Here is a 51,575-nt window from a genome sequence, read left to right as displayed (position 1 = left end):
CAGCGATCTTGTCGGGATGACCCTCGGTCACAGACTCCGAGGTGAAGAGACGACGGGACACAACGCTCCCTGGGGTTGCAGCGGCTGCTGGCTGATCATGGTAGGTCCGCGCCGGGAGCTGCGCCCGGCTGCGATCCGAGACCAGTTTATCGGTCGGTTCTGCTCGTTGGACCAGGTGTCTCGCTCCGTGGAGTCCGAAGCTCTCCGGATCTGGTCACCGGAGCGGGTCCCTCCGGTCGGCGACGACACTTCGCGCGGCCCCGGGATCGTGCCCCGGGCGCGGGTCCGGGACGGTTATGGGTGGTCGGCGGACGCGGCGCCGGTTTGTCCGAAACGCTGGCCCACCAGATCCCACACCGTGTCGGCGAGGGCTTCCTTCGGACCATACGGGACCGGCGTCTCGGATCCGTCGGCGCCCAGGACTACGGCCTCGTTCTCCTCGGAGCCGAACGTCTTGCGCTCGCCGACCTCGTTGACGACGAGCAGGTCGCACCCCTTGCGCCGGAGCTTGAGGCGGCCGTTGGCGAGGACGTCGTCGGTCTCGGCGGCGAAGCCGACGACCAGCTGCTCCGGCCGGGCCCGCTCGGCCGAGATCTCCGCGAGGATGTCCGGATTACGCACCAGCGTGAGCGGCGCGGGCTCCTCGCCGTCCTTCTTCTTGATCTTCCCGGCGGCGTATGTCCCCGGCCGGAAGTCGGCGACGGCGGCGGCCATGACCACGGCGTCGGCGTCCGCGGCCGCCTTCAGGACGGCTTCCCGCAGCTGTACGGCGGTGCCGACGCGGACCACGTCGGCGCCCGCCGGGTCCGGCAGCCCGGTGTTCGCCTCGATCAGGGTGACCCTGGCCCCCCTCGCGACGGCGGTCCGCGCGAGGGCGTACCCCTGCTTGCCCGAGGAGCGGTTGCCGAGATAGCGGACGGGGTCGAGCGGCTCGCGCGTGCCACCGGCGCTGATCACCACATGCCGCCCGGCCAGATCCCGCTCGGCACTCCCCCGCGCGAGCACCCGGCGGCACACCTCGAACAGCTCGTCCGGGTCGGGCAGTCGCCCCTTGCCGGTGTCGACGCCGGTGAGCCGGCCGACGGCGGGCTCGACGACGACCGCGCCCCGTCGGCGCAGGGTCGCCACGTTCTCCTGGGTCGCGGGGTGCTCCCACATCTCGGTGTGCATCGCGGGCGCGAAGACGACCGGGCAGCGGGCGGTGAGCAGGGTGTTGGTCAGCAGGTCGTCGGCGAGGCCGTGCGCGGCCTTGGCCAGCATGTCGGCGGTGGCCGGGGCCACGATCACGAGGTCGGCGCCCTGCCCGATGCGGACGTGCGGCACCTCGTGGACGTCGGACCAGACCTCGGTCGACACGGGGTGGCCGGACAGCGCCGACCAGGTGGCGGCGCCGACGAAGTGCAGCGCCGATTCGGTCGGCACCACCCGGACGTCGTGCCCCGACTCGGTCAGCCGGCGCAGCAGCTCGCACGCCTTGTAGGCGGCGATGCCGCCGCTGACCCCCAGAACGACCTTCGGCTTGGCCATCGGAAAACTCGCCTCTCCCCGCGCGCCTGATGCGTGTACGTACCCATGACACACCACAGGCCCGGCAGTCGCGCTGCCGGGCCTGTGGTGAAACGCATCGTCGCCTACTGGGCGGGGCCCTCGATGGCCTCGGAGGTCAGCAGACCGGCGTTGATCTCGCGCAGCGCGATCGAGAGCGGCTTCTCGTGGACGTGGGTGTCCACCAGCGGGCCGACGTACTCAAGCAGGCCCTCACCGAGCTGCGAGTAGTACGCGTTGATCTGGCGGGCACGCTTGGCCGCGTAGATCACCAGGCTGTACTTCGAGTCGGTTGCTTCGAGGAGCTCATCAATCGGAGGGTTGATGATGCCCTCGGGCGCGGTAATGGAAGAGGACACTCTCTGCCTTCCGATGGGGATCGAAGATGTGAGCCGAATCGAGCGAGCCGCATTGGCGCCGGTCACATGACGTCAGACGACCCGATCAAACAACTCGCACCAAGGCTAGCAGCTCACGGGCCACGTCCTCGACGGAGGTGTTGACCAGGGTCGTATCGAACTCGGCCTCCGCGGCCAGTTCGACCTTCGCGGCGGCCAGGCGGCGCTCGATGACCTCGGGTGCCTCGGTGCCCCGGCCGGTGAGCCGGCGGACCAGCTCGTCCCAGCTCGGCGGCGCGAGGAAGACGAGCTGCGCCTCGGGCATCGACTCGCGTACGAGCCGGGCGCCCTGGAGGTCGATCTCCAGGAGGACGGGCTCGCCCGCTTCGAGGTGTTCGAGCACGGCCTTGCGCGGGGTCCCGTAGCGGTTGCCCGCGAACTCGGCCCACTCCAGCAGTTCGCCGTTGGCGACGAGCTTGTCGAACTCCTCGTCGTCGACGAAGAAGTACTGCACGCCGTGCCGCTCGCCGGGGCGCGGCTTGCGGGTCGTCGCCGACACGGAGAGCCAGACCTCGGGGTGGACCTTGCGCATATGAGCGACGACCGTGCTCTTGCCGACCCCGGAGGGGCCGGAGAGCACGGTCAGCCGCGGACGTGCGTCCGGGGGTACGGGGGTGGTCCCCCGGGGTGTTGCTGCCATGCGGCGATTATTCCAGCTTCTCGGGTATGCCCGAGACGTCAGGCCCCGGAGCCGCCGAACTCGCGCTCAAGGGACGCGATCTGGTTGGAGCCGAGCCCCCGCACGCGGCGGCTCTCGGAGATCCCGAGCCGCTCCATGATCTGCTTGGCGCGGACCTTGCCCACGCCGGGCAGGGACTCAAGGAGGGCGGAGACCTTCATCTTCCCGATGACGTCGTTCTCCTGGCCCGACTTGATGACCTCGTGGAGCGAGGCGCCGGAGTGCTTGAGTCGATTCTTGACCTCGGCCCGCTCCCGGCGAGCCGCGGCGGCCTTTTCGAGCGCGGCTGCGCGCTGTTCAGGGGTAAGGGGCGGAAGAGCCACGCCTACGTCACCTCGGATGTCGAACTGTCGGATACGGACCGGTGAGGAACCTAATCGCCCCACACCAGGTGAGCAACGAAAACGCACTCGCGCACGTGCTCGTCTGCTCTCGTCGGAGACTAGCGGCCAAGGCCGCTCCAGTCAGCGAGAACAGACGAAAAGTCCTGGTCAGCCTCAGCCGACCGGGACTTTTCGGACAAAACACCCTGCTTTTGAGTAAGGAAATTGTCAACGTTCCGTGTGCGTGCACCCCACAGCCTCCCCGGAAAGGCGGTTTCGCCGTTCCGTGAACCGGCTCGGCGGTGTCCTCGCACGTCCGGGAAGTACGGCGCCCCGGTGCGACGTATGTCACACCGGGGCGTCGCGGTGGATCACGCCTGGGGAATCGCCGCGCGGACCTCGTCGGCGTAGCGGGCCGCCGCCTCGCGCAGGGCGCTCGTGTCGGGGCCGTGGCGCAGGACGCCGCGGCTGACGCTCGGGACGACGTTGCGCACGGCGGAGCCGAAGACGCCGGGGAGGTCGGCCGGGGTCGCGCCCTGGGCGCCGATGCCGGGGGCGAGCAGCGGGCCGTTGATGTCGAGGTCCACCCCGGCGTCGCCCAGGGTGGCGCCGACCACCGCGCCCACCGAGCCCATGGGCTCGGCGCCGGCGTTCTCGGCCTTCATGTGGTCCAGCATCAGCTGGGCCAGCGGCCGGCCGTCGGCCGCGGTCGAGCGCTGGACCTCGGCGCCCTCCGGGTTGGAGGTCAGGGCGAGCACGAAGACGCCCGAGCCGGACTTCGCCGCCAGGTCGAGCGCCGGGCGCAGCGAGCCGAAGCCGAGGTACGGGGAGACGGTCACGGCGTCCGAGAAGAGCGGGGATGCCGGGTCCAGGTAGGTGGCCGCGTACGCCGCCATGGTGGATCCGATGTCGCCGCGCTTGGCGTCCATCAGGACCAGCGTGCCGGCCGCGCGGGCCTCCTCGACGGCCTTCTCCAGGACGGCGATGCCGCGCGAGCCGAACCGCTCGAAGAACGCGGACTGCGGCTTGAGGACCGCCACCCGGTCGGCCAGCGCCTCGACCGTGATGCGGGTGAAGCGCTCAAGACCGGCGATGTCGTCGTTCAGGCCCCAGTCCGCGAGCAGGGACGCGTGCGGGTCGATGCCCACGCAGAGGGGGCCGCGGGTGTCCATCGCCTCGCGCAGTCGGGTACCGAAGGGGATCATGCGGCGGCCTTCTTCCGGGTCTCGGCGCCGACGGCCTCGGCGAGTGTCGCGTACGGGGAGGTGGCGAGCCGGGCCGCGAGGCCCTTGTGGATCGCGCGGCCCCAGAAGGGGCCCTCGTAGATGAAGGCGCTGTAGCCCTGGACCAGGGTGGCGCCGGCCAGGATGCGCTGCCAGGCGTCCTCGGCGTTCTCGATGCCGCCCACGCCGATCAGGACGAGGCGGTCGCCCACCCGCGCGTACAGGCGGCTGAGCACCTCCAGGGAGCGCTCCTTGAGCGGGGCGCCGGACAGGCCGCCGGTCTCCTTGACGAGGTCCGCCGAGGACTTCAGGCCGAGGCCGTCCCGGGCGATGGTGGTGTTCGTGGCGATGATGCCGTCCAGGCCGAGTTCGACGGCGAGGTCGGCGACCGCGTCGATGTCCGCGTCGGCGAGGTCGGGCGCGATCTTGACGAGGAGCGGGACGCGACGGCCGGTGACGCTGCGGTCGGCGGCCTCGCGCACGGCGGTCAGGAGCGGCCGCAGCGACTCGGTGGCCTGGAGGTTGCGCAGGCCGGGCGTGTTCGGCGAGGAGACGTTCACGACGAGGTAGTCGGCGTGGGCGGCCAGGCGCTCGGTCGACTTCACGTAGTCGGCGGCGGCCTCGGCCTCCGGGACGACCTTGGTCTTGCCGATGTTGACGCCCACGGTCGTACGGAACACGGCCTTGCGGGCCGCCAGACGGGCCGCCACGGCCGCAGAGCCCTCGTTGTTGAAGCCCATGCGGTTGATCAGGGCGCGGTCCGGCACGAGCCGGAACAGGCGCTTCTTCGGGTTGCCGGGCTGGGCCTCGCCGGTGACCGTGCCGATCTCGATGTGGTCGAAGCCGAGCATGGACATGCCGTCGATCGCGACGGCGTTCTTGTCGAAGCCCGCGGCGAGGCCGAACGGGCCGTGCATGCGCAGGCCGAACGCCTCGGTGCGCAGCTCCTTGTGGCGGGGCGCGAGCACCGCGGCGGCGAAGGTGCGCAGGACGGGGACGCGGGCCGCGAGGCGGATCCAGCGGAAGGCCAGGTGGTGGGCCTGCTCGGGGTCCATGCGCTTGAAGACGAGGTTGAAGAAGAGCTTGTACATGTTCGGTGTCCTCAGGAGGCTCATGAAGAGGGGGCTCATGAAGAGGGGGACACCGTTTCCGGTGTCCCCCTCGTCGCCGTCTGCTAGTCGCGGGCCGCGGTCAGGTGCTCCGCGTGTTCCTGGAGCGAACGGACGCCCACGTCACCGTGGTTGAGGGCGTCGATGCCCTGGACGGCGGCGGCGAGCGCCTGGACCGTGGTCAGGCAGGGCACCGAGCGGGCGACCGCCGCCGTACGGATCTCGTAGCCGTCGAGGCGGCCGCCGGTGCCGTACGGCGTGTTGACGATGAGGTCGACCTCGCCGTCGTGGATCAGCTGGACGATCGTCTTCTCGCCGTTGGGGCCCTCGCCCTCGCTCAGCTTGCGGACCACCGTGGCGTTGATGCCGTTGCGGCGCAGGACCTCGGCGGTGCCGGAGGTGGCCATCAACTCGAAGCCGTGGGCGACCAGTTCGCGCGCCGGGAAGATCATCGTGCGCTTGTCCCGGTTGGCGACGGAGATGAACGCGCGGCCCTTCGTCGGCAGCGGGCCGTACGCGCCCGCCTGCGACTTGGCGTACGCGGTGCCGAACACCGAGTCGATGCCCATGACTTCGCCGGTGGAGCGCATCTCCGGGCCGAGCACCGTGTCGACGCCGCGCCCGTGGACGTCGCGGAAGCGGCTCCACGGCATCACGGCCTCCTTGACGGAGATCGGCGCGTCGAGCGGCAGGGTGCCGCCGTCGCCCTCCTTCGGCAGCATGCCCTCGGCACGCAGTTCGGCGATGGTCGCGCCGAGCGAGATGCGGGCGGCGGCCTTCGCGAGCGGCACCGCGGTCGCCTTCGAGGTGAAGGGGACGGTGCGCGAGGCGCGCGGGTTGGCTTCGAGGACGTACAGGATGTCGCCCGCCATCGCGAACTGGATGTTGATCAGTCCGCGGACGCCGACTCCCTTGGCGATGGCCTCCGTTGAAGCGCGCAGGCGCTTGATGTCGAAGCCGCCGAGCGTGATCGGGGGCAGCGCGCACGCCGAGTCGCCGGAGTGGATGCCGGCCTCCTCGATGTGCTCCATGACGCCGCCGAGGTAGAGCTCGGTGCCGTCGTAGAGGGCGTCCACGTCGATCTCGATCGCGTCGTCCAGGAAGCGGTCCACGAGGACCGGCCGGGTGGGGCTGATCTCGGTGGATTCCGCGATGTACGAGGACAGCCGCTCCTCGTCGTACACGATCTCCATGCCGCGGCCGCCGAGCACGTACGAGGGCCGTACGAGGACGGGGTAGCCGATCTCGTCGGCGATGGCCTTGGCACCCGCGAAGGTGGTGGCGGTGCCGTGCTTGGGGGCGGGCAGGCCGGCCTCGGCGAGGACGCGGCCGAAGGCGCCGCGGTCCTCGGCGGCGTGGATGGCCTCGGGCGAGGTGCCCACCACCGGAACGCCGTTGTCCTTGAGCGCCTGCGCCAGGCCCAGCGGGGTCTGGCCGCCGAGCTGGACGACGACGCCCGCGACCGGGCCCGCGAGGGTCTCGGCGTGGACGATCTCCAGGACGTCTTCGAGCGTGAGCGGCTCGAAGTAGAGGCGGTCGGAGGTGTCGTAGTCCGTCGAGACGGTCTCCGGGTTGCAGTTGACCATCACGGTCTCGTAGCCCGCGTCGCTCAGCGCGAAGGAGGCGTGGACGCAGGAGTAGTCGAACTCGATGCCCTGGCCGATGCGGTTCGGGCCCGAACCCAGGATGATCACGGCGGGCTTGGTGCGCGGCGCGACCTCGCTCTCCTCGTCGTAGGAGGAGTAGAAGTACGGGGTCTTGGCGGCGAACTCGGCGGCGCAGGTGTCGACCGTCTTGTAGACCGGGCGCACTCCGAGGGCGTGCCGGACCTCGCGGACGACGTCCTCGCGCAGGCCGCGGATGTCGGCGATCTGGGCGTCGGAGAAGCCGTGCCGCTTGGCCTCGGCGAGCAGTTCGGGGTCGAGCTTCTCGGCGGCGGCCAGGTCGTCCGCGATCTCCTTGATCAGGAAGAGCTGGTCCACGAACCACGGGTCGATCTTCGTGGACTCGAAGATCTCCTCCTGGGTCGCGCCGGCCCGGATCGCGTACATGACGGTGTTGATCCGGCCGTCGGTCGGGCGCTTGGCCTCCTCCAGGAGGACGTCCTTGGCGCCGACCGGGCCAGTGAAGTCGAACTGCGAGCCCTTCTTCTCCAGGGAGCGCAGCGCCTTCTGGAGGGCCTCGGTGAAGTTGCGGCCGATCGCCATGGCCTCGCCCACCGACTTCATGGTGGTGGTGAGGGTGGAGTCGGCGGAGGGGAACTTCTCGAAGGCGAAGCGGGGGGCCTTCACGACGACGTAGTCGAGGGTCGGCTCGAAGGAGGCCGGCGTCTTCTCGGTGATGTCGTTGGGGACCTCGTCCAGCGTGTAGCCGATGGCCAGCTTCGCCGCGATCTTCGCGATCGGGAAGCCGGTGGCCTTCGACGCGAGCGCGGAGGACCGCGAGACGCGCGGGTTCATCTCGATGACGATAACCCGGCCGTCGTCCGGATTGATCGCGAACTGGATGTTGCAGCCGCCGGTGTCGACGCCGACCTCGCGGATGATCGCGATGCCGATGTCGCGCAGGCGCTGGTACTCGCGGTCGGTCAGCGTCATCGCCGGGGCGACGGTGATCGAGTCGCCGGTGTGCACGCCCATCGGGTCGAAGTTCTCGATGGAGCAGACGACCACGACGTTGTCGTGCTTGTCGCGCATCAGCTCCAGCTCGTACTCCTTCCAGCCGAGGATGGACTCCTCAAGGAGCACCTCGGTGGTCGGCGAGAGCGTGAGGCCCTGTCCGGCGATGCGGCGCAGCTCCTCCTCGTCGTGCGCGAACCCGGAGCCTGCGCCGCCCATGGTGAAGGAGGGGCGCACGACGACGGGGTAGCCGCCGAGCTCGTCGACGCCCGCCAGGACGTCGTCCATGGAGTGGCAGATGACCGAGCGGGCGGACTCGCCGTAGCCGATCTTGGCCTTGACGGCCTCGACGACGCCCTTGAACAGGTCGCGGTCCTCGCCCTTGTTGATGGCCTCGACGTTGGCTCCGATGAGCTCGACGCCGTACTTCTCCAGGACGCCCTGCTCGTGCATGGAGATCGCGGTGTTGAGCGCGGTCTGACCGCCGAGGGTGGGCAGGAGGGCGTCGGGGCGCTCCTTGGCGATGATCTTCTCGACGAACTCGGGGGTGATCGGCTCGACGTACGTGGCGTCGGCGATCTCCGGGTCGGTCATGATCGTGGCCGGGTTGGAGTTGACCAGGATGACCCTGAGGCCCTCGGCCTTGAGGATGCGGCAGGCCTGGGTGCCGGAGTAGTCGAACTCGGCGGCCTGGCCGATGACGATCGGGCCGGAGCCGATGACCAGGACGGACTGGATGTCGGAGCGCTTAGGCACGCTGGCCCTCCATGAGCTCTACGAAGCGGTCGAAGAGGTACGCGGCGTCGTGCGGTCCCGCGGCTGCTTCGGGGTGGTACTGGACGCTGAAGGCCGGCTGGTCGAGCAGCTGGAGGCCTTCGACGACCTGGTCGTTCAGACAGACGTGGGAGACCTCGGCGCGCCCGTAGGGCGTCTCGGAGACCTTGTCGAGCGGCGCGTCGACGGCGAAGCCGTGGTTGTGCGCGGTGACCTCGACCTTGCCGGTCGTACGGTCCTGCACCGGCTGGTTGATGCCGCGGTGGCCGTACTTCAGCTTGTACGTGCCGAAGCCGAGCGCGCGGCCCAGGATCTGGTTGCCGAAGCAGATGCCGAACAGCGGCGTCCTGCGTTCGAGGACGGCCCGCATCACGGCGACGGGGCCGTCGGCGGTGGCCGGGTCGCCCGGGCCGTTGGAGAAGAACACGCCGTCGGGGTTGACCGCGTACACGTCCTCGGCGGTGGCGGTCGCGGGCAGCACGTGCACCTCGATGCCGCGCTCGGCCATGCGGTGCGGGGTCATGCCCTTGATACCGAGGTCGACGGCGGCGACGGTGAACCGCTTCTCCCCGATCGCCGGGACGACGTACGTCTTCTTGGTGGCGACCTCCGCGGAGAGGTTCGCGCCGACCATCTGGGGCGCTTCCTTCACGCGGGCGAGCAGCTGGGCGTCGTCCGCGACCGAGGCGCCGGAGAAGATGCCGACGCGCATGGCGCCGCGCTCGCGCAGGTGGCGGGTGAGCGCGCGGGTGTCGATTCCGCAGATCCCGACGACGCCCTGCTTGACGAGCTCGTCGTCCAGGGAGCGGCGCGAGCGCCAGTTGGACGGGATGCGGGCGGGGTCGCGCACGACGTAGCCGGCCACCCAGATGCGCGAGGACTCGGGGTCCTCGTCGTTCACGCCGGTGTTGCCGACGTGCGGGGCGGTCATCACGACGACCTGGCGGTGGTACGACGGGTCGGTCAGGGTCTCCTGGTAGCCGGTCATGCCGGTGGAGAACACGGCCTCGCCGAAGGTCTCCCCCACGGCCCCGTAGGCGCGGCCGCGGAAGATACGGCCGTCCTCCAGGACGAGTACGGCGGGAGCTTTGGCGGCTCCCCGGGTGGAGGTCGTCATCGTGCGGCGCCTTCCGTCGTGTTGGTGGTGAACTGGTTCATGGAGTTGATGGCCTCGACCCAGGCGGTGTGCTCTTCCGCCCGGTCGGAGCGGAAGCCCGAGTCGATGAGCCTGTCGCCGTGGCTCCAGGTGACGACGAGCAGGCCGCCTTCGGTGAGGACCTTGCCCGCGATGCCCTTGTCGAGCCGGGCCCCGCGGAGCTGCGCGGCCGGGACGAAGAAGTCGTTCGCCCCGGGGCGTACGACGTCCAGGCCCGCGTCCGTCAGGGTGAGCTCGGCCTTGCTGCGTACGCCCAGGCCGTGCGCCACGATGCGGTCGAGCCACTGCCCGGCAGTGGTGGAGCCGTGGTAGCGGCCGCTCAGCCTCAGTTTCGCCTCGCCGGGCGCTTCGGGCGCGGTGGGGAGGGCGGGGAGGTCGGCCTGGAGGCGGCCGCGCCACTGCCAGCCCTGGCGCATCAGCCAGTAGACGAGCGCCACGAAGAGCGCGAGACCGACGAGCCAGCCGATCCGTCCGCCCCAGTTGGTCACCTCGGCGGACTTCTCCTCGGCGGCCAGATTGATCAGTGATGCGTACGTCACGCCAGCTTCCCGTCCACGACCGTTGCCCGGCCCCGCAGGAAGGTGTGGGTGATGCGCCCGGGCAGCTCGCGGCCCTCGTACGGGGTGTTGCGGCTGCGGGAGGCGAAGCCCGCGGGGTTCACCTCTCCACGGTATGCCGGATCGACGAGCGTCAGGTTGGCGGGTTCGCCTGCCGAGACGGGGCGTCCGTGGCCCGTGGCCTGCCCGATCTCGGCGGGCTTGTGCGACATGCGGTCGGCGACGCCGGCCCAGTCGAGCAGGCCGGTCTCGACCATCGTGTGCTGGACGACGGAGAGCGCGGTCTCCAGGCCGACCATGCCCATGGCGGCCGCGGCCCACTCGCAGTCCTTGTCCTCGTGCGGGTGCGGGGCGTGGTCGGTGGCGACGATGTCGATGGTGCCGTCGGCGAGCGCCTCGCGCAGCGCCATGACGTCCTTCTCGGTACGCAGCGGCGGGTTGACCTTGTAGACCGGGTTGTACGAGCGGACCAGCTCGTCGGTGAGGAGCAGGTGGTGCGGGGTGACCTCGGCGGTCACGTCGATGCCGCGGGACTTGGCCCAGCGGACGATCTCGACGGAGCCGGCGGTCGACAGGTGGCAGATGTGCACGCGGGAGCCGACGTGCTCGGCGAGCAGCACGTCGCGGGCGATGATCGACTCCTCGGCGACGGCGGGCCAGCCGCCGAGGCCGAGCTCGGCCGAGACGACGCCCTCGTTCATCTGGGCGCCCTCGGTCAGGCGGGGTTCCTGGGCGTGCTGGGCGACGACGCCGCCGAAGGCCTTCACGTACTCCAGGGCGCGGCGCATGATCACGGCGTCGTCCACGCACTTGCCGTCGTCGGAGAAGACGGTGACGCCGGCGGCGGAGTCGTGCATGGCGCCGAGCTCGGAGAGCTTCTTGCCTTCGAGGCCGACGGTGACGGCGCCGATGGGCTGCACGTCGCAGTAGCCGGACTCCTTGCCGAGCCGCCAGACCTGCTCGACGACGCCCGCGGTGTCGGCGACGGGGAAGGTGTTGGCCATGGCGAAGACGGAGGTGTAGCCGCCGCGCGCGGCCGCCTGGGTGCCGGTCAGGACGGTCTCGGAGTCCTCGCGGCCGGGCTCGCGCAGGTGGGTGTGCAGATCGACCAGGCCGGGCAGCAGGATCTGGCCCTCGGCGTCGACGACGGTCGCGTCCCCGGCTTCGAGGCCGGTACCGACGGCGGCGATGGTCTCGCCGTCGATCAGGACGTCCTGGACCTCGCCGCCCAGCACCTTCGCACCACGGATAAGGATCTTGCTCATGGTTACTTGTTCTCCGAATCGGTGGGACGGGCGTGGCTGACGGCGGGCTCGTTGCCGCCCAGCAGCAGGTACAGGACCGCCATGCGGGTGTGGACGCCGTTGGCGACCTGCTCGACGACCGTGCAGCGGTCGGAGTCGGCGACCTCGGCGGTGATCTCCATGCCGCGGACCATCGGGCCGGGGTGCATGACGATGCCGTGTTCCGGCATCTTGGCCATGCGCTCGCCGTCGAGCCCGTAGCGCCGCGAGTACTCGCGCTCGGTCGGGAAGAAGGCGGCGTTCATGCGTTCGCGCTGCACACGCAGCATCATCACCGCGTCGGACTTCGGCAGCACGGCGTCCAGGTCGTACGACACGTCGCAGGTCCAGTGCTCGACGCCGACCGGGAGCAGCGTCGGCGGGGCCACCAGGGTGACCTCGGCGCCCAGCGTGTGCAGCAGGTCGACGTTGGAGCGGGCCACCCGGCTGTGCAGCACGTCGCCGACGAGGGTGATGCGCTTGCCGGCCAGGTCCTGGCCGAGCGCGTCCTTGCCGACGAGGCGGCGGCGCATGGTGAACGCGTCGAGCAGCGCCTGGGTGGGGTGCTGGTGGGTGCCGTCGCCCGCGTTGATGACGGGGGCGTCGATCCAGCCGGAGGTGGCCAGGCGGTAGGGGGCGCCCGACGCGCTGTGCCGGATGACGACGGCGTCGACGCCCATCGCCTCCAGGGTCTGCGCGGTGTCCTTCAGGGACTCGCCCTTGGAGACGCTCGACCCCTTGGCGGCGAAGTTGATCACATCGGCCGACAGGCGCTTCTCGGCGGCCTCGAAGGAGATCCGGGTGCGGGTGGAGTCCTCGAAGAAGAGGTTGCAGATCGTCCGGCCGCGCAGCGCGGGGAGCTTCTTTATCGGCCGGTCGGAGACGCGGGCCATCTCCTCGGCGGTGTCGAGGACGAGGACGGCGTCGTCGCGGGTGAGGTCGGCGGCCGAGATGAGGTGACGCATCATCGGGGGGTTCTCCAGGTGTGGTGGAGGTTTGGGCATGCGGGCGCGCAGAAGCAGGCCGTACGGGTCCGGGTCGGCCGTACGGAGTCGGGTGGGGCCTACTGCTCGCCGGCCGGGGCGGTCTGCTTGACACCGAGCAGCACGGCGTCGCGGCCGTCCTCCTCGGCGAGCTGGACCTTGACCGTCTCCCGCAGCGACGTGGGGAGGTTCTTGCCGACGTAGTCGGCGCGGATCGGGAGTTCGCGGTGGCCTCGGTCGACGAGGACCGCGAGCTGGACGGCGCGGGGGCGGCCGATGTCGCCGAGCGCGTCGAGGGCGGCGCGGATGGTGCGGCCGGAGAAGAGCACGTCGTCGACGAGGACGACCAGGCGGCCGTCGACGTCGCCGGGGATCTCGGTGCGGCCGAGCGCCCGGGCGGGCTTCATCCGCAGGTCGTCGCGGTACATGGTGATGTCGAGGGAGCCGACCGGGGTCTTGCGGCCGGTGATCTCCTCCAGCTTCACGGCGAGCCGCTCGGCCAGGAAGACGCCGCGGGTCGGGATGCCGAGGAGCACCACGTCGTCGGCGCCCTTGGCGCGTTCGACGATCTCGTGGGCGATACGGGTCAGGACGCGGGCGATGTCGGGGCCTTCGAGAACGGGCCGCGCCGCATCGGGGTGCGCCGGATCCTGCTGATTCTGCGGATGCTGCGTGTCCATATGAAACGGACCTCCTTCTCCGCCTCACGGGACGGACCTTAAAGGACGTCGGAATTGCGTGACCAACGGTACCAGGGGCCAGGAGGCACCCGACACCGGGCCATCACTCGAACGGGTGAGTGCGCCCAACGAATCGCCGTGACCTGTATGGCCCGGCCCGCGCGGAGTCTGTCACTCCTGCGGGGTGAGGGTGTGGACCATTCGGCTTGACGCGGCCAAGTAACGCTGCGTAACCTCACAGTGAGTTACAGCCGCGCGGCGGAGCCGCACGTTGTCACAGCGTCCGGGGAGCTATATGTCCAGCGAATACGCAAAACAGCTCGGGGCCAAGCTCCGCGCCATCCGCACCCAGCAGGGCCTCTCCCTCCACGGTGTGGAGGAGAAGTCCCAGGGCCGCTGGAAGGCCGTCGTGGTCGGCTCGTACGAGCGCGGCGACCGTGCCGTGACCGTACAGCGCCTTGCCGAGCTGGCGGACTTCTACGGCGTTCCGGTGCAGGAGTTGCTGCCGGGCACCACGCCGGGCGGGGCCGCCGAGCCGCCGCCGAAGCTGGTCCTCGACCTTGAGCGCCTCGCGCACGTCCCGCCGGAGAAGGCGGGCCCGCTGCAGCGTTACGCGGCGACCATCCAGTCGCAGCGAGGCGACTACAACGGCAAGGTCCTCTCGATCCGCCAGGACGACCTGCGCACCCTTGCCGTGATCTACGACCAGTCGCCCTCGGTGCTGACCGAGCAGCTGATCAGCTGGGGCGTCCTGGACGCGGACGCGCGCCGCGCGGTCGCCCACGAAGAGGGCTGACGCCCCTTCAGCAGAAACGTGCCGTCGGCCCGGTGGGAGCACTCCGCTCCCACCGGGCCGACGGCGTTTTCGCATACGGGCCCCACACGAACGCCGAAGGGCCCGCAGCACACGTCGTGCTGCGGGCCCTTCGTAGGCCTTGTCCATACCGGAGGCTAGTCGCGGCGCAGGCTCGGCTTGAGGTCCTTGAAACGGGCGAGCAGCCCGTTCACGAAGGCCGGCGAGTCGTCCGTGGAGAACTCCTTCGCCAGCTGGACGGCCTCGTCGATGACGACCGCGTCGGGCGTCTCGTCCTCCCAGACGAGCTCGTACGCACCGAGCCGCAGGATGTTCCGGTCGACGACCGGCATCCGGTCGAGCGTCCAGCCCACCGCGTACGTGGAGATCAGGTCGTCGATGCGGTCCACGTGGCCCGCGTATCCCTCGACGAGCTGCATCGTGTACTCGGCGACCGGCGGCTGACGGTCGTCGGACCGCGAGTGCCGCACCCAGTCCGCGAGGACCGTCTGCACGGACTCACCGCGCTGGTCGGCCTCGAAGAGGATCTGGAAGGCGCGCTTGCGGGCCTTGTTCCGGGCAGCCACGGTTAGCTGTTCACCCGGCCGAGGTAGTCGCCGGTGCGGGTGTCGACCTTGATCTTCTCACCGGTGGTGATGAAGAGCGGGACACCGATCTCGTAACCGGTCTCCAGGGTGGCCGGCTTGGTGCCGCCGGTGGAGCGGTCGCCCTGGACGCCCGGGTCGGTGTGCTGGATGGTCAGCTCGACGGCGGCGGGAAGCTCGACGTAGAGCACCTCGCCCTCGTGCTGCGCGACCGAGGCGGTGAAGCCCTCGATCAGGAAGTTGGCGGCATCGCCGACAGCCTTGCGGTCGACCATCAGCTGGTCGTACGTGTCCATGTCCATGAAGACGAAGTACTCGCCGTCCATGTACGAGAACTGCATGTCGCGGCGGTCAATGGTGGCCGTCTCGACCTTCACACCGGCGTTGAAGGTCTTGTCGACCACCTTGCCGGAGAGCACGTTCTTGAGCTTGGTGCGCACGAAGGCCGGGCCCTTGCCGGGCTTGACGTGCTGGAACTCGACGACGGACCAGAGCTGGCCTCCGTCGAGCTTGAGCACCAGGCCGTTCTTGAGGTCGTTCGTGGAAGCCACGGTTGCGGAATCTCCTGGACTGAAAGCTGGTGGACGACCGAGGGTACGCACACGGGGCACGTACGCGTGCTAGAGCGCTAGCAGCTCCTTGGTCGTGATGGTGAGTAGCTCGGGGCCGCCGTCCGCCTCGGGGCGTACGACGAGCGTGTCATCGATCCGGACGCCGCCCCGGCCCGGGAGGTGGACCCCCGGTTCGACGGTGACCGGCACGCAAGTGTCCAGTTTACCCATGGCTCCAGGTGCGAGCTGCGGCTCCTCGTCGATTTCGATCCCGACGCCGTGTCCGGTGAGCGGTCCAAAGGCTTCCGCGTGGCCCGCGGCGTCCAGTACCTGGCGGGCCGCGCGGTCCACCGAGCGGTACTCGGCGCCCGGTACCAGGGCCTCCCGGCCGGCTCGCTGGGCTGCGAAAACGGCGTCGTAGAGCTCGATCTGCCAGTCGGCGGGGGTGGTGCCGATCACGAACGTACGGCCGATCTCGCAGCGGTAGCCGCGGTAGGTGGCGCCCAGGCAGACCGAGAGGAAGTCGCCCTCCTCGACCCGTCGGTCGGCCGGGCGGTGGCCGGCCCGGCCGGAGTTGGGGCCGGTGCCGACCGATGTCATGAAGGCGGGCCCGTCCGCGCCGTGGTCGACCAGGCGGCGCTCCAGTTCCAGGGCGAGGTGGCGCTCGGTGCGGCCGACCAGGATCGACTCCAGGAGCTCGCCCAGGGCCTGGTCGGTGATCTCGGCGGCGATGCGCAGACAGGCGATCTCGTCCTCGTCCTTGACCAGGCGGCGCTGCTCGACGGCGCCGCCCAGGTCGCTGAGGAGCAGTCGGGGCGCCACCGAGCCGAGCGCGCGGTGGCGGGCCACGGACAGGTGGTGCTCCTCCACGGCCAGCGAGTCGGCGCCGCTGGCCTGGGCGAGGTCGGCGGCCGCGACGGCGGCGTCGCCGCCGGGGGCGGGCAGCACGGTGAGCCGGAGCTGCTCGTCCAGGTGCCCCTCGATGAGGTCGCCCGACGGTGTACGCGGGCACAGCAGTACGTCCTCGGCCGGGCCGATGAGCAGGACCGCGCCGGGCGGGGCGCCGCCCGTGAGGTAGCGGACGTTGGCCGGACGGGAGACCAGGGCGGCCGCGGAGCCTGCGGCCGCGCAGCGGTCCCGCAGCCAGCCGCGGCGCACCGCGAACACCTCTGACATGACTTGAGCGTATGAGCGGGGGCGGGGTTCGGCCGGTTGTGCGCGTCCGACCGGGGCCGCTCCGTCGGCGGGCCCCCGGAGCTACCAGCTCGGCGGGCTCGCGATCGTTCTGGCCAGGACGTCGTCCAGGAGGCGGGCCGTGGTGGGCACGTCGTACTGGGAGTTGTCGATGATCGGCAGGCCCGAGCCGTACCAGCCGGCCATGCGGCCGTGGATGCCGGCCACCTCCTCGTCCGACAGGCGGCGGTTGCCGCTGCGCTCCGCGTTGCGCTCCAGGACCACTTCGAGGCCCGGGAGGAGCACGACCGGCAGCAGGCCCGGGCCCACGTGCCGCTTCCAGCCGCCGAGGCCGACGACCGGCCGGTCGGGGAACACCGCGTCGTCGAGGATGCACGAGATGTTGTTGGCGAGGAAGTTGCGCGCGGCGAAGCCGCAGGTGCGGCGGGCCAGGCGGTACTGGGCCTCGGAGTGGTCGTTCCAGCCCGACTGGGGGTCGGCGAAGCCCGAGCACACCCATTCGCGTACGTCGTCGAGGCTGATGTGCGCGGTGGGGACGCGGCGGTGCTGCGCCCAGTACCGGGCCACTGTCGTCTTGCCGGCTCCGGCGGGGCCGATGAGCAGCACCGCGAGCGTGGTGGCCCCGGTCCCCTCGGGCCCCTGCGGGATCGGTACCGGGCCGCCGGGCGGCAGCGCGACGTGCCCGGTGGTGTCGCGGGACGGCGGCCGCGCCGAGGCGTGCTGCGGCGCGGGCCCGTGCCAGCCCTGGCCGGGCGGCTGCTGGGTGCCCGCCGTGTGCCGGACCCCGGGGTGGTGGGGAGCCTGGGCCGGGGCGGGCGGCGACTGCGGGTGGGCCGGGAGCTGGGCGGTCGCGGGCCCGGAGCCGGGCGGGGGTCCTGGCTGGTAGGGCGGGGCGCCCGGCGCGGGCGGGGGCACGCCGGGCCTCAGCGGAGCCGTCGCCTCCGGCTCGATGGACTGGGCCCAGTCGTGCGGGGGCTGCCCCGGGGCGTGGGGCGGCGGCAGTGGAGCCCCCCCTGCGTGCTGCATCCGGTGCCACTCCGTCTCGTACAGGCAACTGGCGCTGGTCGGGCGCCCGTCGGTGTGGGGCGGCCCGGTGCAGAACCGTACCTCTCCCGGCCGCCACAGTGTGAACGGCCGGGGAGCGGCGACAGTGCCCGGTCAGCCGAGTTCGTCGGCCAGTTCGTCGGCGAGCGCGCGCAGCGCCAGGCGGTAGGAGCCGATGCCGAAGCCCGCGACGGTGCCGGTGGCGACGGGTGCGATCACCGAGGTGTGGCGGAATTCCTCACGGGCGTACGGGTTCGAGATGTGGACCTCGATGAGCGGCGCGGTCCGCTGGGCGGCCGCGTCGCGCATTCCGTACGAATAGTGGGTGAAGGCGCCCGGGTTGATGACGACCGGGATCCGGCCGTCCGCGGCCTCGTGCAGCCAGCGGATGAGCTCGCCCTCGTCGTTGGTCTCGCGGACCGAGACCTCGAAGCCGAGTTCCTTGCCGAGCGCCTCGCACACCTCGACGAGGCCGGCGTAGGTGGTGGCGCCGTACACGTCGGGCTCGCGGGAGCCGAGGCGGCCGAGGTTGGGGCCGTTGAGGACGAACACCCGCCGGGTCATGCGGAGACCTCGCCGTAGGCGGCGAGCAGCACCGCCGGGTCCGGGCCCTCCAGGACGGCCGGCTTGGCGAGGCCGTCCAGGACGATGAAGCGGAGCAGGTTGCCGCGGGACTTCTTGTCCAGCTTCATGTTCTCCAGGAGCTTGGGCCACTGGTCGCCGCGGTAGGTGAGCGGCAGGCCGACCGACTTCAGGATCGCGCTGTGCCGGTCGGCGGTCGCGTCGTCCAACCGCCCTGCCAGACGGCCGAGTTCGGCCGCGAAGACCAGGCCGACGGAGACGGCCGCGCCGTGCCGCCACTTGTAGCGCTCGTTCTTCTCGATGGCGTGGGCGAGGGTGTGGCCGTAGTTGAGGATCTCGCGCAGACCCGATTCCTTCAGGTCATTGGAGACCACTTCGGCCTTGACCCGGATGGAGCGCTCGATGAGCTCGGCGGTGTGCGGGCCCTCGGGGGTGCGGGCGCCGGCCGGGTCGGCCTCGATGAGGTCGAGGATGACCGGGTCGGCGATGAAGCCGCTCTTGATGACCTCGGCCATGCCCGACACGTAGTCGTTGACGGGCAGCGAGTCGAGCGCGGCCAGGTCGCACAGGACGCCGACGGGCGGGTGGAAGGCACCCACCAGGTTCTTGCCCTCGGCGGTGTTGATGCCCGTCTTGCCGCCGACGGCCGCGTCCACCATGCCGAGCACGGTGGTCGGCACCGAGATCCAGCGCACCCCGCGCAGCCAGGTCGCGGCGACGAAGCCGGCCAGGTCGGTGGTGGCGCCGCCGCCCACGCCGATGACGGCGTCGGTGCGGGTGAAGCCGGACTGGCCGAGCGCCTTCCAGCAGTAGGCGGCGACCTCGGCGGTCTTGGCCTCCTCGGCGTTGGGCACCTGGATGGCGATGGCCTCGTAGCCCGAGGCTGCGAGGTCCTCGCGGATCGCGTCACCGGTACCGGCCAGGGCCTCCGGGTGGATGATCGCGATCCGCCTGGCCTTGTCGCCGATGAGTCCGGCCAGTTCGCCCAGCAGGTTGCGGCCGACGAGCACTTCGTACGGGTCCGTCCCGGCTGTGCCGCCGACCTGGATCCGGGTGGGTGCCTGCTCCGTCATGCGTCCTTCAACTCCAGTGCGTCGAGGACCGCCTGGGCGACCTCTTCGGGGGTGCGCTCGTCGGTCGCGACGACCGCACGGGCGACTTCGGTGTACAGATGGCGCCGCGCGTCCATCAGCTCGCGCCACTGCCGACGCGGGTTGACGGCGAGCAGCGGGCGGGCGGTGTTCAGGCCGACGCGCTTGACCGCCTCCTCGACGTCCATCGAGAGATAGACGACGGGGTGCGGCGCGAGCAGCGCGCGGGTGTCCGCGTCGAGGATCGCGCCGCCGCCGAGCGCGAGCACGCCCGTGTGCTCGGCGAGCGCGGCGCGGACCGCGGCCCGCTCAAGGGCGCGGAAGTGCGGCTCGCCGTCCTCGATGAAGATGTCCGAGATCGCGCGGCCCTCGGCGGCCACGATGTCGGCGTCGGTGTCCCGGTAGGGCACGCCGAGCCGCTCGGCGAGCAGCGCGCCCACGGTGGACTTGCCGGAGCCCATCGGCCCGACCAGGACGACCAGGGGTCCGGCGTTCACCGGATCTGGAGGTTGTCGAGGTAGGAGGTGACGTTGCGGCGGGTCTCGGGCACGCTGTCGCCGCCGAACTTCTCGGCGACGGCGTCCGCGAGGACGAGCGCGACCATGGCCTCGGCGACGATGCCGGCGGCCGGCACGGCACACACGTCGGAGCGCTGGTGGTGCGCCTTGGCGGCCTCGCCGGTGGCGACGTCGATGGTGGCGAGCGCCCGCGGCACGGTGGCGATGGGCTTCATCGCGGCGCGTACGCGCAGCAGTTCACCGGTGGTGAGGCCGCCCTCGGTGCCGCCGGAGCGGCCGGAGGTGCGCTTGACGCCCTCGGCGGTGTTCACGATCTCGTCGTGCGCCTTCGAGCCCGGCACCCGGGCCAGGTCGAAGCCGTCGCCGACCTCGACGCCCTTGATCGCCTGGATGCCCATGAGGGCGGCGGCGAGCCGCGCGTCCAGACGCCGGTCCCAGTGCACGTGCGAACCGAGGCCCACCGGCACGCCGTAGGCGAGCACCTCGACGACTCCTCCGAGGGTGTCGCCGTCCTTGTGGGCCTGGTCGATCTCGGCGACCATCGCCTTCGAGGCGTCCGCGTCCAGGCAGCGCACCGGGTCGGCGTCCAGCTTCTCGACGTCGGCGGGCGTCGGGTAGACGCCGTACGGGGCCTTGGCCGCGGCCAGCTCCACCACGTGGCTGACGATCTCGATGCCGGCCGTCTCCTTCAGGTAGGAGCGGGCCACCGCGCCCAGCGCGACGCGGGCGGCGGTCTCCCGGGCGCTGGCGCGCTCCAGGATCGGCCGTGCCTCGTCGAAGCCGTACTTCTGCATGCCGGCGAGGTCGGCGTGGCCGGGCCTCGGGCGGGTCAGCGGGGCGTTGCGGGCCAGCTCCGCGAGGATCTCCGGGTCCACGGGATCGGCCGACATGACCTGCTCCCACTTGGGCCACTCGGTGTTCCCCACCATGATCGCGACCGGCGAGCCCATAGACAGGCCGTGCCGCACGCCGCCGAGGAAGGTCACCTCGTCACGCTCGAACTTCATGCGGGCGCCGCGTCCATAGCCGAGCCGCCGCCGGGCCAGGTGGTCGGCCACCAGCTCCGTGGTGATCGGCACGCCGGCGGGAAGGCCCTCCAGCGTCGCGACAAGTGCGGGTCCGTGGGACTCCCCAGCGGTCAGCCAGCGCAACCTGCTCAACGGTGCTCCTCATGCTCGCGCGCCTGGAACTGCGACGGCGGGACCGGGTGCGCGGCCCTGGCCCGCCACCCCTGATCCTCCCATGGCCGGAGCGGCGACCCGGCCGGAGGTCCATCTGGCGGACGTGAAAGCCCCTCCGGTGCCCTCTATCGGGCAGCGAGCGCCGCCTCGCCGGCCTTGCGCATCGCTTCGAGCGGAGCCGTGCCGCACCCCGTCATCTGCTCGACTTGGAGCACCGCCTGGTGCACGAGGAGGTCGAGCCCGCCGACGACCGCTCCCCCGCGCCCCGACCAGGCGGCCGCCAGCGCGGTCGGCCAGGGCTCGTACAGGACGTCGAAGAGGGTGCCCGGCCGCTCGGGGACGGCCGCGGCCAGGGTGTCGGTGGTGCCGGCCGGGGTGGTGGCGATGACGAGCGGCGCCTCGAAGGCGTCCGCCGCCCGCGACCAGTCGGCGGTGCGGACGTCGACGCCGAGCCGTTCGCCCCAGCCGCGCATCTCCTCGGCCCGTGCCTCGGAGCGTACGTACGCCGTGACCGGGCCGGTGCAGATCCGGGCGAGCGCGGCGAGCGCCGAGGAGGCGGTCGCGCCCGCGCCGAGGACGGCGGCGGACTCGACCCGGGTCACTCCGCGCTCGCCCAGGGCCGCGATCATGCCGGGGATGTCGGTGTTGTCGCCGAGGCGGCGGCCGTCGTCCGTGAAGACGACGGTGTTGACCGCCTCGACCGAGGCCGCCGTGGAGCTGACGCCGTCGAGCAGCGGGATGATCGCGCGCTTCAGCGGCATCGTGAGCGAGAGGCCCGCCCAGGACGCGTCGAGCCCGTTCACGAACTCCGCGAGCCCGGCCTCGTCGATCTCGAACCGGTCGTACGACCAGTGGCCGAGGCCGAGTTCGGCGTACGCGGCCCGGTGCAGGACCGGGGAGAGCGAGTGCGCGATGGGCGACCCGAGAACGGCCGCCCGGCGCGCGCCCTCACTGGCCGGACTGGGCATTGAACTGTTCCTTCAGCTTGTTGAACTCGGCCAGGGTCTTGGCGAATTCGGTCTTCTTCTCGCCGTCGGTGGCCACGAAGTACATCCAGCCGTCGCCCGTCGGGTTCAACGCGGCGGCCAGCGCGTCGGTGCCGGGGTTGCCGATCGGCCCGGGCGTCAGGCCCCGCCACTTGTAGGTGTTGTACGGGTCCGGGTTGTTGTTGATCTCGGACAAGCCGATCTTGATGTTGCTCTTGCCCGTGAGGTAGTTGTACGCCGAGTCGAACTGGAGCTTCTGGTTGGTCTGGGTGTTGTCCGGCTTGAGGCGGTTGTAGACGACCTCGGCCATCTTGCGGAAGTCGTCGTGGGTCTTGCCCTCCGCCTGCACGAGGCTGGCGACGGTGATGAGCTGCCAGGGGCCGTCCAGGTTGAGCTTCTTGGCCTCGGCGGCCAGGTCCTGCTTGCCGTACTCGGAGCTGGCCCGGTTGACCATCTTCTTCAGTACGTCCTCGGGCTTCATGCCCTTGGCGACCGGGTAGCTCGCCGGGTAGAGGAATCCTTCCAGCGGATCCTTGACGTTCTTGTGGCCCTTGGCCCAGTCGGGCAGGCCCATGCTGTCGGCCTTCTTGAGCGCGATGTCCTTGGTCGTGCCCGCGGTCAGGCCGAGCCGTGTGTCGATCTCCCCGTAGACCCAGGAGTTGCGTTTGCCTTCGGGAATGATGAGGGAGTTGCGGCTGGTCGGATTGAGCATGAGCTTGACCGCGCTGGCCGCGGACATGCCCTTCTTCAACGTGTAGGCGCCGGCCTGGATCGTCTTGCCCTTGGGGTCGTCGTTCTGGGCCTGGACGAAGGCGTCGATGCTCTTGACGACACCGGCCTGCTTGAGGAGCTGGCCGATCTCGGAGCCGCCGGCACCGGTCGGGATCTCGACGGTGACGGTCTCGCTGGTGCCCTCGCCCGCGTAGTCGGGGGCCGCGCCGAACTTCTTCTGGTAGAAGTCGTAGCCCACGTAGCCGACTCCGCCGCCGACGACGGCGAAGATCACCGCGAGGACCAGGCAGGCGCGCCCGCTCTTGCCCTTCTTCTTGGTCTTGCCGCGCCGGTCGCGGCCACCGCCGGCGCTGCGGCGGGACTCGCGCGGCTCGTCTTCTTCGCGTTCGCCATCGTCAGTTCCGGTGAAGAAGGGGTGGTTCTCCTCCTTCGGCCCGGCGTCCCACTCGTGGCCCTGCTCCGGCACCTCGGGCACGGTGGGCGCCTGCCGCTGGCCGGGCGGCTGCGGCGGCGGGTAGGCCTCGGGGGTGCCGTAGGGGTCGTGGCCCTCGTCGGCGTAGCCGTTGTTGTACGGGTCGGGCTGCTGGCCCGCGTACGGCATGGCGGCCTGCTGGCCCGTGGTGGTGTCCCAGCCCCCGTTGAACTGCTGGGGCTGCTGGGGCTGGGCCGCGTACTGGTCCGCGTACTGTTGCTGGGGGTAGCCCTGCTGGGGCTGTTCGACGTAGCCCTGCTGGGGCGGCTGGTCGGCGTACTGCGGCTGGGGCGCGTACGGGTCCTGGGGCTGCTGCGGGTAGTACTGCTGCTGAGGGTGCTGCTGGTACTGCTGCTGCGGCTGCTGCGCTTGGCCGCCGTACGGAGCCTGACCGGAGGCAGCCTGCTGCGCTCCCCACCCCTGGTCCCCGTAGAGGGGATCCTCTGGGTGCCACGGTTCGGAGCCTGCGCCCCGGCCATACTCAGTCATCGGTCCCCTAGAGCCGCGAGGCATCCGGACGGTCCGCCTCTTTTGCTGTGCGGTGACTGTTCGAATGCCTCCGCATCGGCCGGAACGTTACCGTATCGCGATCAGATAACCACTTCGACGCCTTCGCCGGGTGGGTTACCCGACACCCGTTCGGCCTCAAGCGCGTTCTGCAGGATGATCACGGCGGCCGCTTGGTCGATGACGGAACGTCCCTTCTTGGACTTCACGCCGGAGGCGCGCAGCCCCTGGCTCGCAGTGACCGTCGTCATCCGTTCGTCGACGAGCCGCACCCCGATCGGGGCGATGCCGCGCGCCAACTCCTGGGTGAACAGCCGGACTTTGGCCGCGGCCGGGCCCTCGCCCCCGTTGAGGGAGCGGGGCAGTCCGACGACCACCTCGATGGGTTCGTACTCCTCGACGAGCTGCCGCAGCCGCCGGTGGGCGGCCGGGACATCGCGTCCCGGCACGGTCTCCACCGGCGTGGCGAGCACCCCGTCGGGGTCGCACGAGGCGACCCCGATCCGGGCGTCGCCGACATCGATCGCCAGCCGGCGTCCTCGGCGCATCAGGCACCTGCCCGATCGTTCGCTTCTCCGACCGCGCGGCGCAGAGCCGCGGGCGTCGTCGTCGGCTGCGGCCCGGCGGCCGCGCTCTCGTCGTTCACGAGGTCTCGGCCACCTGGCGCTCGACGGCGTCGATCGCGTCGCCGATCGCGTCCGGGTTCTGGCCGCCGCCCTGGGCGACGTCCGGCTTGCCGCCACCGCCGCCGCCGAGGGTCTTGGCGGCGGTACGGACCAGCTCACCGGCCTTGAGACCGCGCTCGCGGGCGGCCTCGTTGGTGGCGATGACGGTCACCGGGCGGCCATTGGCCGTGGTGAACAGGGCCACGACCGCGGGGCGGTCGCCCGCCCCCGACAATTGATCCAGTCGGCCGCGCACGTCCAGGACCAGCTTGCGCAGGTCGTCGGCCGAGGTGCCGTCCGGCACCTGGCCGGTGACAAGGGCCGTACCGCGGACATCCTTGGCGGAGTCGACCAGACCGGCGGCGGCCTGGAGCACCTTCTCCGCGCGGAACTTCTCGATCTCCTTCTCGGCGTCCTTCAGCTTGCCGAGCATGGCGGAGATCTTCTCCGGAAGCTCCTCGGGACGCCCCTTGACCAGCTCCTGGAGCTGGGCGACGACCGTGTGCTCACGGGCCAGGAAGTTGTACGCGTCGACGCCGACCAGCGCCTCGATGCGGCGCACGCCCGAGCCGATGGACGACTCGCCGAGCAGCTTCACCAGGCCCAGCTGGGCGGTGTTGTGGACGTGGGTGCCGCCGCACAGCTCCTTGGAGAAGTCGCCGATGGTGACGACGCGGACCCGCTCGCCGTACTTCTCGCCGAACTCGGCGATGGCGCCCTGCTTCTTGGCCTCGTCGATCGACATGACCTCGGCCTGCACGTCCAGTTCGCGGGCGAGCACCTCGTTGATCTTCTGCTCGACGTCGGTGAGGACCGTGCCGGGAACGGCGGCGGGCGACCCGAAGTCGAAGCGGAAGCGGCCCGGCGAGTTCTCGGAGCCGGCCTGGGCGGCCGTCGGGCCGAGCGCGTCGCGCAGCGCCTGGTGGGTGAGGTGGGTCGCGGAGTGGGCGCGGGCGATCGCGCGGCGGCGCTTGGTGTCGATGGCGGCGTACGCGGACGCGCCGACCGTCACCTCGCCGACCTGGACGACGCCCTTGTGCACGTGGACGCCGGGGACCGGCTTCTGCACGTCGCGGATCTCGATGACGGCGCCGGTGTCGAGCCTGATCCGGCCCTGGTCGGCGAGCTGGCCGCCGCCTTCGGCGTAGAACGGGGTGCGGTCGAGGACGACCTCGACCTCGTCGCCCTCGGTGGCGGCGGGCGAGGGCACTCCGTCGACGAGCAGGCCGACGATGGTCGACTCGTTCTCGGTGGAGGCGTAGCCGGTGAAGTCGGTCTCGCCGGAGGCGTCGGCCACCTCGCGGTAGGCGGACAGGTCGGCGTGGCCGGTCTTCTTGGCGCGCGCGTCCGCCTTGGCCTGGTCGCGCTGCTGCTTCATCAGGCGACGGAAGCCGTCCTCGTCCACGGTCAGGCCCTGTTCGGCGGCCATCTCCAGGGTGAGGTCGATCGGGAAGCCCCAGGTGTCGTGGAGCAGGAACGCCTTGTCGCCTGCCAGGACCGTGCCACCGGTGGCCTTGGTCTCGGTGATGGCGGTGTCCAGGATGTTGGTGCCGCCGCGCAGCGCCTTGAGGAAGGCGGCCTCCTCGGCGAGGGCGACCGTCTCGATGCGCTTGCGGTCGGTGACGAGCTCCGGGTACTGCTGGCCCATCGTCTTGATGACGACGTCGATCAGGTCCTGGACGACCGGGCCGGTGGCGCCCATGAGGCGCATGTTGCGGATGGCGCGGCGCATGATGCGGCGCAGCACATAGCCGCGGCCCTCGTTGCCCGGGGTGACACCGTCGCCGATGAGCATGACGGACGTACGGATGTGGTCGGCGACGACGCGCATCGAGACGTCGGACTCGTGCTTGTCGCCGTAGCGGACGCCGGTCAGCTCGGTGGCCTTGTCCATGACGACGCGCAGGGTGTCGGTCTCGTACATGTTCTGTACGCCCTGCAGGATCATCGCGAGGCGTTCGAGACCCAGACCGGTGTCGATGTTCTTGGAGGGCAGGTCGCCGAGGATCGGGAAGTCCTCCTTGTTCTCCCCGGCGCCGCGCTCGTACTGCATGAAGACCAGGTTCCAGATCTCCACGTACCGCTCGTCGTTGACGGCGGGGCCGCCCTCGGCGCCGAACTCGGGGCCGCGGTCGTAGTTGATCTCGGAGCAGGGGCCGCACGGTCCGGGCACGCCCATGGACCAGAAGTTGTCCTTCTTGCCCAGACGCTGGATGCGCTCGGCGGGCACGCCGATCACGTCGCGCCAGATGGTCTCGGCCTCGTCGTCGTCGAGGTAGACCGTGATCCAGAGCTTCTCGGGCTCCAGGCCGTAGCCGCCGTCCGCCACGGAGCTGGTGAGCAGCTCCCAGGCGTACTTGATGGCGCCTTCCTTGAAGTAGTCCCCGAAGGAGAAGTTGCCGCACATCTGGAAGAACGTGCCGTGCCGGGTGGTCTTGCCGACCTCTTCGATGTCGGGGGTGCGCACGCACTTCTGCACGCTGGTGGCGCGCGGCGCGGGCGGCTTGGTCTCACCGAGGAAGTACGGCTTGAAGGGGACCATGCCCGCGTTGACGAGCAGCAGAGTCGGGTCGTCCGCGATGAGCGACGCCGAAGGGACGACGGTGTGCCCGCGCTCCTCGAAGAAGCTCAGCCAGCGGCGGCGAATCTCGGCCGACTCCATCAGTGGTCCTCATTCCGGTTGTACGAATGCTTGGTGTGCTGCTGTTGTGTGGTCTCGACGGCGACGAGGCGGCGCTGCGCGGGAAGTTCGCGCGGCGGCTCGCTCTCGGCGATGCCCAGGACGTCGTTGAGTTCGGCCTCGCGCTGCGCCATGCCGGACTTGATGTCGAGGGCGAAGTCCTTGAGCCGGTGGCCGGCCTCGACCGCCTTGTCGGCGGTGCGCGCGGCCAGGCTCTCCGGGGTGAGCTGTTTCAGCTTCCGGTTCACCTTGGTGGTGGCCCAGACTCCGGCGGCAGCGCCCGCGGTGAACCAGAACGTACGGCGGAACATCGCAGCGTCAGCCCTTTCGCTTGGAGCGCCGCGCGGACGGCACGGTCCGCCCGACGATCACGTTACGGCGGCTCTCCCGAGCGGGCACATCGGCGGGAGCCGCGCCCTTGCGCCCGATGGCCCGGCGCACCCCGTACCCGAAGGCGGCCACCTTCACCAGCGGACCGCCGAAGGTCGAGGCGACGGTGGTGGAGAGCGCGGACGCGTTGGAGGTGACCTCCTGGACGTCCGAGGCGATGGCGTCGACCCGGTCCAGCTGGGTCTGGGCGGAGCGCACCGCGGTGGACGCGTCCGCGAGCAGGGGGACGGCCTGGTCGGTGACGTCCGCGACCAGCTTGGTCGTCGCCTTCAGCGTCTGGGCCAGCCTCACGAGAACGACCGCGAGGAAGGACACCAGAATCGCCCAGAAGACGGCCACCAGGATCCCGGCCACCTCTCCACCGGACACTTGCACCGCTCCCCGCAACCCGTCGGAACTCGAAAACCTCGAAAAAGGTCGTCCTCCGACCCTATCGCGCCGGGGATGGCTTCCCGTACCGCATTCCGGGCCGCCACAAGCGGAGTGGCGCAAGCCGATTGTACGCAGTGCACACCCCTGGGTACGCTGCGTGTTCCATGCGCTCCCAGCTGCCCGCAGAGTTGAACCGTTTCGTCGGGCGAGACCGAGAACTGGACCGCCTGGACCGCCTGCTCCGAGAGGCGCGCATGGTCACCGTGACCGGCGTCGGCGGGGTCGGCAAGACTCGTCTCGCGCTGCGGGCCGCGGCCGCCGTGGCCGAGCAGGAACGGTACTGCGACGGGGTCCGGCTGGTCGAGCTGTCCGCTCTGACCGATCCGGGCCTGCTCGACCACGCGGTCGTCGAGGCGCTCGGCCTGACCGATCACACGGCGAGACCGCCACGCCGACTGCTGCTCGACCACCTCGCCGAGCGCCGACTGCTGCTGGTGGTCGACGGGTTCGAGCAGCTGGTGGACTCCTGCGCCGAGCTCTTACGGGACCTGCTGCGCGCCTCCCCCGGCCTCACAGTCCTCGCCGCGGGGCGGCTGCCGCTCAGGATCGACGGCGAGCAGGTGTTCACGCTGGCCCCGATGTGCGACGAGGACGCGCTGCGGCTCTTCGCGGAGCGCGCGGCCGGCGCCCGGGCCGGCGAGCTGCCGGCCGAGGGGTACGGGGTGGCTGCCGCCGAGCTGTGCCGCCGTCTGGACGGGATTCCGCTGGCCCTGGAGCTGGCGGCCGGCCGGCTCGGGACGCTCTCGGTGGAGCAGTTGCTGCGCCGCCTGGACGACCGGTTCCGGCTGCTCACCGGGGGCGGCCGCGGGTCGCTCCCCCGCCATCGGACGCTGCGTACGACCATCGGGTGGAGCCACGAGCTGTGCACGGCGGCGCAGCGGCTGCTGTGGGCGCGGCTCTCGGTGTTCGCCGGGGCCTTCGACCTGGAGGCCGTCGAGTACATCTGTGTGGGCGCCGAGCTGCCGCAGGAGGAGGTGCTCGACGTCCTGGGAGAGCTCCTCGACCAGTCGGTGGTGACGCGCGAGGACGGCCCCTTCGGCATCCGCTACCGGCTGCTCGACACGGTCCGCGAGTACGGCGGCGAGTGGCTGGCGGCGACGGGCGACGCGGACCGGCTGCACCGGCGCCACCGCGACTGGTACCTGGGGCTCGCCACCTGGTGCGAGCTGGAGTGGTTCAGTCCCCGCCAGGCCGAGGTGGCCGCGCGCGTGGAGGGCGAACTGCCCAATCTGCGCGCCGCGATGGAGTTCTCGCTCGGCTCGCCCGAGGACGCGCACCTGGCCCAGTACCTGGCGGGCACGCTCTGGTTCTACTGGGCCGGCTGCGGGCGTCTCGCGGAGGGGCGGCACTGGCTGGCCCAGGTCCTGGACGCCGAGTGTGAGCGCGACGGTTCGCGCCTCAAGGCGCTGTGGGTGCTCGGCTATGTGGCGGTGCTGCAGGGCGACGCGGTGGCGGCGATCGCCGCGCTGCAGGAGTGCCGTGAGGAGGCCGAGCTGCGCGGCGATGCGGTGGCAGCGGCGTACGCCGTGCACCGCACCGGCTGCCTGGCCCTGGTCACCGACGACATGCCGCGCGCCGAGGAGCTGCTGCGTCAGGCCCTGGCCGAGTACGAGGAGGTCGGCGAGCTCAACAGCAACGTGCTGATGGGCCGGGTCGAGATGGCGATGGCGGTGGGCTTCCGCGGTCGGCTGGACGAGGCCGTCTCGGTCTGCGAGCAGGTCGTGGAGGTCTGCGAGGACCACGGTGAGCGCTGGGCCCGCGCCTATGCGCTGTACGTCCTGGCGTACGCGGCCTGGTACGGCGGCGATCCGTCCCGCGCGCGCGAGCTGCTGCGGGAGACCCTCTCGGTCGGTCACGCCTTCCACGATCTGGTGGGGACGGTGCTCACCCTGGAGATGCTGGCGCTCGTGGAGGTGGACAGCGGGGATCCGGCGGAGGCGGCCGTGTTGCAGGGGGCCGCCGAGCGGCTCTGGCCGTCGGTGGGCCTGCCCCTGTTCGGCTCGGCGTACTTCTACGCCGCGCACGTGCTCTGCGAGGAGCGGACCCGCGAGCGGCTCGGGGAGGCGACGTACGAGGAGCACCGGCGGCGCGGCGCCCGGCTCGACCCGGAAACGGCGGTGGCGCGGGCGCTGGGAGGCGGCCAACTGGCCGACGGTGTAAGGGAGTTGGCGCCGGCACGCGAGAAGGGGCGGCCGAACGAGGGAGCCGCTCACGCAGAAGCCCGCCGCCTCCCGCTCCGTGCGGAACGGGGGGACGACGGGCTGAAGCGCTGAGGCTCCGGTGCTACGCCTGGATCAGCGGGCGTAGTACTCGACGACGAGCTGCTCGTCGCAGATGACCGGGATTTCCTTGCGGTTCGGGTCGCGGTCCAGGCGGAAGGCCAGGGCCTTCAGGTTCACCTGGAGGTAGCGCGGGGTCTCGCCCTCGCCGGCGTAGCCACCCTCGCGGGCAACCTGGAAGGGGACCTTCTCGCGGCTGCGCTCGCGGACGGTCACGACGTCGTCCGGACGGACGCGGAACGACGGCTTGTCGACCTTGCCACCGTTGACCTGGATGTGACCGTGCACGACCATCTGGCGGGCCTGGTAGATGGTGCGGGCGATGCCCGAACGCAGGACCAGGGCGTCGAGGCGACGCTCAAGCTCGACGACCAGCGCCTCGCCCGTCTTGCCTTCGGCCTTCTTGGCGCGGTCGTAGGCACGCGCCATCTGGCGCTCGCTGATGTCGTACTGGGCGCGCAGACGCTGCTTCTCCAGCAGACGGACCTTGTAGTCCGAGTTCTGCTTGCGGCCACGGCCGTGCTCGCCCGGCGGGTAGGGGCGGGCCTCGAAGTACTTGACGGCCTTCGGCGTCAGCGCGATGCCGAGCGCACGAGACTTCTTGACCTTGGGACGCGACTGGTTAGGCACGTTCTCCAAACCTCCATGGTTGGGTTAGGTTAGGCTCACCTTACTCAAGGAGATCGCATGTCGCGTCCGGGGAACACCAGTCACATCACGGACAGCACGAAGAAGGCCGACCCTGCTCCCACAGGAGGGGTCGACTCCACCAGCCCCCAGTCGAAGCGTGGGGCCGGGCACGTGACGGAGGTCCGATCAGATCGTGGTCAGCCGCGTCCCAGCGGACTTGAAAACGCGCGGATGCCGTCAGCAGCCGAGCGCACACGAACTCTCGTACATAGTACCTGCTCGGCGGTGCTGCTCGTACCCGGCCTTGCCGGGGCCCGCCCGGAGCAGCTGATGGCCGACGTCCGCGGCGTCGGTCCCGACGGCGACCTGTTCCTCGTCCTTCCCGCCGATTCCCCGGCCGTCCGGGCGGCCACACACGCGCAGGACGACGAGGTCCGGGCCGTCCTGGAGATCACGGACGTGGCTCCGGTGTCCGTTCCCCACCGTATCCGGGGCCGCGCCTGGGTCTCCGGCTGGCTGACCCGGGTGCCGGGGCAGACCGGGCCGGGCCGCATGATGCTCCGCCTAGAAGTCGGCGACGCCTACGTGGACGACCTGTGGGGTGCGAGCGCGGTGGACCCCGAGGAGTTCGCCAGAGCGACGCCCGATCCGCTGGTGCGGCACGAGACCGAGCTCCTCCAGCATCTCGACTCCGCTCACGGCGAGCAGATGGGCCTGCTGTGCGGGCTCGTGGAGCGGGAGGGAGTGGCCAGGGTCACCCCGCTGGCGCTCGACCGCTTCGGCTTGCGGGTGCGTTTCGGCCAGGTGGACGGCCACAGCTTCGACGCCCGCTTCGACTTCCCCGAACCGGTGGCCGACATCACGGCCCTGCGCCGAGCGATGCACCAGCTCTTCGACGCAGCGGCGAGCTAGCCCGCACCCCCCTCCCCTGCCAGGCTGAAGATGCCCGGACCGCATGCTGCCAGGGGCGCGGGGAACCGCGCGACCAGCCACCCACGGCCCGAAGCCGAAGGGGCCGACCACGGGGGGCCGGGGGCAGCGCCCCCGGCAATGGAGGGGCGGAGTGGGGGCTAGTCCTGGGCCCGGCCCAAACGCTCTCGTACCTTCTCCACCACGTCCGCGTACCGCGCCTCCGCGCCGTAGCGCGTCGGCTCGTAGTAACGCCTGTCCGCCACCGCGTCCGGGGCGTACTGCTGGGGGGCGATCGCGCCCGGCACGTCGTGCGGGTAGACATAGCCCTGGGCGTGGCCCAGTTTGGCCGCGCCCTTGTAGTGGCCGTCGCGCAGATGGGGTGGGACGGGGCCCGCAAGCCCCTTGCGGACGTCCTCCATCGCCGCGGCGATCGCCGTCGTCGCGGAGTTGGACTTCGGGGCGAGCGCGAGGGCGATCGTGGCGTGGCTCAGCGTCAGGGCCGCCTCGGGGAAGCCGATGAGGGCCACGGCCTGGGCTGCCGCCACCGCCGTCGGCAGCGCGGTCGGGTCGGCCAGGCCGATGTCCTCGCTCGCGGAGATGATCAGGCGCCGGGCGATGAAGCGGGGGTCCTCCCCCGCTTCGATCATCCGGGCCAGATAGTGCAGCGCCGCGTCCACGTCCGAGCCGCGGATCGATTTGATCAGGGCGCTCGCCACGTCGTAGTGCTGGTCGCCGCCCTTGTCGTACTTCACGGCCGCCCGGTCGACCGTCTCCTCAAGCGTCTGGAGCGTGATCTCCTGCTCGGACTTGGCGAGCGCGGAGCCTGCCGCGGCCTCCAGGGCGGTCAGCGCCCGGCGCGCGTCACCGCCCGCGATGCGCAGCAGGTGCGCCTCGGCGTCCGGGGGCAGGGTGACCGCGCCGCCCAGACCCCGCTCCTCGGTGAGCGCCCGCTGGACGAGGGCCCTGAGGTCGTCGTCCGTCAGCGGTTCGAGGGTGAGCAGCAGGGAGCGGGACAGGAGCGGGGAGATCACCGAGAAGTACGGGTTCTCCGTCGTCGCCGCGATGAGGGTGACCCAGCGGTTCTCGACGGCGGGGAGCAGTGAGTCCTGCTGGGCCTTGGAGAAGCGGTGGATCTCGTCGAGGAAGAGGACGGTCTCCTTGCCGAAGCCGCCGATGGCGCGGCGCGCGCCGTCGATGACCGCGCGGACTTCCTTCACCCCGGCGGTGATCGCCGAGAGCTCGACGAACCGCTTGTTGGTCGCCTTCGACACGACGTACGCGAGCGTCGTCTTGCCCGTGCCCGGCGGGCCCCACAGGATCACCGAGGACGGGCCGGCGGGCCCGCCGGCGCCCTCCCCCACCAGGCGCCGCAGCGGCGAGCCCTGCTTCAGGAGGTGCTGCTGGCCGACCACCTCGTCGAGGACGCGCGGGCGCATCCGTACGGCCAGAGGGCTGCCCGCCGGGTCTTTCTCCTGGCGGTCCTCTGCGGCGGCGGTGAAGAGATCGGGTTCCACGTCAACGAGCCTATGACACGCCACTGACAACGCCGCCGAGCTGCGGCGATGCCGGTCAGCTGGTCCAGAAGTCCCACCAGCGGGTCAGGATCAGCATGCCGATGATCCCGATGTGCAGCACCGGGAGCACCCAGGTGAACTCGGACAGGAACTTCTTCGCCCAGTTCGGCGCGGGCAGCAGGCCCTTGCGGAGGTTGAACGACGTCACGTACCAGAACATGAAGATCGTGGCGACCCATGCCAGGCAGCACCACAGGCACAGCGAGTTGATCCGGTACAGCGACTCGAACTGGAGCCAGCTGACGAATCCGACGCCGAACAGCGTGCCCGCGTTGAAGGTCAGCCAGTACCAGCGGCGGAAGCGGCCGCCCGCCAGGATGCTCATGCCGACGCAGATGACGATGCCGTACGCGACCAGACCCAGCATCGGGTTCGGGAAGCCGAAGGCCGCCGCCTGGTCGCTCTTCATGATGTTGCCGCAGGACACGACCGGGTTGAGGCTGCAGCCCGGCACGAAGTTCGGGTTCTCAAGGAGCTTGAACTTGTCGAGCGTGATGACCCAGGCCGCCACCAGACCGGCCGCGCCGGTGATCACGAGCAGCCAGGCGAAGGCGCGGCTGCCGCCGATCGCCCCCTTGCTGCTCACCTCCTGATGGCCGGAGTCGGAGGAGACGTCGTCAAGTGTTGTGGTCATAGCGCCGTTCCGTCATCCCGTCATCGTGGTTGCCTGTCCTGCCGCCGCCTCATTCTGCCGCACGGGGCGCGCTGTCCACCGTTCGATGGACATAAGTGAGGTCCGCACGAGGGTGCCCGAGCCGACGGCTCCGCGGGACGCTCTTTGCCATGACAGCACTGGCGGAAGAAGGCGTCGGCCCGGATCAAGGGCCTCTCGGGCGGTCAGCGGCGGCGCCTGGATGTGGCGCTCGGCGTGATCGGCGATCCCGAACTGCTGCTCCTGGACGAGCCGACGACCGGCTTCGACCCGGCGGCCCGCCGCCAGTGCTGGGGGCTGATCCGGCTACTCGCGGGCGAGGGCACCACCATCGTCCTGACCACGCACTACCTGGAGGAGGCCGAGGCGCTCGCCGACCGGCTCGCGGTGGTCGCGGGCGGCAAGGTCGTCGCCGAGGGCGAGCCCTCCGCGCTGCGGCAGAGCCTCGGCACCGGCGCCACCGTCGAGTGGACCGAGGCGGACGGCTCGCCGCGCAGCGTGCGCACCGAGACGCCGACCCGCACCGTCGCCGAGCTGATGCACCGCTTCGACGGCGAGATCCCCGGCCTCAGGATCGGCCGGCCACCCTTGAGGACGTCTACCTGCGGCTCACCGGCCAGCTGGACCCGCAGCAGGAGGAAGCACGATGACCACCACTCTTGTCGCGCCCCGCACAGCAGACACCCGGCTGCCCGGCACCTGGCCCCTCGGCCGGTGGCGCTGATGTCGCTGCTGATCCCCTGGTATCTGCGGGCCGGGCCTCGGCCGGAGCGGCCGCAGCTCTCCGACCGGGAGGTTTCCGTGCTGCGGGGGTGCACGAACGCCGGGCAGGGGTGGGAGTGCCGGGGGCTCCGCCCCCGGACCCCGCTCCTCAGGCCAGCCGTTCCCGTACCGCTTCCAGGATTCCGTCCAGCGGCACCGGAACCTGCTCCCCGGATTCCATGTCCTTCAGCTGGGCCACGCCCTCCGCCAGGTCTCGCTCGCCCGCGACCAGGGTGAAGCGCGCGCCGGAGCGGTTCGCGGACTTCATCGCTCCCTTCAGGCCCTTCGCGCCGAAGGAGAAGTCCGCCGCGATGCCGGCCCGCCGCAGCTCCGTGACCTTCGCGAACAGCACGCGCCGCGCCTCCTCGCCCAGCGGGACCGCGAACACGCTGGTCGTGGAGGGGAGTTCGAGGGTGACGCCCTCGGCCTCCAGGGCGAGGACCGTACGGTCGACGCCCAGCGCCCAGCCCACCGACGGCAGCGCGGGGCCGCCGATCATCTCGGAGAGGCCGTCGTAGCGGCCGCCGCCGCCGACCGCGGACTGCGAGCCCAGGCCGTCGTGGACGAACTCGAACGTCGTGCGGGTGTAGTAGTCGAGGCCGCGCACCAGACGCGCGTCGTCCTCGTAGGCGACACCCTCCGCCGTCAGGAGCTCGCGCACCTCCTCGTGGTACGCCTTGCAGGCGTCGCACAGGTAGTCGCGCAGGAGCGGGGCACCCGTCAGCTGCTTCTGGACCGCGTCCCGCTTGTCGTCGAGCACCCGCAGCGGGTTGATCTCGGCCCGGCGCAGCGTGTCCTCGTCGAGGTCGAGCCCGCGCAGGAATTCCTGGAGGGCGTCGCGGTAGACGGGGCGGCACTGCTTGTCGCCGAGGGAGTTGAGGAGGATGCGGAAGTTCCGCAACCCCAGCGAGCGGTACGCGTCGTTCGCCAGGATGATCAGCTCGGCGTCGATCGCCGGGTCCTCCGCGCCGATCGCCTCGGCGCCGACCTGCGAGAAGTGCCTGTAACGGCCCTTCTGCGGGCGCTCGTAGCGGTAGTACGAGCCCGAGTACCAGAGCTTGACGGGGAGGTTGCCCGCCTTGTGCAGGTTGGCCTCCAGGGCGGCGCGCAGCACGGATGCGGTGCCCTCGGGGCGCAGCGCGAGCTTGTCGTTGCCCTTGGTCGTGAAGGCGTACATCTCCTTCGTGACGATGTCGGTGGACTCGCCGACACCGCGCGCGAAGAGCTCGACGTTCTCGAAGCCGGGGGTCTCGATGTAGCCGTAGCCCGACCGCTTCAGGGGCGCGGCGATGGCCTCGCGCACGGCGAGGAAGCGCGCCGAGTCCGGCGGGAGCAGGTCGTACGTGCCCTTGGGGGCCTGGAAAGTACTCATGGGAAGGCTTCTCGTCACATTCCTCGTCGGGGAGAGGCCATGCCTTCTCCCTGGCCGGCGGCCACCTGCCGCAGATACGGGTTGGTGGCGCGCTCCTGGCCGATGGTCGTCTGGGAGCCGTGGCCGGACAGCACCACGGTCGAGTCGTCGAGCGGCAGGCACACGCGGCCCAGCGACTCCAGGAGCTCGGCGTGGCTGCCGCCGGGCAGGTCGGTGCGTCCGACGGAGCCGGCGAAGAGCAGGTCGCCCGAGAACAGGATCGGAGGGATGTCCTCCGCCTCGGGCAGCCCGAACGTCACCGACCCCTTGGTATGGCCGGGCGCATGCGACACGGTGAGCTCCATGCCCGCGAGCGCCAGCTTGGCGCCGTCGGTGAGCTCCTTGACGTCGGCCGGCTCCCCCACGGTGAGCTCGCCCATGAGCTGCGCGCCGAAGGCGCGGCCGAGCGCCTTCTCCGGGTCGCTCATCATGTAGCGGTCGTCGGGGTGGATCCAGGCGGGTACGTCGTGGGCTCCGCAGACCGGGACGACCGAGGCGCAGTGGTCGATGTGGCCGTGGGTGAGGACGACGGCGACGGGCTTGAGCCGATGCTTCTTCAGCGTTTCCTCGACGCCCTGGGCGGCCTGGTGGCCGGGGTCGATGATCACGCATTCCTCGCCTGCGGCGGGGGCGACCAGGTAGCAGTTGGTCCCCCAGGCCCCGGCGGGGAACCCGGCAATCAGCACGATCGTCCTCGATTTCTTGCGCGGCGGGTGATTACGGCTGCTCAGAGCCTACCGGCGCTGCTCCGGTCACAGCGAACCCATATACGGTACGGGGCAAAGTCAGCTCGTACGCACGTACCCGTACCCCACGAGACCGCACAAGGAGACGACCGGTGGTCAGCAGCGAACAGCGTCGGCGCCAGCTCGCGCGCGAGAAGTTCGAGCGGCAGCAGCAGCGTCGGGAGGAAGCACGGCGCAAGGCCAGACGGCGCAACACGGTCATCGCGGCCGCCCTCGCGGTGGTCGTGGCGGCGGGCGGCGCGGCTTATGCGACGGGTGTCTTCTCCGGCGACAGCGACAAGAAGTCGGACACCGCCTCTCCTTCGGACAGCCCGTCCGCGCAGCCCAGCGGGTCGTCGGAGCCGAAGATGTCCGTGGACGCCAAGGCCAAGTACGACATGGCTCTGAAGACCAACGCGGGCGAGATCAAGATCGCGATGGACGCGGCGAAGACCCCGCACACGGTGAACTCGTTCAAGTACCTCGCCGACAAGGGGTACTTCAACAACACCAAGTGCCACCGGTTGACCACGGAGAACATCTACGTGCTCCAGTGCGGCGACCCGCAGGGCACCGGTTCGGGCGGCCCCGGCTACACGATCCCGGACGAGAACCTGACCGGCCTCGGCAAGGCGGGCGCGGACGGCTCCGTGACGTTCCCGGCGGGCTCGGTCGCGATGGCCAATACCGGCCAGGCGCACACCGGCGGCAGCCAGTTCTTCCTGGTCTACAAGGACACCAACCTGCCGCCCACCTACACGCCGTTCGGCACGATGGACGCGGCCGGGCTCAAGGCCGTCCAGGACGTCGCCAAGGAGGGTGTCGAGGGCGGCGCCGGCGACGGGGCGCCCAAGAAGGCCGTCACCATCGAGAAGGCCGCCGTCACCAAAGAGTGACACCCCCGGGCGCCCGGCACCGAGCGTGAACCGCTGAATTCGGCCGCGCTGAGTGCGGACAGCCGGGCGGCCGGTCGCCTAGATTGGCGTTGTGCAGCGCGGGCTCGTACGCGCTGTGGAGGGCGGGCGAGGCCCGCCGGGAAACTGTGGACGATGCCCCGGGGGGACGAACCCCCCGCGCAGGCATCATGTGGAGGAGGCGCTGTGAGCAGCGACCCGTGGGGCCGCGTCGATGAGACGGGCACCGTGTATGTGCGTACAGCCGAGGGCGAAGTGGTCGTCGGATCGTGGCAGGCGGGCTCTCCAGAGGAGGCCCTGGCCTACTTCGAGCGCAAGTACGAGGGCCTGGTTGTCGAGATCGGCCTCCTCGAACGGCGGGTGAAGACCACCGACCTGTCGGCGAAGGACGCGCAGACCGCGATCGACCATCTGCGCTCGCAGGTGGACGAGCATCACGCGGTCGGTGACCTCGATGCGTTGCGGGGGCGCCTCGACAAGCTCGTCAAGACCGTCGAGTCGCGCCGCGAGGAGCGCAAGGTCCAGAAGGCCAAGCAGACCGACGAGGCCAAGCACGCCAAGGAGGCGCTGGTCGCCGAGGCGGAGGAGCTGGCGCAGAGCGAGCAGTGGCGCTCGGCGGGCGAGCGGCTGCGGGCCCTGGTGGACACCTGGAAGGGTCTGCCGCGCCTGGACCGCAAGTCCGACGACGAGCTGTGGCACCGCTTCTCGCACGCCCGCTCGGCGTTCTCCAAGCGCCGCAAGGCGCACTTCGCGTCCCTCGACGCGCAGCGCGAGGACGCCCGCAAGGTCAAGGAGAAGCTGGTCGTCGAGGCCGAGGCCCTGTCCGGGTCCACGGACTGGGGTACGACGGCGGCGCGCTACCGCGATCTGATGGCCGAGTGGAAGGCGGCGGGCCGCGCCCAGCGCGAGGCCGAGGATGAGCTGTGGAACCGCTTCCGCGGCGCTCAGGACGTCTTCTTCGCGGCGCGCAGCGAGGTGTTCGCGGAGCGTGACGCCGAGCAGACCGAGAACCTGAAGCTCAAGGAGGAGCTGGCCGTCGAGGCCGAGAAGATCCTCCCGGTGACCGATCTCAAGGCGGCCCGCGCCGCGTTCCGCTCGATCAACGAGCGCTGGGAGGCCATCGGCCACGTACCCAGGGACGCGCGTCCCAAGGTCGAGGGCCGGATGCATGCCGTGGAGCGGGCGATCCAGGAGGCCGAGGAGGCCGACTGGCGTCGTACGAACCCGGAGGCGCGGGCGCGTGCCGCGGGTCTCACGGGCCAGCTGCAGGACGCCGTCGACAAGCTGCAGAAGCAGATCGACGCGGCCCGCGCGGCCGGCAACGACGCCAAGGCGGACAAGCTGGGCCGCGAACTGGAGGGCCGCCAGGCCCTGCTCGACCAGGCGCTGAAGGGCCTTGAGGAGTTCGGCGGCTGATCCTCGCGCCGCCTCACGGCGAAGCCCCCGGAACCGCGGTTCCGGGGGCTTCGTGCTGTCCTACGGCCGCCGCGCCGAGGTCACGCGGTACACGTCGTACACGCCCTCCACTCCCCGGACCGCCTTGAGTACGTGACCGAGGTGCTTGGGGTCGCCCATCTCGAAGGTGAAGCGCGAGGTGGCGACGCGGTCGCGGGAGGTCTGTACGGCGGCCGAGAGGATGTTGACGTGCTGGTCGGACAGGACGCGGGTGACGTCCGACAGGAGGCGCGAGCGGTCCAGGGCCTCGACCTGGATGGCGACCAGGAAGACCGAGGACTGGGTCGGCGCCCACTCCACTTCGAGGATCCGCTCGGGCTGCTGGGACAGCGAGTCCACGTTCACGCAGTCCGCCCGGTGCACCGAGACGCCGCTGCCGCGGGTGACGAAGCCGATGATGGGGTCGCCGGGGACGGGCGTACAGCAGCGGGCGAGCTTGACCCAGACGTCGTCGACGCCCTTGACGACCACACCCGGATCCGCGTTCTTGCGGCGCTTGCTGCGGCCCCGCGAGGGCGGCGCCGACTCGGCGATGTCCTCGTTGGCGGCCTCCTCGCCGCCGAGCGCCTGCACCAGCTTCTGGACGACGCCCTGGGCGGCCACATGGCCCTCGCCGATCGCCGCGTACAGCGAGGAGATGTCGGGATAGCGCATCTCGTGGGCGAGGGTGACCAGCGAGTCGCCGGTCAGGATGCGCTGGATCGGCAGGTTCTGCTTGCGCATGGCGCGCGCGATGGCGTCCTTGCCCTGCTCGATCGCCTCGTCGCGGCGCTCCTTGGAGAACCAGGCGCGGATCTTGTTGCGGGCGCGCGGCGATTTGACGAAGCCTAGCCAGTCCCGCGAGGGCCCCGCGCCGGCCGCCTTGGAGGTGAAGACCTCCACCAAGTCGCCGTTGTCCAGGGTCGATTCGAGCGGGACCAGGCGTCCGTTGACGCGTGCGCCTATGGTGCGGTGGCCGACCTCGGTGTGGACGGCGTACGAGAAGTCGACGGGGGTCGAGCCCGCCGGGAGGGCGATGACGTCGCCCTTGGGTGTGAAGACGAAGACCTCGTTGCGCGAGAGGTCGAAGCGCAGGGACTCCAGGAACTCGCTGGGGTCCTCGGTCTCCTTCTGCCAGTCGAGCAGCTGGCGCAGCCAGGCCATGTCGTTGAGGTGGTCGTCCTTGCCGGCCTTCTTCGGTGCGTCGGTGCGCACCTTGGAGGCACCGGCGGACGGATCCTGCTTGTACTTCCAGTGCGCGGCGATGCCGTACTCCGCGCGGCGGTGCATGTCGAAGGTGCGGATCTGGAGCTCAACCGGCTTGCCGTTGGGGCCGATCACCGTCGTGTGCAGCGACTGGTACATGTTGAACTTGGGCATCGCGATGTAGTCCTTGAACCGGCCCGGGACCGGGTTCCATCGCGCGTGCACCGTGCCGAGGGCCGCATAGCAGTCGCGGACTGTGTCGACAAGTACCCGAATGCCCACCAGGTCGTAGATCTCCGCGAAGTCACGGCCGCGGACGATCATCTTCTGGTAGACGGAGTAGTAGTGCTTCGGGCGGCCGGTGACGGTCGCCTTGATGCGGGCCGCGCGCAGGTCGGACTGGACCTCGTCGGTCACTATGGCGAGGTACTCGTCGCGCTTGGGGGCGCGCTCGGCGACCAGGCGCACGATCTCGTCGTACATCTTGGGGTAAAGGATCGCGAAGGCGAGGTCCTCCAGCTCCCACTTGATCGTGTTCATGCCCAGGCGGTGGGCGAGCGGCGCGTAGATCTCCAGGGTCTCGCGCGCCTTCTTCTCCTGCTTCTCGCGCTTGAGGTACCGCATGGTGCGCATGTTGTGCAGGCGGTCGGCGAGCTTGATGACCAGGACGCGGGGGTCCTTGGCCATGGCGACGACCATCTTGCGTACGGTCTCGGCCTGCGCCGCGTCGCCGAACTGCACCCTGTCCAGCTTGGTGACGCCGTCGACGAGCAGCGCCACCTGGTCGCCGAAGTCGCGGCGCAGGGTGTCCAGGCCGTACTCGGTGTCCTCGACGGTGTCGTGCAGCAGGCCCGCCATCAGCGTGGCCGGGTCCATGCCCAGCTCGGCGAGGATCGTCGTCACCGCGAGGGGGTGCGTGATGTACGGGTCGCCGCTCTTGCGCTTCTGGCCGCGGTGCCAGCGCTCGGCGACCTGGTAGGCGCGCTCGACCTGGCGCAGCGTCGCCGTCTCGATCTTGGGGTCGTTGCTGCGCACTATCCGAAGGAGCGGTTCGAGCACCGGGTTGTACGCGGAGGAGCGCTGCACGCCGAGCCGGGCGAGGCGGGCGCGTACGCGGTTGGAGGAGCCGCCGGAGCGGGACACCGAGCCCGCCGGCGCCACGGGCTTGGCGACCGGGGCAGGCGCCGGAGTCGGGGCCTCGGCACGCTCGGACACCTCGGACTTCGGCTTCGCCGGGGGCTCGGGGGGCGTGGCCGGGGCCGCCGCGGGCTCTGCGGCCTGCTGGTCGGGCTGCGCGGCGGAGAGTGGCTGGGCCTCGTCTGGCAAAAGCGCTCCTCTGGGGGTCCCCCCGGACGGGGTCTGGGGGAGGGTCCGGGTCCCCCGGTCAGGCCCGGAAGTACCCATGGTATCGAGCCAAGAGCCTCCGCTCGCCCTCGGCCGGTGTGACGGCTCTGCAAGGAGAAACACCAGAGGCGGGCACCGGATTCCTCCGGGCCCGCCTCGGCGGTGTTCTACTGCCTGCTCAGACCGTGATCAGGGCGTGCAGCGGGGCCCCGCGCAGGGCGGGCTCCAGCCGCTCGCGGCCACTGAGGAAGCCGAGCTCCATCAGGACCGCGACACCCGCGACCTCGGCTCCGGCCCGGCGGATCAGCTCCAGCGAGGCCTCGGCGGTGCCGCCGGTGGCGAGCACGTCGTCGATGACCATGACGCGATCGCCCGCGCTGAGGTCCTCGGCGTGCACCTCGATCTCCGCGGTGCCGTACTCCAGCTCGTACGCCTGCCTGAGCGTCGCCCCGGGGAGCTTGCCCGCCTTGCGTACGGGGATGAAGCCGATCCCGGCGCGGACCGAGACGGGGGCCGCCAGGATGAAGCCGCGCGCCTCCAGGCCGACGATCTTGGTCGCGCCGTGCTCCACGCACAGCGCGGCGAGCGCGTCGGTGAGGGCCGTGAACGCCTCCGGGTCCGCGAGCAGCGGGGTGATGTCCTTGAACATCACGCCCGGGATCGGGTAGTCCGGGACGTCGCGGATGCGGCTGAGCAGCAGCCCCACCGTCTCGGTGGACACGCTGGTCATCGGCGCTTCCGGTTGTTGCGGGTGGGCTGGCGGCGCTGGCCGACGACCGCGCCGGCCGTCTCGGCGTCGTCGTCCTCGTCGTCGAGCGGTGCCGCGTCCTCGGGCTCCGCGCTCTCACCCTTGGCGGCGGCCGCCGCGCGCTTGGCGAGCACCCGCTTCTTGAGGGCCTTCATCTCCGGCATGGTCTCCTTCAGGTCGGCGACCAGCGGAGTGGCGATGAAGATCGAGGAGTACGCGCCGGCCGCGAGGCCGACGAACAGGGACAGCGAGATGTCGTTCAGCATGCCGGCGCCGAGGACGCCGCCACCGATGAACAGCAGGCCCGCGACCGGGAGCAGTGCCACGACCGTGGTGTTGATGGAGCGGACCAGGGTGCCGTTGAGGCTCTTGTTCGCCATCTCGCTGTAGGTGAGCCGGGTCTGCTTGGTGATCCCCTTCTGGCCCTCCTTGAGCCCGTCGAAGACGACGACGGTGTCGTAGAGGGAGTAACCGAGGATCGTGAGCAGACCGATCACGGTGCCCGGGGTGACCTCGAAGCCGACCAGGGCGTAGATGCCGACCGTGATCGTGAGGTCGTGGATCAGGGCGACCAGGGCCGCGACCGCCATGCGCCACTCGAAGGCGATGGCCAGGTAGATCACCACGAGGATCATGAAGACGATCAGGCCGGTCCAGGCCTTCTTGGCGATCGTCTCGCCCCAACTGGGGCCCACCAGGTCGGCGTTGATGTCGTTCGCCTGGACCTTGAGGTCCTTGGCGAGCTCCGTCTTGATCTGGTCCGACTTGGCGGTGTCGACCCCGCCGATGGTGATGCGGATCGAGCCGTCGCCGAGCTTCTGGGCGATGGCGTCGTGGCCGGAGGCGGACTGTGCCGCGCTCTCCGCCTGTGAGGCGGACATCGAGGTCTTGGGCGTGGTGAAGACCGCGCCGCCCTGGAATTCGATGCCCATCGTCAGACCCCGTACCGCCAGGCCGACGATGGCCGTGATGGTGATCAGGATCGAGATGCCGTACCAGATCTTCCGCTTGCCGACGAAGTCGTAACCGACCTCACCGCGGTACAGCCTGGCGCCGAGAGTGCCGAGCTTCGACATCTCACGCCTCCTTCGGGTTGTCGACGGGGGCGGAGGTGGTGCGGCGGACACGGCGCAGCGGGGGCTTGGCGCCGAGCCGCTTCGGGTCCAGACCGGACCACGGGTGGCCGCTCGCGAAGAACTTCCTGCGGGCGAGGAGCGTCATCACCGGCTTGGTGAACAGGAACACCACGACCACGTCGAGCAGCGTGGTCAGGCCCAGCGTGAACGCGAAGCCCTGGACCTTGCCGACGGTCACGATGAACAGCACCGCGGCGGCAAGGAACGACACGAAGTCGGAGACCAGGATGGTGCGCCGGGCACGCGGCCAGGCCCGCTCGACGGCGGGCCGCAGGGTGCGGCCCTCGCGGATCTCGTCACGGATGCGTTCGAAGTACACGATGAACGAGTCCGCGGTGATACCGATGGCGACGATCGCACCGCAGACGGCGGGCAGGTTCAGCGCGAAGCCGATGCCCGGGCCGAGCAGCGCCATGATCGTGTAGGTCAGGATCGCCGAGACGACGAGGCTGAGGATGGCGATCAGCGCGAGGCCGCGGTAGTAGGCCACCAGGTAGATGATGACAAGGGCGAGACCGATGGCACCGGCGATCAGGCCGGCGTGCAGCTGGTCGGCGCCGAGGGCAGCGGTCACCGTGGTGACGCTCTGCTCCTGGAAGGTGAGCGGCAGCGCACCGTAGGACAGCACGTTCGCCAGGTCCTGCGCGGTCTGCTGGTTGAAGTTGCCGGAGATCTCGGCGGAGCCGCTGAGCGTGGAGCTCACGGTGGGGGCCGAGACGACCTGGTTGTCCAGCGCGATCGCGAAGCGGTTGTTCGGGTACTGCTGCTTCGAGAGCTTTCCGGTGATCGACGCGAACTTCTTCGAGCCGCCGCCGGTGAAGTCCATCTGAACGATCCACTGACCGTTCTGCTGGTTGATCACGGCCTGCGCCTTGGCGACGTCCGTGCCGTCGACCTCGGCCGGGCCGAGGATGAACTTCTCCGCGCCGTTCTGGTCGCACGCCACGGTCGGCTCGGTGGACTTGGCGCCCTCGCCGGCCTTGGAGCGGGCTTCCTTGGTGGAGCAGTCGAGCGCCGCGAACTGGGCCTGGAGCTTGGCCGCGGCCGCCGCGTCACCGGAGGAGGCCGACGGGTTCGGCGCGGGGCTGCTCGGCTTGCTCGCGCCGGGCGTGGGCGAACCGGAGGCCTTCAGCGCGTCGGAGACCGCACGGCCCTTGGTCGAGCTGGAGGCGCTCGGGGAACCGGACGGCGTGCCCTTGCCGGAGGCGGTCGGGGCGCCCGAGGGGGTGGGCTTGCCGGTGGGCTTGCCGCTGGTCGAGGCGCTCGGGGAAGCGCTCGGCGTGGGAGCCGCGGTGGGCTGGGCGGTCAGGACCGGCCGGAAGTACAGCTTGGCGGTCTGGCCGACCTGCTGGCGGGCCTGCTCGGAGTTCGTACCCTTGGGGATGTTGACAATGATGTTGTCGCTGCCCTGGGTCTGAACCTCGGACTCGGTCACACCGAGACCGTTGACACGCCGCTCCATGATGGAGACGGCCGTGTCCATGTTGGCCTTGTTGATCGCGGACTCCTGGCCAGGCTCGGGCTTGGCCTTGAGCGTGATGCTCGTACCGCCCGCGAGGTCGATGCCCAGCCTCGGAGTGGTGTTGTGGGAAAGGAACATCCCACCGGTGAGCGCGACCATGGCGATGAGGATGAAGGCCAGGGCACGGCCCGGCTTGCTCTGTCCCCCCGCCGCCGGCCTTCGGCCCTTGTTCGGTGCTGCCACCTTGTCGTTTCTCCCTGTCCAACCGCCCTGCGCCGGGTATGCGCGTGGGCGGCCACGAAGTGTTGTGGGGACGTCCCCCGCGGAAGTGGGCGCGCTCCGGGGACCGCCCGCGCCGGTCGGGCGCCGTGCGGTCCCGGTGCGTGACTACTTCGCGTCGGCCCCGCCGTCGGCCTTGCCGTCCTTGCCGTCCTTGGGCTCGGCGGCGTCCTCCGCCTCGTCCTTCTTGCCCAGGTCGATCTTGGCGTTCTTGTCGTCCTTGATGTCGACAGCCTCGGCGTCGGCCTCGGCGGCCTCGGTCAGCGAAGAGGCGTCGTCCGGCACCGCCGGGAGCTCCTCCTCGGTGTCGCCGTGCACGATGCGGTTGTACTCCGCGTCGTCCAGGACCGCGCCGATGGCGTTCTTGGCGTAGACGGCGTGGACGCCGGGCGCCACCTCCAGGAGCACCGTCTCGTCGCCGATCTCCTTGACCGTGGCGTACATGCCGCCGATCGTGCGGACACCGGTGCCGGGCTGCATCTCGTCGCGCATGGCCGCGGCCGCTTGCTGCTTCTTCTTGGCGGACCGGGTCATCAGGAACATGGCCCCGATAAGCACAATGAAGGGGAGGAGAGTAATAGGGCTCACGGGACGGAACTTCCTTCGCATGACCGCACCTGGGGCGCGGCCTGATCTGGGGGTGGGTACGCCGGCCTGGAAGGGCGGCATCGGCGGAGTCTAAGCGAGTCCGCACAGATGGAACAACGCCCAGCATCCCACCGGGGTTCCTCGGGGTGCGACCCTCCGCGCCGTCACGCCCCGAAGAGACCCTGTTGTCCGCTTCCTGCCGCGCCGCCGCCCTGCTGCGGCGGTACGAGGCCGAGGTGGGCCCAGGCGGCGGGTGTGGCCACCCGGCCGCGCGGGGTGCGGGCGAGCAGACCTTCCCGGACGAGGAAGGGCTCGGCCACCTCCTCCACCGTTTCGCGCTCCTCCCCCACGGCGACCGCCAGCGTGGACAGGCCCACCGGGCCCCCGCCGAACAGTTTCAGGAGGGCCTGGAGGACGGCCCGGTCCAGGCGGTCGAGGCCGCGGGCGTCAACTTCGTACACGCCGAGCGCGACCGAGGCGATCTCGGGGGTGATGACGCCGTCCGCCTTGACCTGGGCGTAGTCGCGGACGCGGCGAAGGAGCCGGTTGGCGATGCGGGGGGTGCCCCGGGAGCGGCCCGCGATCTCGGCGGCGCCGGCGGAGTCGATCTCCACGTCGAGCAGGCGGGCCGAGCGGTGGATGACCCGCTCCAGCTCGGAGGGCTCGTAGAACTCCATGTGGCCGGTGAAGCCGAAGCGGTCGCGCAGCGGGGGCGGCAGCAGGCCGGCCCTGGTCGTGGCGCCGACCAGGGTGAAGGGCGGCAGCTCCAGCGGGATGGCGGTGGCGCCGGGGCCCTTGCCGACGATGACGTCGACACGGAAGTCCTCCATCGCCATGTAGAGCATTTCCTCGGCCGGCCGAGACATCCGGTGGATCTCGTCGAGGAAGAGGACCTCGCCCTCCTGGAGGGAGGAGAGGATCGCGGCGAGGTCGCCCGCGTGCTGGATGGCCGGGCCGCTGGTAATGCGGATCGGGGCGCCCATCTCGGCCGCGATGATCATCGAAAGGGTGGTCTTGCCGAGGCCGGGGGCGCCCGACAGCAGCACGTGGTCGGCGGTGGCGCCGCGGGCGCGGGCCGCACGCAGGACCAGGTCGAGCTGTTCGCGGACCTTCTCCTGGCCGACGAACTCGTCCAGATCCTTCGGGCGCAGGGCGGCCTCGACGGCGGTGTCCTCGCCGTCGGCGTCGGGCCCCACGAGGCGGTCGCCGGCCGTCGCGGACAGATCCGCCGTGTCGGAGCTGTCTTCCCAGTTCATGACGTGTGCCTCGGATCGTGGTCGCGATGGGTGGTGCGGGTGCTACGGGGTGCCCGGTGGGGTCGGGGCCGGACTGGTTCAGCGGGCGCGGTTCAACGTCTGCAGGGCGGCCTTGAGGAGCGCGCCGACGTTCGGCTTGTCCGAGGCCTCGGCCTGCGGGGCGACGGCGGCCACCGCCTCGTCGGCCTCCCGCGTCGCGTAGCCGAGGCCGATGAGGGCCGCGTGGAGTTGGTCCCGCCAGCCCGAGGTGACCGGGGTTCCGACTGCCGGGGCGTTGCCGACGGGCGCGCCGAGCCGGTCCTTCAGCTCGATGAGGAGCTTCTGGGCGCCCTTCTTGCCGATGCCGGGCACCGCGGTGAGCGCCTTCTCGTCACCGGTGGCGAACGCGCGGCGCAGCGCGTCCGGCGTGTGCACGGAAAGGACCGCCTGGGCGAGCCGGGGACCCACCCCGTTGGCGGTCTGGAGCAGCTCGAAGACCTGCTTCTCGTCGTCGTCCGCGAAGCCGTACAGGGTCAGTGAGTCCTCGCGTACGACCAGCGACGTGGCGAGCTTCGCGTGCTGGCCGATGCGCAGTTCGGCCAGGGTGTTGGGCGTGCACTGGAGGGCCATGCCGATGCCGCCGACCTCGACCACCGCGGTGTCGGGAGCGAGGGCGGCGACCGGGCCGCTGACGAAGGCGATCATCGGGTGACCTTCCGTACGGAGTGCTGGGCGTGGGCCTGTTGGAGCCGGTTGAGCGCGGGGGCGCGCCAGATGTGGCAGATGGCGAGGGCCAGCGCGTCGGCGGCGTCGGCCGGTTTGGGCGGGGCGTCGAGCCGGAGCAGCCGCGTCACCATGGCGCCGACCTGGGCCTTGTCGGCCCGGCCGCTGCCAGTCACTGCGGCCTTGACCTCGCTGGGGGTGTGCAGGGCGACGGGGATGCCGCGCCGCGACGCGCACAGCATGGCGACCGCGCTGGCCTGGGCGGTGCCCATCACCGTGCGCACGTTGTGCTGGCTGAACACCCGCTCCACGGCGACGAATTCGGGCCGGTGGGCATCCAGCCACTCCTCGATGCCGCGCTCGATGGCGACGAGGCGGTGGCCCAACTCGGCGTCCGCCGCGGTCCGTACGACGCCGACGCCAAGCATCGTCAGGGGCCGGCCCGCGACTCCCTCGACCACGCCGACACCGCACCGGGTCAACCCCGGATCCACGCCGAGAACGCGCACGGCCCCTCCCCTCGGTGATCTTTGACTTGCTGCCAGGCTATCCGCTGCCACTGACAACGGCGGCTGACAACGGCGGCGGGCCGATGGGACGTGTCCCATCGGCCCGCCGGAACCGCTCAATCCGCGGCAGCGCTACGCGTCGACCTTCTCCATGACCTCGTCGGAGACGTCGAAGTTGGCGAAGACGTTCTGCACGTCGTCGCTGTCCTCCAGCGCGTCGATCAGCTTGAAGATCTTCCGCGCGCCCTCCTCGTCCAGCTCGACCTGCATGGTCGGGACGAAGCTGGAGTCGGCCGAGTCGTAGTCGATGCCGGCCTCCTGGAGCGCGGTGCGGACCGCGACCAGGTCGGTCGCCTCAGAGATGATCTCGAAGGACTCACCGAGGTCGTTGACTTCCTCCGCACCCGCTTCCAGGACGGCGTCCAGGACGTCGTCCTCGGAGAGCTCGCCCTTGGGCAGCACGATGACGCCCTTGCGGTTGAAGAGGTACGAAACCGAGCCCGGGTCGGCCATGTTGCCGCCGTTGCGGGTCATCGCGACACGTACGTCGGAGGCGGCACGGTTGCGGTTGTCGGTGAGGCACTCGATGAGCACCGCGACACCGTTCGGGCCGTAACCCTCGTACATGATCGTCTCGTAGTCGGCACCGCCCGCTTCGAGACCGGCACCGCGCTTGAGCGCGGAGTCGATGTTCTTGTTGGGCACCGACTGCTTCTTGGCCTTCTGCACGGCGTCGAAGAGCGTCGGGTTGCCGTCGATGTCGGCGCCGCCGGTGCGGGCCGCGACCTCGATGTTCTTGATCAGCTTCGCGAAGAGCTTGCCGCGCTTGGCATCGATCACGGCCTTCTTGTGCTTCGTCGTAGCCCATTTAGAGTGGCCGGACATCTGCCTGTCTCCTTCGCGTAACCCATTCTGCGTCGTTCGGCAGAGATCCTACCGGGACGGGACCCACCCGTCGCCCGGCCCCCGCCGCTCACCGAGCGCTGACGCGCGCCCTTCTCAAGAGGCGGCGCGCACCATGTCCACGAACAGCGCGTGCATACGGTGGTCGCCAGTCAGCTCGGGGTGGAACGAGGTCGCCAGCGCGTTGCCCTGGCGCACGGCGACGATGTGGCCGCCGTGCTCGGCGAGCACCTCGGTCTCGGCGCCGACGGACTCGACCCAGGGCGCGCGGATGAACACGCCTTCTACGGGACCCACGCCCGAAACCTCCACGGTCGCCTCGAACGACTCGTTCTGGCGGCCGAAGGCGTTGCGGCGAACGATCATCTCGATGCCGCCGATGGTCTCCTGGCCCGAACGCGGGTCGAGGATCTTGTCGGCGAGCATGATCAGCCCGGCGCAGGTGCCGTACACGGGCATGCCCGCGCGGACCCGCTCGCGCAGCGGCTCCAGCATGCCGAACAGCGCGGCGAGCTTGGAGATGGTGGTGGACTCGCCGCCGGGTATGACCAGGCCGTCCACCTCGGCGAGCTCCTCGGGGCGCCTGACCGGCCTGGCCACGGCGTCCGCCGCGGCCAGGGCGATGAGGTGCTCCCGTACGTCGCCCTGGAGGGCCAGGACACCGATCACTGGGGTGTTCATCAGGGACTACCAGCCGCGGTTGGCGTAGCGCTCGGTCTCGGGCAGGGTGTCGCAGTTGATGCCGACCATGGCCTCGCCCAGGTTGCGGGAGGCGTCCGCGATGATCTTCGGGTCGTCGAAGAAGGTGGTCGCCTTCACGATGGCGGCGGCGCGCTTGGCCGGGTCGCCCGACTTGAAGATGCCGGAGCCGACGAAGACGCCCTCGGCGCCGAGCTGGCGCATCAGCGCGGCGTCGGCGGGGGTGGCCACGCCACCGGCGGAGAACAGCACGACGGGGAGCTTGCCGAGCTCGGAGACTTCCTTGACCAGCTCGTACGGGGCGCGCAGCTCCTTGGCGGCGGCGTACAGCTCGTTGTTGTCGAAGCCGCGCAGCTTGGCGATCTCGTTCTTGATCTGGCGCAGGTGGCGGACGGCCTCGACGACGTTGCCGGTGCCGGCCTCGCCCTTGGAGCGGATCATGGCCGCACCCTCGGCGATGCGGCGCAGGGCCTCGCCCAGGTTGGTGGCGCCACACACGAACGGGGTCGTGAACGCGAACTTGTCGCTGTGGTTGACCTCGTCGGCCGGGGTGAGGACCTCGGACTCGTCGATGTAGTCGACGCCGAGGGACTGCAGGACCTGGGCCTCGACGAAGTGGCCGATGCGGGACTTGGCCATCACCGGGATGGAGACCGCGCCGATGATCTCCTCGATCATGTTCGGGTCGGACATCCGGGCCACGCCGCCGTCCTTGCGGATGTCGGCCGGAACCCGCTCCAGGGCCATGACGGCGACGGCGCCCGCGTCCTCGGCGATCTTCGCCTGCTCGGCGTTGACCACGTCCATGATCACGCCGCCCTTGAGCTGCTCGGCCATGCCGCGCTTGACGCGGGCGGTGCCGATGGCGGGGCTGTCGGACTGGGGGGTGCTGGAAGGCGTGCTGGACACGGAGCGACCTCACTGAGTGAAGAAGGGATTCTGCTGCCCCGAGAGAACCCCGGTGCACCAGTCCACATCAAGGGCCAATACGTACCCGGTGGATCGTTTTCGCCGGTCAGCCGTCCCCGGTGGCCGCCGGATCAGGTGCCCGGGCGGTCGGCCAGGGCCGTCGGCGGCTCGTCGTCCATCTCGAAGGCCAGCGGGAACGGGGCGTGGCCCGCCAGGCGGAACCAGCGCACCGTGCGGTGCCTGCGCAGCGCCCTCGCCGCCCGTACGGCGTCGTTGTGGAAGCGGCGTGCCATCGGCACCCTGCGCGCCGCCTGCGCCAGCTCCTCGGCGGCCTCCACGCCCCCGGGAGCCTCCCGTACGGCGTCGACCTGCGCGGGTTCCCCGAAGACCGCCCGCAGCGCCTGGCTGAGCTCGCTCTCGGCGACCTCCCGGTGCTCCTCCTCCGCCTGGCGTGCCGCGTGCGCGGCCTCGTACAGGACGATCGAGGCGGCCGGGTCGAGCACCCCGCTCGTGGCCAGTTCCTGGGTGACCGAGGCGCGGCGCAGCAGTTGGGCGTCCAGGGCGGCTCGGGCCGCGTCGATGCGGGCGTGCAGCCGGTCGAGCCGGCCGGCGGTCCAGCTGAGGTAGAGGCCGATCGCGACGAGGGCGACGACGATCCAGATGAGGGTTACGGTCACGGGCCGCAAGGCTACCGGGGCCCAGCCGGGCTTGACCGCGGGCGGCAGCGGCGAGCGCCAGTCGTCCTCGGCGTCCAGGCCCAGCGTCTGCCAGACCGCCTCGGCCACCCTGC

At 70.7% G+C, this 51,575-nt stretch carries 47 protein-coding genes and 2 pseudogenes; 6 read left to right on the top strand and 43 right to left on the bottom strand.

The features are described 5' to 3' along the window. Positions 1-294 precede the first annotated feature (294 nt). The 12 genes from coaBC to pyrR all read right to left on the bottom strand — a co-directional run bounded on the left by coaBC (position 295) and on the right by pyrR (position 13,328). A complete protein-coding gene (gene coaBC, locus ACWC2B_RS34455) occupies positions 295-1,527 on the bottom strand; it encodes a bifunctional phosphopantothenoylcysteine decarboxylase/phosphopantothenate--cysteine ligase CoaBC (RefSeq protein WP_450723655.1) in 1,233 nt (410 codons plus the stop codon). Between the two features lie 104 nt (positions 1,528-1,631). Beyond that, positions 1,632-1,904 carry a DNA-directed RNA polymerase subunit omega gene (gene rpoZ, locus ACWC2B_RS34450; protein WP_005319902.1) on the bottom strand — a complete coding sequence of 91 codons (273 nt, stop codon included), beginning with the start codon at positions 1,902-1,904 and terminating at the stop codon, positions 1,632-1,634. Between the two features lie 85 nt (positions 1,905-1,989). Next, on the bottom strand, positions 1,990-2,583 hold the full coding sequence (gene gmk, locus ACWC2B_RS34445; protein ID WP_450723653.1) for a guanylate kinase: 594 nt from the start codon (positions 2,581-2,583) through the stop codon (positions 1,990-1,992). Positions 2,584-2,621: 38 nt separating this feature from the next. Next, a complete protein-coding gene (locus tag ACWC2B_RS34440; RefSeq protein ID WP_053724505.1) occupies positions 2,622-2,945 on the bottom strand; it encodes an integration host factor in 324 nt (107 codons plus the stop codon). 371 nt (positions 2,946-3,316) lie between these two features. Beyond that, positions 3,317-4,150 carry an orotidine-5'-phosphate decarboxylase gene (pyrF, locus tag ACWC2B_RS34435; RefSeq protein WP_450723650.1) on the bottom strand — a complete coding sequence of 278 codons (834 nt, stop codon included), beginning with the start codon at positions 4,148-4,150 and terminating at the stop codon, positions 3,317-3,319. Next, complete coding sequence (locus tag ACWC2B_RS34430) at positions 4,147-5,259, bottom strand: quinone-dependent dihydroorotate dehydrogenase (RefSeq protein ID WP_450723648.1); 1,113 nt, start codon at positions 5,257-5,259, stop codon at positions 4,147-4,149. The genes pyrF and ACWC2B_RS34430 overlap by 4 nt, the downstream gene beginning before the upstream one ends. Before the next feature lie 83 nt (positions 5,260-5,342). Further along, positions 5,343-8,651, bottom strand: coding sequence for a carbamoyl-phosphate synthase large subunit (carB, locus tag ACWC2B_RS34425; protein WP_450723646.1), 3,309 nt, complete (start codon positions 8,649-8,651; stop codon positions 5,343-5,345). Continuing rightward, on the bottom strand, positions 8,644-9,786 hold the full coding sequence (gene carA / locus ACWC2B_RS34420; protein ID WP_450723644.1) for a glutamine-hydrolyzing carbamoyl-phosphate synthase small subunit: 1,143 nt from the start codon (positions 9,784-9,786) through the stop codon (positions 8,644-8,646). Before carA ends, carB begins: the two co-directional genes overlap by 8 nt. After that, on the bottom strand, positions 9,783-10,364 hold the full coding sequence (locus ACWC2B_RS34415) for a PH-like domain-containing protein (protein WP_450723642.1): 582 nt from the start codon (positions 10,362-10,364) through the stop codon (positions 9,783-9,785). The genes carA and ACWC2B_RS34415 overlap by 4 nt, the downstream gene beginning before the upstream one ends. Then, positions 10,361-11,647 carry a dihydroorotase gene (locus tag ACWC2B_RS34410; RefSeq protein ID WP_450723640.1) on the bottom strand — a complete coding sequence of 429 codons (1,287 nt, stop codon included), beginning with the start codon at positions 11,645-11,647 and terminating at the stop codon, positions 10,361-10,363. The genes ACWC2B_RS34415 and ACWC2B_RS34410 overlap by 4 nt, the downstream gene beginning before the upstream one ends. Before the next feature lie 2 nt (positions 11,648-11,649). Continuing rightward, positions 11,650-12,633, bottom strand: coding sequence for an aspartate carbamoyltransferase catalytic subunit (locus ACWC2B_RS34405; RefSeq protein WP_450723638.1), 984 nt, complete (start codon positions 12,631-12,633; stop codon positions 11,650-11,652). 95 nt (positions 12,634-12,728) lie between these two features. Continuing rightward, positions 12,729-13,328: a bifunctional pyr operon transcriptional regulator/uracil phosphoribosyltransferase PyrR gene (pyrR, locus tag ACWC2B_RS34400; protein WP_398881827.1), complete on the bottom strand. Its 600-nt coding sequence runs from the start codon at positions 13,326-13,328 to the stop codon at positions 12,729-12,731. 295 nt (positions 13,329-13,623) lie between these two features. Here pyrR and bldD point away from each other — a divergent pair, with 295 nt between their 5' ends. Next, the gene (gene bldD, locus ACWC2B_RS34395; protein WP_014044812.1) at positions 13,624-14,124 is read left to right on the top strand and encodes a transcriptional regulator BldD; all 501 of its coding nucleotides are present in this window, start codon (positions 13,624-13,626) and stop codon (positions 14,122-14,124) included. Positions 14,125-14,279: 155 nt separating this feature from the next. Here bldD and nusB read toward each other — a convergent pair whose 3' ends face one another. The 14 genes from nusB to ACWC2B_RS34325 all read right to left on the bottom strand — a co-directional run bounded on the left by nusB (position 14,280) and on the right by ACWC2B_RS34325 (position 27,688). Next, positions 14,280-14,708 (bottom strand): transcription antitermination factor NusB, encoded by a 429-nt coding sequence (gene nusB / locus ACWC2B_RS34390; protein ID WP_189962228.1) that lies wholly within the window; start codon positions 14,706-14,708, stop codon positions 14,280-14,282. Positions 14,709-14,710: 2 nt separating this feature from the next. Next, a complete protein-coding gene (gene efp, locus ACWC2B_RS34385; RefSeq protein ID WP_030918902.1) occupies positions 14,711-15,277 on the bottom strand; it encodes an elongation factor P in 567 nt (188 codons plus the stop codon). A 69-nt stretch (positions 15,278-15,346) separates the two neighbouring features. Further along, on the bottom strand, positions 15,347-16,453 hold the full coding sequence (locus ACWC2B_RS34380; RefSeq protein WP_450723634.1) for a M24 family metallopeptidase: 1,107 nt from the start codon (positions 16,451-16,453) through the stop codon (positions 15,347-15,349). An 81-nt stretch (positions 16,454-16,534) separates the two neighbouring features. Continuing rightward, entirely contained in the window at positions 16,535-17,497 is a 963-nt protein-coding gene (locus tag ACWC2B_RS34375) for an AAA family ATPase (protein WP_450723632.1), read from the bottom strand. A gap of 132 nt (positions 17,498-17,629) precedes the next feature. After that, entirely contained in the window at positions 17,630-18,079 is a 450-nt protein-coding gene (gene aroQ, locus ACWC2B_RS34370) for a type II 3-dehydroquinate dehydratase (RefSeq protein ID WP_053724517.1), read from the bottom strand. Next, entirely contained in the window at positions 18,076-19,170 is a 1,095-nt protein-coding gene (aroB, locus tag ACWC2B_RS34365; RefSeq protein ID WP_450723630.1) for a 3-dehydroquinate synthase, read from the bottom strand. The genes aroQ and aroB overlap by 4 nt, the downstream gene beginning before the upstream one ends. Next, entirely contained in the window at positions 19,167-19,685 is a 519-nt protein-coding gene (locus tag ACWC2B_RS34360; protein ID WP_450723628.1) for a shikimate kinase, read from the bottom strand. The genes aroB and ACWC2B_RS34360 overlap by 4 nt, the downstream gene beginning before the upstream one ends. Beyond that, positions 19,682-20,866, bottom strand: a complete 1,185-nt coding sequence (aroC, locus tag ACWC2B_RS34355) for a chorismate synthase (RefSeq protein ID WP_450723626.1) — start codon at positions 20,864-20,866, stop codon at positions 19,682-19,684. Before aroC ends, ACWC2B_RS34360 begins: the two co-directional genes overlap by 4 nt. Before the next feature lie 146 nt (positions 20,867-21,012). Then, positions 21,013-21,855: a shikimate dehydrogenase gene (locus ACWC2B_RS34350; RefSeq protein WP_450723624.1), complete on the bottom strand. Its 843-nt coding sequence runs from the start codon at positions 21,853-21,855 to the stop codon at positions 21,013-21,015. Next, positions 21,836-23,566, bottom strand: coding sequence for an endolytic transglycosylase MltG (mltG, locus tag ACWC2B_RS34345; RefSeq protein ID WP_450723622.1), 1,731 nt, complete (start codon positions 23,564-23,566; stop codon positions 21,836-21,838). Before mltG ends, ACWC2B_RS34350 begins: the two co-directional genes overlap by 20 nt. A gap of 101 nt (positions 23,567-23,667) precedes the next feature. Further along, the gene (ruvX, locus tag ACWC2B_RS34340; RefSeq protein WP_450723620.1) at positions 23,668-24,132 is read right to left on the bottom strand and encodes a Holliday junction resolvase RuvX; all 465 of its coding nucleotides are present in this window, start codon (positions 24,130-24,132) and stop codon (positions 23,668-23,670) included. 94 nt (positions 24,133-24,226) lie between these two features. Continuing rightward, positions 24,227-26,911: an alanine--tRNA ligase gene (gene alaS, locus ACWC2B_RS34335; RefSeq protein WP_450723618.1), complete on the bottom strand. Its 2,685-nt coding sequence runs from the start codon at positions 26,909-26,911 to the stop codon at positions 24,227-24,229. After that, positions 26,911-27,240, bottom strand: coding sequence for a DUF6167 family protein (locus ACWC2B_RS34330; protein ID WP_450723616.1), 330 nt, complete (start codon positions 27,238-27,240; stop codon positions 26,911-26,913). Before ACWC2B_RS34330 ends, alaS begins: the two co-directional genes overlap by 1 nt. 7 nt (positions 27,241-27,247) lie before the next feature. After that, on the bottom strand, positions 27,248-27,688 hold the full coding sequence (locus ACWC2B_RS34325) for a DUF948 domain-containing protein (RefSeq protein WP_053723652.1): 441 nt from the start codon (positions 27,686-27,688) through the stop codon (positions 27,248-27,250). 167 nt (positions 27,689-27,855) lie between these two features. Here ACWC2B_RS34325 and ACWC2B_RS34320 point away from each other — a divergent pair. Then, positions 27,856-30,016, top strand: a pseudogene (locus ACWC2B_RS34320) (ATP-binding protein). Positions 30,017-30,045: 29 nt separating this feature from the next. On the opposite strand, the gene rpsD reads toward ACWC2B_RS34320, so the two are convergent. After that, positions 30,046-30,660, bottom strand: coding sequence for a 30S ribosomal protein S4 (gene rpsD / locus ACWC2B_RS34315; RefSeq protein ID WP_053723667.1), 615 nt, complete (start codon positions 30,658-30,660; stop codon positions 30,046-30,048). Positions 30,661-30,891: 231 nt separating this feature from the next. Between rpsD and ACWC2B_RS34310 the strand changes: the two genes are divergently transcribed. After that, complete coding sequence (locus ACWC2B_RS34310) at positions 30,892-31,572, top strand: DUF2470 domain-containing protein (RefSeq protein WP_450723614.1); 681 nt, start codon at positions 30,892-30,894, stop codon at positions 31,570-31,572. Positions 31,573-31,730: 158 nt separating this feature from the next. Here ACWC2B_RS34310 and ACWC2B_RS34305 read toward each other — a convergent pair whose 3' ends face one another. Together ACWC2B_RS34305 and ACWC2B_RS34300 are read right to left on the bottom strand one after the other, a co-directional pair. Next, on the bottom strand, positions 31,731-33,086 hold the full coding sequence (locus ACWC2B_RS34305; protein ID WP_450723612.1) for a replication-associated recombination protein A: 1,356 nt from the start codon (positions 33,084-33,086) through the stop codon (positions 31,731-31,733). A gap of 55 nt (positions 33,087-33,141) precedes the next feature. Beyond that, a complete protein-coding gene (locus ACWC2B_RS34300; protein ID WP_450723610.1) occupies positions 33,142-33,780 on the bottom strand; it encodes a vitamin K epoxide reductase family protein in 639 nt (212 codons plus the stop codon). A 168-nt stretch (positions 33,781-33,948) separates the two neighbouring features. On the opposite strand from ACWC2B_RS34300, the pseudogene ACWC2B_RS34295 reads away from it, so the two are divergent. Next, a pseudogene (locus tag ACWC2B_RS34295) lies at positions 33,949-34,448 on the top strand (ATP-binding cassette domain-containing protein); the annotation flags it as partial. A 221-nt stretch (positions 34,449-34,669) separates the two neighbouring features. Here ACWC2B_RS34295 and hisS read toward each other — a convergent pair. Both hisS and ACWC2B_RS34285 read right to left on the bottom strand, forming a co-directional pair. Next, positions 34,670-35,932 carry a histidine--tRNA ligase gene (gene hisS / locus ACWC2B_RS34290; RefSeq protein ID WP_450723608.1) on the bottom strand — a complete coding sequence of 421 codons (1,263 nt, stop codon included), beginning with the start codon at positions 35,930-35,932 and terminating at the stop codon, positions 34,670-34,672. A gap of 14 nt (positions 35,933-35,946) precedes the next feature. Then, positions 35,947-36,657: an MBL fold metallo-hydrolase gene (locus ACWC2B_RS34285; protein ID WP_450723606.1), complete on the bottom strand. Its 711-nt coding sequence runs from the start codon at positions 36,655-36,657 to the stop codon at positions 35,947-35,949. A 152-nt stretch (positions 36,658-36,809) separates the two neighbouring features. Here ACWC2B_RS34285 and ACWC2B_RS34280 point away from each other — a divergent pair, with 152 nt between their 5' ends. Both ACWC2B_RS34280 and ACWC2B_RS34275 read left to right on the top strand, forming a co-directional pair. Then, on the top strand, positions 36,810-37,592 hold the full coding sequence (locus ACWC2B_RS34280; RefSeq protein ID WP_450723604.1) for a peptidylprolyl isomerase: 783 nt from the start codon (positions 36,810-36,812) through the stop codon (positions 37,590-37,592). Positions 37,593-37,796: 204 nt separating this feature from the next. After that, on the top strand, positions 37,797-39,026 hold the full coding sequence (locus ACWC2B_RS34275) for a DUF349 domain-containing protein (protein WP_450723602.1): 1,230 nt from the start codon (positions 37,797-37,799) through the stop codon (positions 39,024-39,026). Positions 39,027-39,086: 60 nt separating this feature from the next. On the opposite strand, the gene ACWC2B_RS34270 is transcribed toward ACWC2B_RS34275, so the two are convergent. From ACWC2B_RS34270 to ACWC2B_RS34215, 12 genes are all read right to left on the bottom strand, one after another. After that, a complete protein-coding gene (locus ACWC2B_RS34270; protein WP_450723600.1) occupies positions 39,087-41,576 on the bottom strand; it encodes a RelA/SpoT family protein in 2,490 nt (829 codons plus the stop codon). A gap of 196 nt (positions 41,577-41,772) precedes the next feature. Next, positions 41,773-42,324 (bottom strand): adenine phosphoribosyltransferase, encoded by a 552-nt coding sequence (locus ACWC2B_RS34265; RefSeq protein WP_450723598.1) that lies wholly within the window; start codon positions 42,322-42,324, stop codon positions 41,773-41,775. Beyond that, the gene (gene secF, locus ACWC2B_RS34260) at positions 42,321-43,418 is read right to left on the bottom strand and encodes a protein translocase subunit SecF (protein WP_450723596.1); all 1,098 of its coding nucleotides are present in this window, start codon (positions 43,416-43,418) and stop codon (positions 42,321-42,323) included. The genes ACWC2B_RS34265 and secF overlap by 4 nt, the downstream gene beginning before the upstream one ends. A 1-nt stretch (position 43,419) precedes the next feature. After that, positions 43,420-45,183 carry a protein translocase subunit SecD gene (gene secD, locus ACWC2B_RS34255; protein WP_450723594.1) on the bottom strand — a complete coding sequence of 588 codons (1,764 nt, stop codon included), beginning with the start codon at positions 45,181-45,183 and terminating at the stop codon, positions 43,420-43,422. 144 nt (positions 45,184-45,327) lie between these two features. After that, positions 45,328-45,807 (bottom strand): preprotein translocase subunit YajC, encoded by a 480-nt coding sequence (gene yajC, locus ACWC2B_RS34250; protein WP_450723592.1) that lies wholly within the window; start codon positions 45,805-45,807, stop codon positions 45,328-45,330. Between the two features lie 164 nt (positions 45,808-45,971). Further along, on the bottom strand, positions 45,972-47,063 hold the full coding sequence (gene ruvB, locus ACWC2B_RS34245) for a Holliday junction branch migration DNA helicase RuvB (protein ID WP_450723590.1): 1,092 nt from the start codon (positions 47,061-47,063) through the stop codon (positions 45,972-45,974). A gap of 78 nt (positions 47,064-47,141) precedes the next feature. Next, positions 47,142-47,747 (bottom strand): Holliday junction branch migration protein RuvA, encoded by a 606-nt coding sequence (gene ruvA / locus ACWC2B_RS34240; protein ID WP_450723588.1) that lies wholly within the window; start codon positions 47,745-47,747, stop codon positions 47,142-47,144. Beyond that, entirely contained in the window at positions 47,744-48,274 is a 531-nt protein-coding gene (gene ruvC, locus ACWC2B_RS34235) for a crossover junction endodeoxyribonuclease RuvC (RefSeq protein ID WP_450723586.1), read from the bottom strand. Before ruvC ends, ruvA begins: the two co-directional genes overlap by 4 nt. A 132-nt stretch (positions 48,275-48,406) precedes the next feature. After that, on the bottom strand, positions 48,407-49,159 hold the full coding sequence (locus ACWC2B_RS34230) for a YebC/PmpR family DNA-binding transcriptional regulator (RefSeq protein WP_450723584.1): 753 nt from the start codon (positions 49,157-49,159) through the stop codon (positions 48,407-48,409). A 114-nt stretch (positions 49,160-49,273) separates the two neighbouring features. Beyond that, complete coding sequence (gene pdxT, locus ACWC2B_RS34225) at positions 49,274-49,861, bottom strand: pyridoxal 5'-phosphate synthase glutaminase subunit PdxT (RefSeq protein WP_450723659.1); 588 nt, start codon at positions 49,859-49,861, stop codon at positions 49,274-49,276. Positions 49,862-49,864: 3 nt separating this feature from the next. Beyond that, on the bottom strand, positions 49,865-50,785 hold the full coding sequence (pdxS, locus tag ACWC2B_RS34220; protein ID WP_053723628.1) for a pyridoxal 5'-phosphate synthase lyase subunit PdxS: 921 nt from the start codon (positions 50,783-50,785) through the stop codon (positions 49,865-49,867). 131 nt (positions 50,786-50,916) lie between these two features. Beyond that, positions 50,917-51,462, bottom strand: a complete 546-nt coding sequence (locus tag ACWC2B_RS34215) for a hypothetical protein (protein WP_450723657.1) — start codon at positions 51,460-51,462, stop codon at positions 50,917-50,919. Between the last annotated feature and the right edge of the window lie 113 nt (positions 51,463-51,575).

The organism is Streptomyces sp. NPDC001415, from assembly GCF_053597395.1.
The sequence above is the reverse complement of the archived record's forward strand: the minus strand, read 5'-3'. Positions and strand labels throughout refer to the sequence as shown.

What these genes read in the sequence shown, in the direction of transcription:
- coaBC (WP_450723655.1), bottom strand. Translation starts at nt 1,527, where the DNA reads ATGGCCAAGCCGAAGGTCGTTCTGGGGGTCAGCGGCGGCATCGCCGCC.
- gmk (WP_450723653.1), bottom strand. Translation starts at nt 2,583, where the DNA reads ATGGCAGCAACACCCCGGGGGACCACCCCCGTACCCCCGGACGCACGT.
- pyrF (WP_450723650.1), bottom strand. Translation starts at nt 4,150, where the DNA reads ATGATCCCCTTCGGTACCCGACTGCGCGAGGCGATGGACACCCGCGGC.
- ACWC2B_RS34430 (WP_450723648.1), bottom strand. Translation starts at nt 5,259, where the DNA reads ATGTACAAGCTCTTCTTCAACCTCGTCTTCAAGCGCATGGACCCCGAG.
- carA (WP_450723644.1), bottom strand. Translation starts at nt 9,786, where the DNA reads ATGACGACCTCCACCCGGGGAGCCGCCAAAGCTCCCGCCGTACTCGTC.
- ACWC2B_RS34410 (WP_450723640.1), bottom strand. Translation starts at nt 11,647, where the DNA reads ATGAGCAAGATCCTTATCCGTGGTGCGAAGGTGCTGGGCGGCGAGGTC.
- ACWC2B_RS34405 (WP_450723638.1), bottom strand. Translation starts at nt 12,633, where the DNA reads ATGATGCGTCACCTCATCTCGGCCGCCGACCTCACCCGCGACGACGCC.
- pyrR (WP_398881827.1), bottom strand. Translation starts at nt 13,328, where the DNA reads ATGGACACGCAGCATCCGCAGAATCAGCAGGATCCGGCGCACCCCGAT.
- bldD (WP_014044812.1), top strand. Translation starts at nt 13,624, where the DNA reads ATGTCCAGCGAATACGCAAAACAGCTCGGGGCCAAGCTCCGCGCCATC.
- ACWC2B_RS34380 (WP_450723634.1), bottom strand. Translation starts at nt 16,453, where the DNA reads ATGTCAGAGGTGTTCGCGGTGCGCCGCGGCTGGCTGCGGGACCGCTGC.
- ACWC2B_RS34375 (WP_450723632.1), bottom strand. Translation starts at nt 17,497, where the DNA reads ATGCAGCACGCAGGGGGGGCTCCACTGCCGCCGCCCCACGCCCCGGGG.
- aroQ (WP_053724517.1), bottom strand. Translation starts at nt 18,079, where the DNA reads ATGACCCGGCGGGTGTTCGTCCTCAACGGCCCCAACCTCGGCCGCCTC.
- aroB (WP_450723630.1), bottom strand. Translation starts at nt 19,170, where the DNA reads ATGACGGAGCAGGCACCCACCCGGATCCAGGTCGGCGGCACAGCCGGG.
- ACWC2B_RS34350 (WP_450723624.1), bottom strand. Translation starts at nt 21,855, where the DNA reads ATGCCCAGTCCGGCCAGTGAGGGCGCGCGCCGGGCGGCCGTTCTCGGG.
- mltG (WP_450723622.1), bottom strand. Translation starts at nt 23,566, where the DNA reads ATGACTGAGTATGGCCGGGGCGCAGGCTCCGAACCGTGGCACCCAGAG.
- ruvX (WP_450723620.1), bottom strand. Translation starts at nt 24,132, where the DNA reads ATGCGCCGAGGACGCCGGCTGGCGATCGATGTCGGCGACGCCCGGATC.
- alaS (WP_450723618.1), bottom strand. Translation starts at nt 26,911, where the DNA reads ATGGAGTCGGCCGAGATTCGCCGCCGCTGGCTGAGCTTCTTCGAGGAG.
- ACWC2B_RS34330 (WP_450723616.1), bottom strand. Translation starts at nt 27,240, where the DNA reads ATGTTCCGCCGTACGTTCTGGTTCACCGCGGGCGCTGCCGCCGGAGTC.
- ACWC2B_RS34310 (WP_450723614.1), top strand. Translation starts at nt 30,892, where the DNA reads ATGCCGTCAGCAGCCGAGCGCACACGAACTCTCGTACATAGTACCTGC.
- ACWC2B_RS34300 (WP_450723610.1), bottom strand. Translation starts at nt 33,780, where the DNA reads ATGACCACAACACTTGACGACGTCTCCTCCGACTCCGGCCATCAGGAG.
- hisS (WP_450723608.1), bottom strand. Translation starts at nt 35,932, where the DNA reads ATGAGTACTTTCCAGGCCCCCAAGGGCACGTACGACCTGCTCCCGCCG.
- ACWC2B_RS34265 (WP_450723598.1), bottom strand. Translation starts at nt 42,324, where the DNA reads ATGACCAGCGTGTCCACCGAGACGGTGGGGCTGCTGCTCAGCCGCATC.
- secF (WP_450723596.1), bottom strand. Translation starts at nt 43,418, where the DNA reads ATGTCGAAGCTCGGCACTCTCGGCGCCAGGCTGTACCGCGGTGAGGTC.
- ruvB (WP_450723590.1), bottom strand. Translation starts at nt 47,063, where the DNA reads ATGAACTGGGAAGACAGCTCCGACACGGCGGATCTGTCCGCGACGGCC.
- ruvA (WP_450723588.1), bottom strand. Translation starts at nt 47,747, where the DNA reads ATGATCGCCTTCGTCAGCGGCCCGGTCGCCGCCCTCGCTCCCGACACC.
- ACWC2B_RS34230 (WP_450723584.1), bottom strand. Translation starts at nt 49,159, where the DNA reads ATGTCCGGCCACTCTAAATGGGCTACGACGAAGCACAAGAAGGCCGTG.